The 50,248-nt window shown below is 70.9% G+C and carries 50 protein-coding genes and 1 pseudogene; 29 read left to right on the forward strand and 22 right to left on the reverse strand.

Annotation, left to right across the window (positions count from 1 at the left end; all coding sequences use genetic code 11):
- Window positions 1-119: 119 nt before the first annotated feature.
- The gene (locus PUT80_RS39400; RefSeq protein WP_275295210.1) at window positions 120-254 is read left to right on the forward strand and encodes an ATP-binding protein; all 135 of its coding nucleotides are present in this window, start codon (window positions 120-122) and stop codon (window positions 252-254) included.
- Entirely contained in the window at window positions 244-621 is a 378-nt protein-coding gene (locus PUT80_RS39405) for a hypothetical protein (protein ID WP_020661063.1), read from the forward strand. Before PUT80_RS39400 ends, PUT80_RS39405 begins: the two co-directional genes overlap by 11 nt.
- Before the next feature lie 1,143 nt (window positions 622-1,764).
- Here the strand turns inward: PUT80_RS39405 and PUT80_RS39410 are convergent.
- Window positions 1,765-2,919: a hypothetical protein gene (locus tag PUT80_RS39410; RefSeq protein ID WP_275295163.1), complete on the reverse strand. Its 1,155-nt coding sequence runs from the start codon at window positions 2,917-2,919 to the stop codon at window positions 1,765-1,767.
- A gap of 156 nt (window positions 2,920-3,075) precedes the next feature.
- On the opposite strand from PUT80_RS39410, the gene PUT80_RS39415 reads away from it, so the two are divergent.
- Both PUT80_RS39415 and PUT80_RS39420 read left to right on the forward strand, forming a co-directional pair.
- The gene (locus tag PUT80_RS39415) at window positions 3,076-3,762 is read left to right on the forward strand and encodes a response regulator transcription factor (RefSeq protein WP_275295164.1); all 687 of its coding nucleotides are present in this window, start codon (window positions 3,076-3,078) and stop codon (window positions 3,760-3,762) included.
- Window positions 3,763-3,766: 4 nt separating this feature from the next.
- Entirely contained in the window at window positions 3,767-5,047 is a 1,281-nt protein-coding gene (locus PUT80_RS39420) for a HAMP domain-containing sensor histidine kinase (RefSeq protein WP_275295165.1), read from the forward strand.
- A 13-nt stretch (window positions 5,048-5,060) separates the two neighbouring features.
- Here PUT80_RS39420 and PUT80_RS39425 read toward each other — a convergent pair whose 3' ends face one another.
- From PUT80_RS39425 to PUT80_RS39435, 3 genes are all read right to left on the reverse strand, one after another.
- The gene (locus PUT80_RS39425) at window positions 5,061-6,281 is read right to left on the reverse strand and encodes a hypothetical protein (RefSeq protein ID WP_275295166.1); all 1,221 of its coding nucleotides are present in this window, start codon (window positions 6,279-6,281) and stop codon (window positions 5,061-5,063) included.
- A gap of 419 nt (window positions 6,282-6,700) precedes the next feature.
- On the reverse strand, window positions 6,701-6,994 hold the full coding sequence (locus tag PUT80_RS39430) for a hypothetical protein (RefSeq protein ID WP_275295167.1): 294 nt from the start codon (window positions 6,992-6,994) through the stop codon (window positions 6,701-6,703).
- Window positions 6,966-7,130 (reverse strand): hypothetical protein, encoded by a 165-nt coding sequence (locus PUT80_RS39435; protein ID WP_275295168.1) that lies wholly within the window; start codon window positions 7,128-7,130, stop codon window positions 6,966-6,968. Before PUT80_RS39435 ends, PUT80_RS39430 begins: the two co-directional genes overlap by 29 nt.
- A 321-nt stretch (window positions 7,131-7,451) precedes the next feature.
- Between PUT80_RS39435 and PUT80_RS39440 the strand changes: the two genes are divergently transcribed.
- From PUT80_RS39440 to PUT80_RS39455, 4 genes are all read left to right on the forward strand, one after another.
- A complete protein-coding gene (locus PUT80_RS39440; protein ID WP_275295169.1) occupies window positions 7,452-7,862 on the forward strand; it encodes a DUF1707 domain-containing protein in 411 nt (136 codons plus the stop codon).
- A 189-nt stretch (window positions 7,863-8,051) separates the two neighbouring features.
- On the forward strand, window positions 8,052-8,747 hold the full coding sequence (locus PUT80_RS39445) for a response regulator transcription factor (RefSeq protein WP_275295170.1): 696 nt from the start codon (window positions 8,052-8,054) through the stop codon (window positions 8,745-8,747).
- 4 nt (window positions 8,748-8,751) lie between these two features.
- Window positions 8,752-10,161, forward strand: a complete 1,410-nt coding sequence (locus tag PUT80_RS39450; protein WP_275295171.1) for a HAMP domain-containing sensor histidine kinase — start codon at window positions 8,752-8,754, stop codon at window positions 10,159-10,161.
- Between the two features lie 89 nt (window positions 10,162-10,250).
- Window positions 10,251-10,607: a hypothetical protein gene (locus tag PUT80_RS39455; RefSeq protein WP_275295172.1), complete on the forward strand. Its 357-nt coding sequence runs from the start codon at window positions 10,251-10,253 to the stop codon at window positions 10,605-10,607.
- 15 nt (window positions 10,608-10,622) lie between these two features.
- Here the strand turns inward: PUT80_RS39455 and PUT80_RS39460 are convergent, their stop codons facing one another.
- A complete protein-coding gene (locus PUT80_RS39460) occupies window positions 10,623-11,918 on the reverse strand; it encodes a HAMP domain-containing sensor histidine kinase (RefSeq protein ID WP_275295173.1) in 1,296 nt (431 codons plus the stop codon).
- 165 nt (window positions 11,919-12,083) lie between these two features.
- On the opposite strand from PUT80_RS39460, the gene PUT80_RS39465 reads away from it, so the two are divergent.
- Genes PUT80_RS39465 through PUT80_RS39485 form a run of 5 tightly spaced genes read left to right on the forward strand, consistent with a single transcriptional unit; the run spans window position 12,084 to window position 17,473 of the window.
- Window positions 12,084-12,695 carry a hypothetical protein gene (locus PUT80_RS39465; protein ID WP_275295174.1) on the forward strand — a complete coding sequence of 204 codons (612 nt, stop codon included), beginning with the start codon at window positions 12,084-12,086 and terminating at the stop codon, window positions 12,693-12,695.
- Window positions 12,695-13,390, forward strand: coding sequence for an ATP-binding cassette domain-containing protein (locus PUT80_RS39470; protein WP_275295175.1), 696 nt, complete (start codon window positions 12,695-12,697; stop codon window positions 13,388-13,390). The genes PUT80_RS39465 and PUT80_RS39470 overlap by 1 nt, the downstream gene beginning before the upstream one ends.
- A complete protein-coding gene (locus PUT80_RS39475; protein ID WP_275295176.1) occupies window positions 13,387-14,067 on the forward strand; it encodes an ATP-binding cassette domain-containing protein in 681 nt (226 codons plus the stop codon). The genes PUT80_RS39470 and PUT80_RS39475 overlap by 4 nt, the downstream gene beginning before the upstream one ends.
- On the forward strand, window positions 14,064-16,700 hold the full coding sequence (locus PUT80_RS39480) for an FtsX-like permease family protein (protein WP_275295177.1): 2,637 nt from the start codon (window positions 14,064-14,066) through the stop codon (window positions 16,698-16,700). Before PUT80_RS39475 ends, PUT80_RS39480 begins: the two co-directional genes overlap by 4 nt.
- 44 nt (window positions 16,701-16,744) lie before the next feature.
- Window positions 16,745-17,473 carry a response regulator transcription factor gene (locus PUT80_RS39485; RefSeq protein ID WP_275295178.1) on the forward strand — a complete coding sequence of 243 codons (729 nt, stop codon included), beginning with the start codon at window positions 16,745-16,747 and terminating at the stop codon, window positions 17,471-17,473.
- 528 nt (window positions 17,474-18,001) lie between these two features.
- Here PUT80_RS39485 and PUT80_RS39490 read toward each other — a convergent pair.
- Complete coding sequence (locus PUT80_RS39490; RefSeq protein ID WP_275295179.1) at window positions 18,002-18,517, reverse strand: AI-2E family transporter; 516 nt, start codon at window positions 18,515-18,517, stop codon at window positions 18,002-18,004.
- Between the two features lie 29 nt (window positions 18,518-18,546).
- A complete protein-coding gene (locus PUT80_RS39495; RefSeq protein ID WP_275295180.1) occupies window positions 18,547-19,071 on the reverse strand; it encodes an AI-2E family transporter in 525 nt (174 codons plus the stop codon).
- Window positions 19,072-19,103: 32 nt separating this feature from the next.
- On the opposite strand from PUT80_RS39495, the gene PUT80_RS39500 reads away from it, so the two are divergent.
- Complete coding sequence (locus PUT80_RS39500) at window positions 19,104-19,430, forward strand: hypothetical protein (protein ID WP_275295181.1); 327 nt, start codon at window positions 19,104-19,106, stop codon at window positions 19,428-19,430.
- 614 nt (window positions 19,431-20,044) lie between these two features.
- Here PUT80_RS39500 and PUT80_RS39505 read toward each other — a convergent pair.
- Both PUT80_RS39505 and PUT80_RS39510 read right to left on the reverse strand, forming a co-directional pair.
- The gene (locus tag PUT80_RS39505; RefSeq protein ID WP_275295182.1) at window positions 20,045-21,961 is read right to left on the reverse strand and encodes a tetratricopeptide repeat protein; all 1,917 of its coding nucleotides are present in this window, start codon (window positions 21,959-21,961) and stop codon (window positions 20,045-20,047) included.
- Between the two features lie 30 nt (window positions 21,962-21,991).
- On the reverse strand, window positions 21,992-23,077 hold the full coding sequence (locus tag PUT80_RS39510; RefSeq protein WP_275295183.1) for a hypothetical protein: 1,086 nt from the start codon (window positions 23,075-23,077) through the stop codon (window positions 21,992-21,994).
- Between the two features lie 17 nt (window positions 23,078-23,094).
- Here PUT80_RS39510 and PUT80_RS39515 point away from each other — a divergent pair, with 17 nt between their 5' ends.
- From PUT80_RS39515 to PUT80_RS39525, 3 genes and pseudogenes are all read left to right on the forward strand, one after another.
- Window positions 23,095-23,583, forward strand: a complete 489-nt coding sequence (locus PUT80_RS39515; RefSeq protein ID WP_275295184.1) for a hypothetical protein — start codon at window positions 23,095-23,097, stop codon at window positions 23,581-23,583.
- Window positions 23,584-24,338: 755 nt separating this feature from the next.
- A complete protein-coding gene (locus tag PUT80_RS39520) occupies window positions 24,339-25,385 on the forward strand; it encodes a hypothetical protein (protein ID WP_275295185.1) in 1,047 nt (348 codons plus the stop codon).
- 132 nt (window positions 25,386-25,517) lie between these two features.
- A pseudogene (locus tag PUT80_RS39525) lies at window positions 25,518-26,399 on the forward strand (IS5 family transposase).
- A gap of 135 nt (window positions 26,400-26,534) precedes the next feature.
- Here PUT80_RS39525 and PUT80_RS39530 read toward each other — a convergent pair.
- Together PUT80_RS39530 and PUT80_RS39535 are read right to left on the reverse strand one after the other, a co-directional pair.
- Window positions 26,535-27,641, reverse strand: a complete 1,107-nt coding sequence (locus PUT80_RS39530) for a tyrosine-type recombinase/integrase (protein ID WP_275295186.1) — start codon at window positions 27,639-27,641, stop codon at window positions 26,535-26,537.
- 183 nt (window positions 27,642-27,824) lie between these two features.
- Window positions 27,825-28,004 carry an excisionase family DNA-binding protein gene (locus PUT80_RS39535; protein WP_275295187.1) on the reverse strand — a complete coding sequence of 60 codons (180 nt, stop codon included), beginning with the start codon at window positions 28,002-28,004 and terminating at the stop codon, window positions 27,825-27,827.
- A 398-nt stretch (window positions 28,005-28,402) separates the two neighbouring features.
- Here PUT80_RS39535 and PUT80_RS39540 point away from each other — a divergent pair, with 398 nt between their 5' ends.
- Window positions 28,403-29,260 (forward strand): hypothetical protein, encoded by an 858-nt coding sequence (locus PUT80_RS39540; protein WP_275295188.1) that lies wholly within the window; start codon window positions 28,403-28,405, stop codon window positions 29,258-29,260.
- Between the two features lie 45 nt (window positions 29,261-29,305).
- Here PUT80_RS39540 and PUT80_RS39545 read toward each other — a convergent pair whose 3' ends face one another.
- Entirely contained in the window at window positions 29,306-29,524 is a 219-nt protein-coding gene (locus PUT80_RS39545; protein ID WP_275295189.1) for a DUF397 domain-containing protein, read from the reverse strand.
- Between the two features lie 6 nt (window positions 29,525-29,530).
- Window positions 29,531-30,394, reverse strand: a complete 864-nt coding sequence (locus PUT80_RS39550) for a helix-turn-helix transcriptional regulator (RefSeq protein ID WP_275295190.1) — start codon at window positions 30,392-30,394, stop codon at window positions 29,531-29,533.
- Between the two features lie 301 nt (window positions 30,395-30,695).
- Here PUT80_RS39550 and PUT80_RS39555 point away from each other — a divergent pair, with 301 nt between their 5' ends.
- The 6 genes from PUT80_RS39555 (at window position 30,696) to PUT80_RS39580 (ending at window position 34,866) form a co-directional block, all read left to right on the forward strand.
- Complete coding sequence (locus tag PUT80_RS39555) at window positions 30,696-31,097, forward strand: hypothetical protein (RefSeq protein ID WP_275295191.1); 402 nt, start codon at window positions 30,696-30,698, stop codon at window positions 31,095-31,097.
- Window positions 31,090-31,416 (forward strand): hypothetical protein, encoded by a 327-nt coding sequence (locus tag PUT80_RS39560; RefSeq protein ID WP_275295192.1) that lies wholly within the window; start codon window positions 31,090-31,092, stop codon window positions 31,414-31,416. Before PUT80_RS39555 ends, PUT80_RS39560 begins: the two co-directional genes overlap by 8 nt.
- Window positions 31,417-31,477: 61 nt before the next feature.
- The gene (locus tag PUT80_RS39565; RefSeq protein WP_275295193.1) at window positions 31,478-31,630 is read left to right on the forward strand and encodes an albusnodin family lasso peptide; all 153 of its coding nucleotides are present in this window, start codon (window positions 31,478-31,480) and stop codon (window positions 31,628-31,630) included.
- Window positions 31,631-31,707: 77 nt separating this feature from the next.
- Window positions 31,708-33,528 carry an albusnodin/ikarugamycin family macrolactam cyclase gene (locus PUT80_RS39570; RefSeq protein ID WP_275295194.1) on the forward strand — a complete coding sequence of 607 codons (1,821 nt, stop codon included), beginning with the start codon at window positions 31,708-31,710 and terminating at the stop codon, window positions 33,526-33,528.
- Window positions 33,525-34,280, forward strand: a complete 756-nt coding sequence (locus tag PUT80_RS39575; protein WP_275295195.1) for a lasso peptide biosynthesis B2 protein — start codon at window positions 33,525-33,527, stop codon at window positions 34,278-34,280. Before PUT80_RS39570 ends, PUT80_RS39575 begins: the two co-directional genes overlap by 4 nt.
- The gene (locus tag PUT80_RS39580) at window positions 34,261-34,866 is read left to right on the forward strand and encodes a GNAT family protein (protein WP_275295211.1); all 606 of its coding nucleotides are present in this window, start codon (window positions 34,261-34,263) and stop codon (window positions 34,864-34,866) included. The genes PUT80_RS39575 and PUT80_RS39580 overlap by 20 nt, the downstream gene beginning before the upstream one ends.
- Before the next feature lie 71 nt (window positions 34,867-34,937).
- On the opposite strand, the gene PUT80_RS39585 is transcribed toward PUT80_RS39580, so the two are convergent.
- From PUT80_RS39585 to PUT80_RS39625, 9 genes are all read right to left on the reverse strand, one after another.
- Window positions 34,938-35,714, reverse strand: a complete 777-nt coding sequence (locus PUT80_RS39585; RefSeq protein WP_275295196.1) for a sigma-70 family RNA polymerase sigma factor — start codon at window positions 35,712-35,714, stop codon at window positions 34,938-34,940.
- Between the two features lie 541 nt (window positions 35,715-36,255).
- On the reverse strand, window positions 36,256-37,080 hold the full coding sequence (locus tag PUT80_RS39590) for a hypothetical protein (protein ID WP_275295197.1): 825 nt from the start codon (window positions 37,078-37,080) through the stop codon (window positions 36,256-36,258).
- Window positions 37,081-37,430: 350 nt separating this feature from the next.
- Window positions 37,431-37,910 carry a hypothetical protein gene (locus PUT80_RS39595; protein ID WP_275295198.1) on the reverse strand — a complete coding sequence of 160 codons (480 nt, stop codon included), beginning with the start codon at window positions 37,908-37,910 and terminating at the stop codon, window positions 37,431-37,433.
- Between the two features lie 233 nt (window positions 37,911-38,143).
- Entirely contained in the window at window positions 38,144-38,536 is a 393-nt protein-coding gene (locus PUT80_RS39600) for a hypothetical protein (protein WP_275295199.1), read from the reverse strand.
- Entirely contained in the window at window positions 38,514-39,092 is a 579-nt protein-coding gene (locus tag PUT80_RS39605) for a DNA cytosine methyltransferase (protein ID WP_275295200.1), read from the reverse strand. The genes PUT80_RS39600 and PUT80_RS39605 overlap by 23 nt, the downstream gene beginning before the upstream one ends.
- The gene (locus tag PUT80_RS39610; protein WP_275295201.1) at window positions 39,089-39,964 is read right to left on the reverse strand and encodes a hypothetical protein; all 876 of its coding nucleotides are present in this window, start codon (window positions 39,962-39,964) and stop codon (window positions 39,089-39,091) included. Before PUT80_RS39610 ends, PUT80_RS39605 begins: the two co-directional genes overlap by 4 nt.
- Window positions 39,961-40,515 carry a VUT family protein gene (locus PUT80_RS39615; RefSeq protein WP_275295202.1) on the reverse strand — a complete coding sequence of 185 codons (555 nt, stop codon included), beginning with the start codon at window positions 40,513-40,515 and terminating at the stop codon, window positions 39,961-39,963. Before PUT80_RS39615 ends, PUT80_RS39610 begins: the two co-directional genes overlap by 4 nt.
- 148 nt (window positions 40,516-40,663) lie before the next feature.
- Window positions 40,664-41,728: a DNA methyltransferase gene (locus PUT80_RS39620; protein WP_275295203.1), complete on the reverse strand. Its 1,065-nt coding sequence runs from the start codon at window positions 41,726-41,728 to the stop codon at window positions 40,664-40,666.
- Between the two features lie 56 nt (window positions 41,729-41,784).
- Window positions 41,785-42,552, reverse strand: a complete 768-nt coding sequence (locus PUT80_RS39625) for a hypothetical protein (protein WP_275295204.1) — start codon at window positions 42,550-42,552, stop codon at window positions 41,785-41,787.
- Between the two features lie 712 nt (window positions 42,553-43,264).
- On the opposite strand from PUT80_RS39625, the gene PUT80_RS39630 reads away from it, so the two are divergent.
- The 5 genes from PUT80_RS39630 (at window position 43,265) to PUT80_RS39650 (ending at window position 50,199) form a co-directional block, all read left to right on the forward strand.
- The gene (locus PUT80_RS39630) at window positions 43,265-44,320 is read left to right on the forward strand and encodes a sigma-70 family RNA polymerase sigma factor (RefSeq protein ID WP_275295205.1); all 1,056 of its coding nucleotides are present in this window, start codon (window positions 43,265-43,267) and stop codon (window positions 44,318-44,320) included.
- Window positions 44,311-44,709 carry a pilin gene (locus tag PUT80_RS39635; protein WP_275295206.1) on the forward strand — a complete coding sequence of 133 codons (399 nt, stop codon included), beginning with the start codon at window positions 44,311-44,313 and terminating at the stop codon, window positions 44,707-44,709. Before PUT80_RS39630 ends, PUT80_RS39635 begins: the two co-directional genes overlap by 10 nt.
- Window positions 44,710-44,901: 192 nt before the next feature.
- Complete coding sequence (locus tag PUT80_RS39640) at window positions 44,902-47,094, forward strand: hypothetical protein (protein WP_275295207.1); 2,193 nt, start codon at window positions 44,902-44,904, stop codon at window positions 47,092-47,094.
- 12 nt (window positions 47,095-47,106) lie between these two features.
- On the forward strand, window positions 47,107-48,324 hold the full coding sequence (locus PUT80_RS39645) for a PrgI family protein (RefSeq protein ID WP_275295208.1): 1,218 nt from the start codon (window positions 47,107-47,109) through the stop codon (window positions 48,322-48,324).
- Window positions 48,325-48,330: 6 nt separating this feature from the next.
- Window positions 48,331-50,199 carry an ATP-binding protein gene (locus PUT80_RS39650; protein ID WP_275295209.1) on the forward strand — a complete coding sequence of 623 codons (1,869 nt, stop codon included), beginning with the start codon at window positions 48,331-48,333 and terminating at the stop codon, window positions 50,197-50,199.
- The last annotated feature ends 49 nt before the right edge of the window (window positions 50,200-50,248 follow it).

Below are 50,248 nucleotides of genomic sequence, written 5' to 3' on the forward strand. Positions count from 1 at the left end.
GCTGCACCCTCAACGCTGATCCCGTCATAGACGGAGCAAGGTAATCCGTCCACAACGGACGCAAGGGAGGCACGCCAACCCAATCGTGTACATCGTGGACACTCAACCCGAGCAGTCAGATAACCGCAGCGATGCTGGACCGGCTGCTGCACCGCGCGACCGTCGTCGGTATCGACGGCCCCTCCTATCGACTCCGCTCACATCAGTCCACATCGGACAAGCTGCGCAAGGCGGTGAACGCACATGTCTCCTGACCCACACGACCCGAACTACAACGCGACCCGCAAGACCTGCCCGATCTGCTGGGAAGCGTTCGTCGCCACCGGCCGGCAAGCCAAGACCCGGCTCTACTGCTCGCGCCAGTGCAAACGCACCGCAGCCGCCCGACGGGAGGTCGAACGCACCACACCCGTCTCAGTCACCGCCAGGTCCTTCGGGACACCGCCTCCGGCGGCGCCCCCGCTGGCGCCTGCAGTGCCCCTGCCGCACATCGCGGCCCAGCGGGACTGCCCGCACTGCGGCGGCCCGGTCACCATCGTCGCGCTGCTCACCACACCCGAAGCCGCACGCCCGCAGATGCCCGTCGCGGCACCCGACGGAGTGATCCCGCTCCGCCGCTGACACCGGCTACGCTGCACTCCTCAGCTGGCCCATTTCGGAGAGCAGGACTGGCCCATCTCGGCGAGCGCCATCACGGCCGGTGGACCGGCAACGGCAGGTGATCCACCAGGAGAACGTGCCCCAGATTCACCGTGCGGACCGATCATCGCGACGGCAACCGAACGTCCGAGCCGGGACCCAGTTGCTGATCGAGGTTCTGCTACTGCACCTGCGGGGAGGTATGCGCACGTGATCGCCGGGATTCGCTCCACGTTCGAGGGCAGGTCCGCCCCGCCCGGACAAGGCGGCAATTGAGGCGCAAAGAAAGCACGCCGCAGCCAGCGACACCGCGACAGTCGAGCCGCCGCGACCGCAGCTGAGGTTGTCGTCATCCCGACCGATCTCAACCAACCGGTCGTCACCCTGCACGGCATCTGGGCAACTAACATGGCCCGGTTCCTCACCGCCACGGCAAACAATCCGGTGTAACCCTGGCTGAGCTGTTGTGGCTCATCGGTGGACCCGGCGGCACAGACGCCTCGCTCGCGCTCATGCACTCGCTCGGACTCGAAAAACCACGCGAGCGCTACCGGCAATCGGCGCTGCCGCGTATTCCCGCATTTACCGGCGCGGAAATACGCGGCGAACCCCTCGCGCCAGGAACCGGCTCGGCGGGCCAGACCGGCACCGGTCGGGGTGGCTGGTGCCGAGTGCAGGAGCGCTGGCGCACTCGGCCTGTGGACCGGCAGTCAGGTGGGACAGGGGCGAGCTGCATGTGAGCGTCCTTCAACGCGGTGCTGTCCGATCCGGTTGCGGCGAGGCAACTCCGGCCGCTGGTGCGGCGTGGTTCTCCTGCAGCGAAAGCGACTCCGCGAAACGTACCTTCGCCGAGCGGGCCCCGGGTCTCACCGTCGCCCGCGCGCCGGAGCCCGCTGCTGCGCGGGATGCCCGCGAAGATCGCGCCGGCGCTCGGCGGGAGGCCCGGCCGCCAGCTGGTTCGGCAGCTCGCGGCCGAAGCGTCCAGGTTGACATTGCCGTGACTGTTAATGGCGCGCCCGGTGCCGAAGCGGGCAGCCCGTCCGTCATCGGCGGGGACGACTTCGCAGAGACAATTACGGTGCCTGTTCGGAGCTCCGTCGTTCCAGGCTGGATGCGCTGTCGGAGTCATGAAGCGCGGGGACCGTGCGTCGCGTTCGCCGGTCCGGTTCCGCGCATCGTGACGGCGAAGAAGTCGCGCTGGTCGGGCTGGAGGTATCGGTCGGCGGCTCCGGGTACTCCAGGCAGCAGTTTGGTTGCGCGGCTGCCGGGCAGGTCGGGGCGGTAGCTGTTGAAGGTGACCATCGGCGAGTGGATGTCGAGTTCCATGCCTTGCTGGATGCCGGCTTCGGTCATGGCCGCGGCGAGGGTGTCCAGGGTGAGGCCGCCGCCGGCGACGTAGGTCAGGTTGCCGGCGCGGTCGGTGCCGAGGCCGGAGCGCCAGGTGTACTGGAACTGGTTCTTGGCGCTGCCCCAGGCACCGGACGGGTTGTCGTGGAGGCCGGGGACCGGGCGGCCGTGGTCGATGACGAGGTCAAGGTTCTGCCGCACGGCGACGATGTGCGGGTTCATGGCTGCGTCGCGTCCCCAGTCCGCGATCGACACCCGGCCGGTGTCGTCGATGACAACGGATGCTCTGCCGTTGCGCAGCGGAGCGACCGTGGTGCGGTCGAGGTAGACGCCGCCGCGGGAATCGTTCACTTTGAATCCGGAGTTGAAGACGGCGACCAGGGAACTGCGCAGCGATGCGGGGACGGAGGTCGGGCCCGGGCCTTTCGGGTCCTTTGTCCCGGTGAGCAGCTGGGTGCGGACGAGATCCTGGTTGAGCCAGGCGACTCCGGCGACGACGCCCGCGTGCTGCGGGTCGGGCTGCACGAAGGTGGTGTATTCGGCGACGTGCCTGCCGTTGCGCGCGCCCGCAGTCCAGACGCCTTCCCCGGCCGGGCCGCCGGGGAGGTGCGGGAGCGGCGCGGGGCGAGGTCCGTTCGCCGGGGCGGCGGCACCGGTCCGGGCGGGCAGGTCGGTTGTCGCGGGTGGGGCGGTGGACGGCGGGTGCCGGGTGTACCACCAGTTTTCGAGGGTGTTGACGATCCCGCCGAGTCCGATGTCGCGCAGCCAGTCGACGGTGCGGACCGCGACGCTCGCGTTTCCGGGATAGGTGAGGGCGCGGACGTAGCTGCCGACGGGGTAGGCGAGGAGCGCGAGGACGACCAGCAGGGTGATCCGCAGCTTCCACAGCCGGCGGCGCGGCCGGGCAGGCGCGGCGTTTGCTGATGCGGTCATGAAACCAACGCTAGATTCGCCCGGGTGCGCATACCGGAAGCGCTGAGTTAAACTCCGGGAAAACCCTGCGCCATGCCGCCGGAATTGTCTTCGGTTAACGGCGGGCAAAATGCCGGCGCGGGAATCGCCGTGATCCTCCGCGATAGAATGTTTTCCATGACCGGGGTCCTGCTGGTGGAAGACGACGAGACAATCGGGGAAATGCTGCGCACCAGCCTGGTGCAGCACGGGCACGATGTCGTCTGGGTCACCGGTGGGCGGGCTGCGCTGCGGGCGGAGGACGGCTGGGATCTCGCGCTGCTGGACCTCGGTCTGCCGGATCTGGACGGCACCGAGGTGTGTCGGGAGCTGCGCGCTCGGCGTCCGGGTTCGGTGATTGTCGTGCTGACCGCGCGCGGCCAGGAAATGGACGTGATCGTCGGGCTGGAAGCGGGTGCGGACGACTATCTCGTCAAACCGGTTCCGCTCGGCGAGCTGCATGCGCGGCTGCGGGCGCATCTGCGCCGCGGCGGCGCGGGCCGGGAGTCCCCCGCGGTCGCGCTCGGCCGGCTGCGCATCGACACGGCGGCACGCCGGGCGACCGTGGACGGCGACGAAATCGCGTTGCGGGCCAAGGAATTCGATTTGCTCGCCCGGTTGACCGCGGCGGCCGGGCAGGCGATCAGCCGCGAGGACTTGATGGCGGACGTGTGGGACGCGCACTGGTTCGGGTCGACCAAGACGCTCGACGTGCACATCGCGGCGTTGCGGCGCAAGCTCGACGACGCGGGAGGGCGCAGCGGGATGCCGCGGATCGTGACGCTGAGGCGGCACGGTTACCGTCTCGAAGCGCCGGCGGACTGAGCCGGTGCGGCGCCGGATCGCGGTCGGCACCGTCCTCGCCGCGCTGGTGGCGATCTGCCTGTTCGGCGTGCCGCTCGCGGTGGCGGCGACCCGGTACTTCGCCGCGACCGAGCGGGCCGAGGTGGAGCGCGCGGCCGACGCCTACGCGGTCGACGTGTCGGCGGACGTCCTGCGCCGTCGCACGCCGTCCCCGCCGGCCGACGGCGAGGACCCGACCGAACTGGCGGTGTACCGGACCTCGGGCGAGCTGCTGGCCGGCGCCGGACCGGCGGTGCTGGACGCGAGGGACCGCGCGGTCGCGGCGGACGAGGTACGCGCGGCAGACGATCCCGAGAACCTGGTCGTGATCGTCCCGATCAGCGAAGACGGCGCGGTTGCCGCTCTCGTGCGGGCCGCGACGCCGCGCACCGAGCTGTACCAGCGGACCGCGGCGGTCTGGGCCGGCATGGCCGGGCTCGCTGTCGTGGCGTTGCTGTCGGCGTATCTGGTCGCGCGACGGCAGAGCCGCCGGCTCGCACAGCCGCTGGAGAGCCTGTCGGCGACCGCGGCCCGGCTCGGCGAGGGAGAGCTGACCGCGCGCACCGTGCGGTCCGGGATCAGCGAGATCGACTCGGTGGGCGAGTCGCTGGATTCTACCGCCGGGAGACTGGACGATCTCCTTGCCCGGGAACGGGCTTTCACCGCGGATGCGTCCCATCAGCTGCGCACCCCGCTGGCGGCGATGCGGTTGCAGATGGAGCTGGCTCTCGAAGACCCGCGGAGCGACCTGCGGGCGACGGTCGAAACGAGCCTGGAGTCGCTGAGCCGTCTCGATCGGACAGTGACGGATCTGCTGGCGCTGGCCCGCGACACTCCGCCGGTCCGCGACGCCGCAGTGGCGCGGCTCCAGCTTGCGGAGATCGCGCGGGAGTGGACGCCGGTCCTCGCCCGCCTCGGGCGGGACCTGACGCTGAGCGTCGAACCGGCGATCGCCGAGACCCGACTGTCCGGTTCCGTGCTGCGCCAGGTGCTTTCTGTCCTGCTAGACAACGCGGCCCGGCACGGGAGCGGCACGGTCGCCGTGGTGGCCCGCGACGCCGGCGGCGTGCTCGCCGTCGACGTCGGCGACGAAGGACCCGGTCTGCCGGACGGGGTCGACGTCTTCCGGCGCCGGGCCGCCGGTGCGCGGGGAACCGGGATCGGCCTCGCGCTGGCCCGCCGGCTGGCCGAGGTCGAAGGCGGCCGGCTGCGCGTGAACCGGCCGAGGCCGGCGGTGTTCACGTTGCTGCTTCCCGTCCAGGCGTAACCACCGCGGGGACCTATCCGAGGGCGGCGAGCAGGTCGTTCAGCGCGGTCTTTTCCTCAGCCGCGTCCGGGCTAGTCGCGCGCAGCTGCCGCAGCACGGTGTCGATCTTGCCGTCGACGGCGGTCCAGGCTGCCGGGTCGCGCGGCTTGAGACGGGCTTCGGCGTTGTCCCAGCCGGTTTCGAGGTCGTCGACCCGGCTGGTCGCCCCGGACTGGTCGCCGGAGTCCAGCTTGGTCAGGGTGTCCTGGGTGATGGTCTTGAACTGCGACAGATCGCCCAGCGGCGACTGGCGGACCGGCTGGCTGCCGCCCGTCCCCGCTGGCGCCGGGGCCGCGGAGGCCGGCTCGGCCTGCAGCGCGGAGGTGCGCAGCACGTAGCCGACGACGGAGGCGACGACGACCAGTCCGACCACCGCGATGGTCTGCCGCAGTCCGCCGCGCGCAGAGGCGTCGGTCGCGGTGCGGCGAGGCGTGACGTCCACTTTGGACAGCGAGAGGTAGACGACGACGGCGACGATGGCGACGGTGAAGATCAGGCTGGTCACCGTGGTGCCGAGGCCGAGCCCGCCGTTGCCGGGCGATTGGGACAGGTAGTCGCCGATCGACGCGCCGAGCGGGCGGGTCAGCACGTAGATGAACCAGAACGCGAGCGCCGGGTGCAGCCCGAGCCGCCAGCCGAGCGCGAGCGCGGCGATCAGACCCGCGACGATCAAGCCGGTGGGCAGGTAGCCGAGGCCGAGGACTTCGGCCATCAGGTCGCCGGTCGCGGTGCCGAGCGCGAAGGTGAAGAGGATCGCCAGCCAGTAGAAGGCTTCGCGTCGCCGGGTGACGATGGAGTGGATGGACAGCGTCTTTTCCGTGCGGTACCAGGCGAGGAACGTGGTCGCCAGCAGCACGCCGAAGACGATGGTGCTGGTCTCCAGCGGGACGCCGACCGCGTCGGTGAGGTTGTCGGTGACCAGCGTGCCGAACACGCTGACGAGCGCGACGGTCAGCCAGTAGGCGACCGGGCGGTAGCGGTCGGCCCGGAACTGGAACACCAGCGCGGCAGCCAGCAGGACGCCGGTGAGGACCGACACGCCGGTCAGGCCGAGGTTGAGGTTCACGTTGAGAAAGTCCGCCGCGGACTCCCCGACGGTGGTGCAGAGCACCTTGACGATCCAGAAGTACGCGGTGACTTCGGGAACCTTGTTGAGCAGGGTGCGCGGCCCGGCGACGGTGCTGGATGCGGTCATGGGTGAGCTGGTCCGTTCCGGTCTGGGGCAAGGACAACCCGGCTACTGTCAGTAGCAGTCGGACGCTTGCGACGCTAGGGGAACGGCGGTGAGGAGCTGGCGCGTGCGGGGTAAGAGTTCGGCAAACGATCTCGGCGCGAGCACTGCTCTCGCCCGAAGGAGCGGCGGCCGCGGCGGCCGCGGCGGGTCCGGCGGGGCGCAGGCGCTGGTCGCGCAGCGCGGTGACCTCCGGCAACGGCGGTGCCCAGCGCCCAGCAGCAGGTCGGCCAGAGCGGGATTGCGCGCGAGCACCGGCCCGTGCTGGTAGGTTGCGACGACGTGGCCGGTGACCGCGCCGTCGGTTCCGTCGCCGTTCCCGGCTACGACTTCGCCCAGCGGCCGGCTGCCCGGGCCGGGCCGCGTGATGTTCTCGAAACCGGTCAGCGGCCTGGGTCGCCGCCTGGCCGCACCACGATTTCGCCGACCGACCGGCACCGTCGCGGGCCGGCGGCCAGGTCGAGCAGCCCGATCCTGGGATGCCGAATCCCGGTGCCGGTGGTGAATCCGCGGCCGAGGACCTTGCAGGCCAGCGCAGACGCCGAGCACCGGCGCGCCCTGTGCTCGGCGCGGCAGAGCCTGGGGTCGCGGCGCAGGCGGCTCGCCGCGAGTTCCTGAGCGGCGTCCTCGCCGCCGAGCAGGCAGAGGTCAAAGGCACGACGGAATCGGAGCGTCAAGGCGGATGTCGACAACGACCGCGGAAATGCCCGCCACCGCCGCCGCTGTGCGAGCACGGCGGCGTTGCCGGAATCCCCCGTAGGTGCCCAGCGCCTCGGGCACGACCAGGCCGATGCGCGCCTCCGATTCGCGCATCAGACAGCACCGCGCGGACGGTTCATGAGACCGATCCTGCACCGGGAAGCGACAACGCCGGGCACGCCGCGGGCAAAGCCCCACGCCGTGTCGCCCGAACTTCTACTACAATCATGTAGAATTTCGGTGCTGGCCACGCGACGGGAGGCGGCATGCGCAGCCTGCTGGGTCCGAAGCCGTTGCGCGCCGTGTCCGGCCCGCTCGGCGTCGTCCGCGCGACGTGCGCCCTTCCTGCTTGTGTCCCTGCCTGCCGCTGTTTCCGGTGCGCAGCCTGGTTCCCGCCAGCGCCGGACCCTGTGGCCGCCGCCTGAGGAGCCGCCCATGACCGCAGAAGACCGGGTTCGCTGTTCCGACGCCGAACGGGACGCCGCAGCGCGCACCTTGCAACGGGCCGCGGCGGAGGGACGGCTGCCCCTCGCCGAGACCGAAGAGCGCACCGCGGCCGTCTACGGCGCGCGCTACCGGGACGAAATCCGGGCGGCGTTGTCGGAGCTGCCGGCCGGCGAACCCGCGGGCCCGTCGGCAGCGGCTGCGGGCTGGACGCCGGTGCTGCTGTTGACTGGGAAACAGCTTCTGGCGGAGGTGGCGTTGCTGGCCGGCCACGCGAGCGTCCCGGTCAACCGCCGACGCCGGGTGGTGCTGGCAGCGCTCCTCGCCCTCGGGATCGTGTGCATGACCCTGATGGCGGTGCACGGCATCGTCGGCGATGGGCACGAGTTCGAGCGGCACTGACCGGCTGATCACGTGTGGCCGCGCGTACCGCGGAGGTCGCAACGGCGCAGCGGACCGCGACCAGCAGCCCGGGGTTCCGTCCCGGGATTCCGGGGTGCGGGGATCGCATGCTCTTCCCCGCGCCGGCCCGGCAGGTTTCTCTCCGGACGTCTCATCGAATTCACACAATGGCGTCCTACCGTGACCGGTATGCGGGTGCTTGTCGTGGAGGATGTCCTCCGGACCGCGGGGCTGTTGCGGCGCGGCCTGGAAGAGGAGGGCTACGCGGTCGATGTCGTGGGCACCGGCCCGGACGCGGTGTGGGCGGGCACCGAGCAGTCCTACGACGTGATCGTGCTGGATGTGATGCTGCCCGGCTGTGACGGATTCGAGGTGTGCGCCCGATTGCGCGCCGCCGATCGCTGGGCGCCGGTGCTGATGCTGACGGCGCGGCAGGAGGTGGATGACCGGGTGCGCGGGCTGGACGCCGGCGCGGACGACTATCTGATGAAGCCGTTCAGTTTTGCCGAGCTGGCGGCGCGGTTGCGGGCGCTGGTGCGACGCGGTCCTGGTGCGCGGCCGCCGGCGCTGGCAGTGGGCGACCTGCGTTTGGATCCGGCGACGCGCGAGGCGTGGCGGGGCGAGGTGCCGGTGTCGTTGTCGGGCAAGGAGTTCGCGTTGCTGGAGCTGTTCATGCGGCATCCGGGCCAGGTGCTGTCGCGGACCCGGATTCTGGAGCATGTCTGGGATTTCGCGTTCGACGGGGTGTCGAACGTGGTGGACCAGTACGTCGGCTACCTGCGACGGAAGGTGGACCGGCCGTTCGGGCGGGCGGATCTGGAGACGGTTCGCGGTGCCGGATACCGGTTGCGCGCGCCGGATTCCGGCGAACGGGAACCGGGGTAGCGCGGTGGCGCTGCGCACCCGGCTGGCGTTGTTGTTCGCCGCGGCGATGGCCGCGCTCGCGGCGGCCGGGGGATGGATGCTGGTGCGCGAGCTGGACGCGAGCACGAACGCGGCGCTGGACGTCGCGTTGTCGGTCCGTGCGGACGCCTTGGCCCAGCAAGTCGCCCCGGACGGCAGCGTCCGCGACTTCCAGGACGGTTCCGGCGGGAACGCGGTGCCGCTGCCGGCCAGCCGCGCCGTTGCCCAGGTGATCGGTCCGGGCGGGACGGCGGTGGAGTCGTCGGAGGGAGCGGGCGCGCGATTGCTGTTGTCGCAACAGCAAGTGAGCGCGGCGCGGAAGGGGCCGCTGGCGGTCAGTTCGGCGTTGCCGGACGGCGCGCCGGTGCGGTTGGTCGCGGTACCGGTGGCGGACACCGGCGGTCGGACTGTCGTGGTGGTCGGCGCCAGCCGGGAGGTCGCGGTGGCGGCGACCTCCCGGGTGCTCACCGCCCTGTGGACAGGCGGTCCGGTCCTGGTGGTGCTCGGCGGGTTCGGGGCGTGGCTGGTCGCGGGCGCGGTGCTGCGCCCGGTCGAGCGGATGCGCCGCGAGGCGGACGCGATCTCCGCGGGCGACACCGAGGCGCGGCTCGCGGTGCCGCGCCGGCGCGACGAAATCGCGCGGCTGGGCGCGACGATGAACGCGTTGCTGGACCGGTTGCAGCGGGCGCTGGCGCAGCAGCGGGCTTTCGTGGCCGACGCCGGTCACGAACTGCGCACGCCGTTGACGATGCTGCGCGCGGAGCTGGAACTGGCCGGCCGGCCGCAGCGGGACCGGGCGAGCCTGCAGGCGGCGGTGCGGGCGGCCGCAGGCGACACCGACCGGCTGATCCGCCTGGCCGAGGACCTTTTGACGTTGGCCCGTGCGGAGGGCACTCTGCCGCTGGTCGTGAAGCCGGTGCGGCTGGACGTGCTGGCCGCCGAGGCGGTGCAGGCGGCGCGGCCGGCCGCCGCCGGCGCAAACGTCGTGCTGGAGGCGGCCGCGGACGGCCCGGTGACGGTGCTGGGTGATCGGGACCGGTTGCGGCAGGTGGCGGACAACCTGCTCGACAACGCGGTGCGCTACGCACCGCCCGGGAGCACTGTCCACGCCGTGGTCGGCTGCGCCGAGGGAGCGGGGGTGCTGCGGGTGCTCGACCGCGGGTCGGGGTTCCCCGCCGGGTTCCTGCCGCGAGCCTTCGACCGGTTCTCCCGCGCGGATTCCGGCCGCGCCGACGGCGCGGGAACCGGGCTCGGATTGGCGATCGTGGCAGCCATCGTGCACACGCACGCCGGGACCGTGCGCGCCGCTGACCGCGCCGGCGGTGGTGCGGAAGTGGCGGTGTCGATTCCGGCCTGCCCGCCCGACGAGGCCCGCGTGGCTCCCCACCGGATGTGAGCGTTCACATCGCGGGCACATCGTCCTCTCAAGACCCGGCCTGCAGCCTGGAATGTGCCATATTCGGAAAACAGCAGGAGGGCAGATCAATGCGCAGCAGAACGAAAATCATCGGCGCGGTGACGGCGGGGGTGGCCGCGGCAGCGGCGGTCGCGGTGGCCGCGGTTCCGGCGAGTGCCGCGGCGGCGCCCGCCCCGACGGCAGCTGCCGTCGCACCGGCGGCACCGCAGCAGCAAGCCGACACCGACACGCTCCAGCAGGGCGATCAGAGCGCGCCGGACAACGCGGTGCCCGGGGCGGCAGGCGCCCAGCAGGAGCAAGCCGGCGAGGCGGCCGGGACGGAGACCGGCAACGGCGCCGAGGCCCAACAGCCGGGCGACGGACCGGGCGGCCATCAGGACCCGCCCGGCGACGTGCAACACCAGGGCGGAGCGAACGAGCAGTAGCGCGTTCGCTCCGGTTCACGCTTCGTCTGCCGCGGGCAGGTAGAGGGTGAAGGTCGTGGGCGTGCGGCGGGTGGCGATCAGTCGTCCGCCGCACGCCTCTGACATGGTGCGGGCCAACGCGAGGCCGATCCCGTGGCCGTCGCCTCCGGATGCGCCGCGGGCGAAGACGGCGTCGGCATCCGCGCGCAGCGTGCCTTCGTCGCTGACGTCGACGGCGACGGTGCCTGCGGCGTCGCGTGCCGAGATGGTGACGGTGCCGGCGCCGTGGCGCAGCGCGTTGTCGGTGAGGACGTCGAGGACCTGTGTCACCAGTGCCGCGGGCACCGGGTGCGTCGCGATGTCCGGTCGGGTCTGGGCGATCAGGCGGCGCCCGGCGCGGGCCAGTCGCCCGTGCCATCGGGCGCCGGCCGCGTCGACGACCTGGCCGAGCGGCTGGGTCGGTGCGGTGCCGAGCCAGTGCCGAGGGCGTTTGCGCGCCAGGTCGAGGATGGTGTCGACCGCTTGGGCCAGGCCGCGGATCTGTTCCTCGGTCCTGGCGAGCACCGGCGGGAGCAGTTCCGGAGGCGTGACGCGGGCGGCGTCGAGTTCCAGCAGCAGCGCGCTGAGCGGAGTCCGCAGCTGGTGGGAGGCGTCGGCGCTGAAGTGCGTTTCGCGTTCGAGCAGGTGAGTGAGCCGGTCGACCATCGCGTTGTGGGCGAGGGCGACGTTGTTGATCTCCGGGATGGCGCTCGGTTCGGCGCGCGCGGCGAGGTCGCCATCGGTGATGCGCGCGGAGACGGCGGAAAGCTTGCCCAGCGGCTCGGTCAGGCGGCGGGCGCCGCGGCGGGCGATCAGCACGGACACGGCGAGCGCGCCGGCCGCGAGGGTCGCCAGGATGGACCATCCGAGCAGCGCGCGCTGCCAGACCAGCGACACGGGCGCGGCGGCGCGTACGACGCCGATCACGTGTTCGGCCGAGACGACCGGGACCGCGACCACGAGCTGACCGCCGGCCTGGTCGCTCGCCACGACGCCGGACGCCGCCTGCGCGACCAGCGGACCTCCGGTGTCCGGCCCCGGCCCGCCGGCGCGGCGGCCCCGAGCGTCGTAGACGGTCACGATGGTGTCCGGTTCGGTCGAGGGCAGGTCCAGCGGATCGCCCGCGGTGAACTGAGGGCCGACGTGCACGGCCGCGGCGAGGGCCGCGCGTTCCAGTTCGCCGCGTTCCTCCGAGCGCAGCGACGTCCAGGTCAGGACGGCCAGCGGCGCCGCGAACACGAGAAGGGCCACCGTGACCGCGTGCACGGCCATCCGCACCACCTGATGTCGCATCTGCTCATCATCGTCGCCGAGCCCGGTCGCCGTGCGTTGTCCCCGCGGCGGAAAACCGGATCAGGCTTCGATTTTGCCGTCCGTGAACCTTCGTCGGCGGCTGCCCTGAGCCGGCGGTGCCTAGCGTCGGGTGCCAGGACGACCAGAGAGCCTGGAGGGACAGTCATGGCCGGAAAGCGCGCGGCGCTCGCCGCGGTGCTGATCGTCGCGGGAACCGTGTCGGCGTGCGGCGGGTCTGCGGCCCCGCCGGGTCCTCCGCCGGGCGGCGGGACCGCAGGGCCGGCGGCGGGTGCGCCGGCGACGGAGACGAACCCGCCCGGCGACATTCCCGACAACCAGGCGTACGTCCCGTTCTCCCCGCCGGGCGGCGGGTTCACGGTGAAGATCCCCGAAGGCTGGGCGTCGACCGCCAATGGCACGACGACGACGTTCACCGACAAGCTCAACCAGGTCCAGGTCGCCGTCGCGCCGGTGCCGTCCGCGCCCACCCCCGAATCGGTCCGGGCGAGCGATGTTCCCGTCTGGCAGAAGCAGGTGCCGCGCTTCGCGCTCGGCGCGGTGTCGACGGTGCAGCGTCCCGCCGGCGTCGCGGTGCTGGCCAAGTACCAGGGCGATTCGGCGCCGAACCCGGTCACCGGCAAGGTGGTGCGCGACGCGGTTGAACGCTACGTATTCTTCCACGCCGGCAAACGCGTCGACCTCACGTTGTCCGGACCGGTCAACGCCGACAACGTCGACCCGTGGCGCACCGTCACCGAATCCCTGCGGTGGCAGTGATGACGGAAACGACGGCAACCGGGGACTGGGCGCACCCGGCGGTGGAGGCGACCGACCTGTATCGGTTTTTCCGTACCGGCGACGAGGAGACGCTCGCGCTGCGCGGGGTGTCGCTGACGGTCGCGCGCGGCGAAACGGTCGCGGTGGTCGGGCCCTCGGGCGCGGGCAAGTCGACACTGCTGGCGTGCCTGGCCGGATTGGACGAACCGGCTGGCGGGACGGTCCGCGTCGGCGGGCACCGCCTGAGCCATCGCCCGGAACGCGAGCGGGCCCGCGTTCGCGCCGACCGGATCGGGGTGCTGCTGCAGTCGCGCAATCTCGTGCCCCACCTCGACGTGCGCGGCAACATCCGCCTCGCCCGGCGCGCAGCGCGCCGGTCCCGGTACCGGGCCGGAGCGGACGACCTGATCGTGCAGGTCGGGCTCCGCGGGCGCGCCGGCGCCCTGCCGGCACAGCTGTCCGGCGGAGAACTGGCCCGCGCCGGGCTGGCGGTCGCCCTGGCCAACCACCCGGACGTGCTGCTGGCCGACGAGCCCACCGGCGAACTGGACGGGCAGACCGAACAGCAGGTGCTCGCGCTGCTGCGGGAGCGCGCCGAGCAAGGCGCCGGCGTACTGGTCGTCACCCACAACGACGCCGTGGTCGCGATCGCCGACCGCGTCATCGCGATGCAGGACGGAAAGGTGGTTTCATGAGCGGCACACCGCTGGTCGTTTGCGACGACGCGGCACGCACGTTCGGCTGCGGAGCTTCGGCGGTGGTGGCAGTGCACGGCACCAGCTGCACCGTCGCCCGCGACGACCGGATCGCCATCGCCGGCCCGTCCGGCTCGGGCAAGTCGACTCTGCTGCACCTGCTGGCCGGGCTCGAACAGCCCACCCGCGGGCAGCTGCACTGGCCCGGCCTGGCCGCGACCGCGCAGGAACGCGCCCGCGAGATCGGCGTCGTCTTCCAAGGACCCAGCCTGTTGCCCACGCTGACCGTCGCCGACAACGCCGCGTTGCCGCTGGACATCGCCGGGATCGACAGCGCAACCCGCACCCGGCGCGTCCGGTCGGCCCTGGACCTGCTCGGTGTCGGCGAGCTCGCCGGCAACCTCCCGGAGGAGATCTCCGGAGGCCAGGCCCAGCGCGTCGCCGTCGCGCGCGTCCTCGCGCAGCGCCCGCGGCTGATCCTGGCCGACGAACCCACCGGCCAGCTGGACCGGGCCGCGGGCCAGCGACTGCTCGACGCGCTGCTGGACGCGGCCGACCGGCTCGCCGCCGCCCTCGTCGTCACCACCCACGACCGACGCGTCGCCGCACGAATGCACACCCGCTGGACGATGCACGAGGGCCGCCTCCAGACCAGCACCGCGGCGGTGGCGCCATGACGGTCCTCTGGCTGCGCGGCCTGCTGCGCCGCCACCCCGCCCGGCTGGCCGCGACCGCGGGCGGCATAGCCCTCGCGGTCGCACTCGTCGCCGCTCTGGGCGTGTTCCTCACCGCCTCGCAGTCCACGATGACCCAGCGAGCGCTGCAGTCGGTCGCGGTCGACTGGCAGGTCCAGGTCCAACCCGGCGCCGACCCCGCCGCCGTGCTGCGCCAGGTGCGCGCCACCTCCGGCGTGCAGGCGACCGAAACTGTGCACTCGTTCGCCACCACGGGGCTCAGCGCCACCGCCGCAGGCACCACCCAGACCACCGGCCCCGGAGTCGTGCTCGGCATCTCGCCCGGCTACGCCACCCGCTTTCCCGGGCAGATCCGGCAGCTGAGCGGGGCCCGCACCGGCGTCCTGATCGCCCAGCAGACCGCCGCCAACCTGCATGTCCGCCCTGGCGACCAGCTGCAGATCGGCCGCGCCGGCAGAACGGCGGCCACCGTCACCGTCGCCGGCGTGATCGACCTTCCGCACGCCGACTCCCTGTTCCAGAAGGTCGGCGCGCCGCCCCATTCCCAGCCGGCCGCGCCGCCGGACAACGTCCTGCTCGTTCCCGAACCCGTGTTCGCCGGCCTGACCGCCCCGGTCGCGACGACCACCCAGTTCCACGTCGCCCTCCGTGCCCCGCCTGCCAACGACCCGGCGACCGCATATCAGCAGGCCGTCGAGGCCGCGCACAACTTCGAGGCGCGCGCCGCCGGCAGCGCCCTGGTCGGCGACAACGTCGGCGCCGCGCTGGACGCCGCCCGCGGCGACGCCGCCTACGCGCAGATGCTGTTCCTCTTCCTCGGCCTGCCCGGAGTCGTGCTGGCCGGGCTGCTCACCGCCGCCGTCGTTGCCGCCGGGTCGGACCGGCGACGCTCGGAGCAGGCGCTGCTGCGCCTGCGCGGCCACGCCCCGGCCACCGTCGCCCGTCTCACCGTCGCCGAAGCCGCGCTCGTCGGCGTCGCCGGCGGCGTTGCCGGCCTGCTGCTCGCGACCGCAGCCGGCCGCTGGATCCTCGGCGCCACGCCCTCCGGCACCACCGCCGCGACCCTGGCTTGGTACGCCGTCGCGTTCGGCGCGGGACTCGTGATCACCGGGCTGACCGTCCTCGCCCCGGCGATCGCGGACCTGAAGGGCCGCACGGTCGCCCAGACCCGCCAGCACGTCGGACGGCCCCGCGCGCCGCGGTGGATGCGATTCGGGCTGGACTTCCTCCTCCTCGCCGCGGCGCTGGTGGTGTTCTGGGCCTCAGGCAGCAACAACTACTCGCTGGTCCTTGCTCCCGAAGGCGTCGCCTCGATCTCCGTGTCGTACTGGGCGTTCCTCGGCCCCGCGCTCTTGTGGCTGGGCGCGGCCGGGCTGCTCTGGCGGCTCGCGATCGTTGCCTTCGGGCACGGCCGGCGCCCGCTGCGCCGCCTGCTGCGTCCGCTGTCGGGACCGTTGGCCCGTCCAGGGGCGGCCAGTCTCGCCTGGCAGCGCCGCACCCTCGCACGGGCGATCGTCCTGCTGGCGCTGGCGGTTTCCTTCGCCGCGTCCACCGCGGTGTTCAACAGCACCTACCAGCAACAGGCCGAGGCCGACGCCCAGCTCACCAACGGCGCGGACGTGACGGTGACCGAACCTCCCGGCAGCCACGTCGGCCCGGCCGCCGCGGCCGCGTTGCAGGTCCCCGGCGTCCGCCACGTCGAGCCGATCCAGCACCGCTTCGCCTACATCGGCGCCGACCTGCAAGACCTCTACGGCGTCCGCCCCGCCAGCATCACCTCCGCGACGGCGCTGCAGGACGCCTACTTCCAAGGCGGCTCCGCCGCCGACCTCATGGCCACCCTCGCCCGCCGACCGGACGCGATCCTGGTCAGCGCCGAAACCGTGAAAGACTTCCAGCTCCGTCCCGGCGACCTGGTCAACCTGCGGATCCAGGACGCCGCGACCAAGAACCTGCGCACCGTCGCATTCCACTACGCCGGCATCGTCAAAGAATTCCCCACCGCCCCGAAAGACAGCTTCTTCGTCGCCAACGCCGACTACCTCGCCCGCGTCACCGGCGACGACGCCGTCGGCGCATTCCTCGTCGACACCGGAGGCACCGGACAGGCCAACGTCGCTGCCGCGCTGCGGTCCCGGCTCGGCGACACCGCCGCCGTCACCGACATCACCCAGACCCGCGCCAAGGTCGGGTCCAGCCTCACCTCCGTCAACCTGCACGGGCTGACCCGGCTGGAACTGGCGTTCGCGGTCGTGCTGGCCGCCGCGGCGGGCGGAATCGTGCTCGCGATCGGCCTGGCCGGACGCCGCCGCAGCCTCGCGATCCTCGCCGTCCTCGGCGCCGGCCGGCGCCACCGCCGGGGCCTGGTGGTCAGCGAAGGACTGCTGCTGACGGCCGGCGGCCTGCTCGGCGGGGCCGCAATTTCCTGGGCACTGGCGCACATGCTGGTCACCGTCCTGACCGGCGTGTTCGACCCGCCGCCCTCGGCCATCGCCGTGCCCTGGAGCTATCTCGCCGCCACCGCGGTCGCGGTCACCGCGGCCCTCGTCGCCGCGGCGCTGCTCGCCGCCCGCGCCTCGACCCGGCCGCCGGTCGAAGAGCTGCGTGACCTGTGAACGCGCCCGTTGCCCCTCGACCAGCGGTGGATACCATGACTCCGGTGAACGATCGGCGCAGTCGCGACGTGCTCGTGATCGAGGACGACCCGGCCATCGGCCGCACTCTGCACGCGGGACTGCAAGCGCACGGCTACGACGCACGCTGGTGCCGCACCGGCGGCAGCGGCATCGCCGAAGCCCAGGCCGTCGCGCCCGCCGTCGTCCTGCTCGACCTCGGACTGCCCGACACCGACGGCGTCGAAGTCGCCCGCTGCCTCCGCCAGGACCACCCCGGGCTCCTGCTCATCATCCTGACCGCGCGCGCCGCCGACATCGACGTGGTCGTCGGCCTCGACGCCGGAGCCGACGACTACCTCGTCAAACCCGTCACCCTCACCGTCCTGCTGGCCCGGCTCCGCGCCCACCTGCGCAGCCGCGCCACCCCGGACGCCGATCTCGGCCCCGTCCGCCTCGGCGACCTCACACTGGATCCCGCGGCCCGCCGCTGCACCCTCGCCGGTGCCGAAATAGTCTTGCGCCCCAAAGAATTCGACCTGCTCGCCGCCCTCGCCCAGCGACCGGGAACGGCAGTGCGCCGCGAAGACATCATGGCCGAGGTCTGGGACGAAAACTGGTTCGGCTCCACCAAAACCCTCGACGTCACGATGGCAGCCCTGCGGCATCGCCTCGCCGAGGCGGCCCACCCGTTCCCGCAGACCGTCCTGCCGGAGATCAGCACCCTGCGCGGATACGGCTACCGACTGGACTGGCCCAGCTCCCCGCCCCCCTGATCCCGGCGTGCGACGGCAGGTCACCGTCCGGCGTGGCGACACGCTTCCCGTACCGCGAAGACACCCGAGTTCGCCAAGCAATGTCGCGCTGCAGTCGATCCACGCCCTCCGCCACGGGCTTCCGACCCGGCGCAGTCAGCAACCGCGAATCCTGTCGAGAACCTGATCCAGCGGTTGTGGGCACCGCTGGAGAAGTAGAACGGCAAGCTAGTCTACCGGCAAACACGCGAACATGTCGAGAGACTCCCGATCAGATATCGACAAGCTCCCTCACCTTCCTCAGCGGTCGATGCGGCAGATCGAGCGGTCGCTGTGAGGCGGTGGCGTGCGGACCACGGTTGGTACGACGAGCATCCGTCGGTGAAGGTCGCGGCCTTGTCGCCGCGTGAGGCAGTGAGCCTGCTCGCGGTATTTCGGGTCCCCTTTGACAGCCGTGTTCACCTCGACCACGCCGCGCGCCTCCGAAGGCACCGTGCCGGACCACAGCGCCCACGGCCGCCGCGGTGCCCGCAGGCAGAGCCCAGCACGTTAGGCCGGGCAGGTCGCGGCATCGGCGGACCCGGTCGCCGCGGCGACGATGATCATCCTGGCCCGCGGCGGGGAAGCCGATGACAGTGACCTAGATTGAGCTGGGCGCGCATCTTCGGCTTGACCGACGCGTGCGGCGGTCGCGAGGCGCGCGACCGGCTCCCGCCGCTCGCGCGCGAAGCCACGACGGGATCCGTTGCCGGCGCCCAGGTTCGTGCGACCCGCCGTGCTGCTCAGGTCGGGTCGACGACGGCGTCGGCCGGTGGTGGTGGCGGCGAGGCTGCGCAGGGCCGAGGTGAGGACCGCGAGCAGGGGCACGGCGAGCAGGGCTCCGACGATGCCCCCGGCGACGAGTCCGGTGGCCAGGGCGAGGACGACGGCCAGCGGGTGCAGCCGGATGGCTCGGCCGAGCAGGAACGGTTGCAGGACATGGCTTTCCAGCTGCATCACGCCGACGACGACGGCAAGCACGACGATCGCCGGGACGATGCCGCCGGCCACCAGCGCGACGAGCACCGCGACCGCGCCGGCGACGACCGAGCCGATCAGGGGACGAACGCGCCGAGGAATACCAGGGTGGCCAGCGGGGCGGCCAGCGGCACCCCGACGATGGCCAGACCTGCTCCGATGGCCACGGCGTCGATGACCGCCACCGCGGCGGTGCCGCGGATGTAGCGGGCCAGCGTGGTGAACCCAGCCCGCCCCGAGAGGTCCGCCCGGTGCCGGAACCGGGCCGGGACGGCGCGCAGCAGGAACGTCCAGATCCCGCTGCCCTGGGCGAGGAAGAAGATCAGGCTGAATACCATCAGCAGGAACTCTGTGAACACCTCGCCGACGGTGACCGCGGTCGAGAGCGCGCCGGAGGCGAGGGCGCCCCGGTTCCGGCCCAGGCTGCCGGACAGCTGGTCGAGCTGGCCTTGGCTCAGGTGCTGCGGACCGGTCCGCAGCCACGTGCGCAGATCGTCCACGCTGCGCAGGATCTGCTCGATCAGGGCGGGCATTCCGGCGGAGACGGTGAGCACCACGAAGGTGACCACCCCGCCGACCGCGGCAAACCCCCCGACGAGCACGACCGCAGTGGCCAGCCCGCGGCGAACCCTTCTTGCCCGCCAGCCACGACACCGACGGCGCCAGCAGCCCGGCCAGCAGCAGTGCCACCGCCACCGGGACCAGCACGGTCGCCAGCCGGACCGCGACGAACCCGATCCGCGCGAGTCCCCCGGTGACGACCAGCAGCCGCAAGAAGATCGCCGTCCCCACCCGCAGACCGAAGGGCACCGCCGCGAGCACGTCCTCCCCGGTCCGGCCCTGCCGCACAGACGGCGTCTCGCTGTCCATCAGTTCCCGTCTTCCCTTGCCCGGAGCCCGGGATGCCCCGGCGCTCCGCCGCCCAGTCCTCGACCCCACCGTCGCCGAAGAAAATCTGTGATCGCTGGGGTAGACATTCGGTGACGGATGTGTGCAGTCTTTCTTCCTGCACAAAGAAAGATAAGATCCGGGAAGCGCGGAAGAGAATGTAACTGTCCGCGGAGTGCGACGTGGTGGCCAAGCGGTCCGGAGCCATGCAGGCACGAGGTTCCGGTGGCCGCCAGGAAGACCCGGAGCCGGGCACGTGACGGTTCCGGCGCGGTGATGCAGGACGCGGGCGGGGACAGTGCGCCCGCGAAGCAAGTCAAACGAGCAGTTCGCAGTATCCGAAGCAGGACGGTCGGGTGGCCGGAGCCGGGCATCGCAAGGGGACCTCCCACCAGTCCTGCTGCCCGATGCCCCGGCGTTTCGACCGGCCCGGCTTTCCGCGGCCGCGCGGGCGGTGCCGGTCTGGCGTTTCGCACGACGTCAATTCTCGCCCCGTTCCCAGCAATCGAAGGTGAGCTGACTGGCCGAGTCCTGGGGTCCCGCTCAGACAATTCGAAGGCGCCGAGGATCTCTCGATTGCTCCTGCTGCCGGCCATCTGCACGCGGTCGCGGTGATGACGCCCGACCTCGGTAGGCAGTTCAAGGGTTTCTTGACCGGGCCGCTGTCAGGATCGCGGACAGGAACGGTCAGTTCGGGCGTGGTCGCTGAAGCCGCGTCGCGAGGGCACGGGCTTGCTGGCGGTATCGTTCCGCGTCGTCTTCTCGTCCGGCTGACACGGCGACGTTCGCCAGCCACTGGCAAGTCTCCTGTGCCTGCGCGATCATTCCGAGTTCGAGAAACCCGGACAGCGCGTTGGAGAGCAGGACGCTGGCCTCGTCCGGGTTCGCGGTGACCGTGCCGAGCCAGGCACCGGCACGTGCCTGGTTGGCGCTCTCGCTGACCCGGCCGACGAAGTATCCGTGCGCTTTGCGCAGCAACGGTTCCGCGTCGCCCGACCGGTGCTGTTTGGCCAGCACACGGCCTTTGTGCATGTCCAGCAGTGCCGACGCCCGTACCTGCTGCGTCGGATCGTCCATGTCCCCGATCGCGGCACGGGACCGTTCGAACTGCAGCAGAGCACCGTCGTAGTCGCCGCGGGCCTCCAGTGCGTTGCCGTACCAGTCGTAGAGGCTTTGCATGCCGGGCCGGTAGTTCAGCGCTGCCGCCTCGCCGATGCATTCGTCGACCAGTGCGTCCTGGCGCAGGCCGACGCAGCTCGCCGCCTTGTCCCGCAGCAGCTGCCACCGCAGCAACGGGTCCTCGGCCACGGCCAGCACGGCGTCGTAAGCGTCGATGATCTCCTCGTGCCGCGCGGTCTGGAACGCGAAGAACCAGAGCCCGAGCGGAAACAGGCAGGCGATCTCGTTGCGAGGAAGCTTCCGTGCTTCGTCGGCGGTGGCGAGCAGGTTCCGCCATTCCCGATCGAGCTCGCCAAAGACGTCGCGCACTGCGTCCGGGCCGGTGAACGCTCGGTCGATACTGGAGTACCAGGCACCCGCGGGGACGGGCGCCGGCCGACCGGAGATCGACCGGTCCAGCGCGACCAGTTGCCGCCACCGGTGCTCGACGACCCGGCGGATGACCGCTTCGCGCTCGTCGCCGGTGAGCAGCGCCAGCGCCCGGTCAGTGGCGAATCGGCGGATCATGTCGTGGAAACCGAACCGGCCGTCGTCGGGAGGCAGCAGCAAATTGGCATCGCGCAGGGTGCGCAGCACTGCGCGCGCAGCGGCCTGGTCCACGCCGAGCGCCGCGGCCGCGGTCGCCGGGTCGAAGTGGGTCCCGGGGATCAGCGCCAGCGTCGCGCAGTCGCGGGCAGTCTCGAGGTCGAGAGTCTCGAACATGCTCCCCACCGCGTCCGCTCCCGCCCTGTCCTTTTCCGGCGGATCGACGAACAGCAGTTCCAGGTCGGCCGGGGTGACGTCCGGATGGCGCAGCCGCCCCGCGGCCAAGGACAACGCCAGCGGCAGCCCGCCGGACCAGCGATGCAGTTTGCGCACCAGGTCGTCGTCCACCGCCGGCCGGTCGCGGATGATGTCGCGCAGCAGCAATCCGGCGCTGTGCTCGTCGAACATGTCCAGCTCAAGGGTTTCGAACCGGGAGGAGTCCAGGGAAGGCATCCGGTTCCGGCTGGTCAGAATGACCGTGTCGGCGGGCACGTGCTCCAGCAGCGGGCCGATTTGCGGCGCGTCCCGGACGTCGTCCAGCACGAGCAGCACGCGCCGGCCGTCGAGCAGCTCCCCCAGCACCAGGAACCGTTCCATGTCGTCAGCCGGGACTTCCGGCGCGGGCAGCCCGAGCCTGCGCAGGAAGAACTCCGCCATGCGTCCGGCGGTGACGGAGCGCCCCGGCTTCGAGGCGTCCACCGCGTAGTACAGGCAGACGTCGTAGTGCTGCTTGACGCGGTGGGCAAGCTCAGCACCCAAGGTCGTCTTGCCGACGCCCTGCGGTCCGACGACCGCGAGCAGCAATCCCTCTTCGCTGCGCGCCTGCCGTTCCAGGCGCCCAAGCGTCGTGGTCCGGTTCACGCACGTCAGCCGTTTCGGCAGAATGCGAGTGCTGGTCACCGTCAGTACCCCCTGGACCGCTTACCGTCGTCAGTCTGACCATATCGGGTCGCGGTCGCGCGACGTGACGGATTCGACATCTCCGCCCGCGGCGATTCCGCCCAGCACGTCCGCCGCGAGCGCCGCGCCTGGTGCGGCGAGGAGGCGTTCGCGCATCGCCAGGCGCGCGGCGCGCATCCGCTCGTCCGCCGCGACCCGCTCGGCACGCCGCAGGAGGTCCGTCCCGGCTCGGGCAGCCAAGCCGAGCCGGACGAGCCTGCGGGCGGTGCGGGCCTGCTCCCTGCTGCGCGGCGCCACGATCATCGGCACCGCGGCAAGCAGCGCCTCCTGCACCGAATTCATCCCGCCGTGCCCGAACAGCACCGTCGTGCGCCGAAGCAGCCTGCGCTGCGGCAGCCAGCTTCGTGCCAGGAAATTCGGGGGCAACGGTCCCAGCGAGTGCACCGGCGTCTGCCCGGTGGCCATCAGCACCGACCAGCCGGTATCGGCGAACTCCTCGATCACGCGCCGGAAGAACGCCTCGCTGCGGGCGAACACGGTGCCCGGCGCGACCAGCAGCGTCGGGCGGGCTTCTTCCGGCCACCGCAACAGTTCGAGTTCAGCCTCCGGCTCGGCCGGTCGCACGAGCGGCGCGACGAAAACCGCCGTGCGCGACCGGGCCAGAGGCGGCTGCAACTCGCGAGGCGCGTTCACCAGCATCGGACCGCGCCGTCTCACCGCCGCGGCATGCGTGGTGCACAACGAAACCAGCGGCACGCCGGCTCGGCGCACGAGCGGCCCGGCCCAGGGCATCTGGACGTCAGCCAGCACCACGTCCGGTCGGCGCGCGGCCAGGTGCCTGCGCACCACTTGAGCCGCCGCCGTCCAGCCACGCCACCTAGCCGCCATGAGACCGGCCCGCTCCGCCCATTCCGCCGCTCCCCGGCCTGCGGGCACCCGCACGTCGTGTCCGGGCACCGGCACCACCCGCGCGCCCGCCGCGGCGACCTGTCCGGCGAATGCGTCGCTGACAGCGAAACCGACCTCTTCGCCCCGGCGCACGAGCTCGGCCGCCACCGACAGCATCGGGTTGACGTGTCCGTGTGCCAGGTACGGCAGGAACAGATAATCGGCCACACTATCTTCTACAGGACATGACCACTTCCAATCCCTGGTGGGGCTCCGGCCTGTTCACCGTCGCCGGCGTGCTCATCACCACCCTCGGCGCGTCCGTGCTCGCGATCCTCAACCGCCGCACCGAACGCCGCCGCCTCTCCCGGGAGCAGAAGGTCGAAACCTATCCCGAACTGCTGTACGCCGCCCATCGCCTGGCCCGGACACCGGTATGGCCGGCCGACGCAGGCGATCCGGAGGAACTGCGCGACGAAATCGACAAGGCAGCCCAGCGGGTCCGCCTGTTCGCCCCCGCATCGGTCGGCGATGCGGTCGCCGGGCTGCTCACAGCCGCGGATTCCTTCGCCCAGACCGTGCGCACGATCCGCACGGAGAGCAAGCCCGCGCACGCGGACCTGCTCGACCAGCGCGACGCCGCCAAGCATCGCGAGACCGTCGAGGGGCTGCGGACCGCGACCGAAGCCTTCCTCGCGGCAACCCGGGTCGACCTCGAAGTCGACCGGGCCTGAACGGGCATCGGTTACGGTCTCCCCGGCAACGATCGATCAAGCACGGACGGCAGCGATGAACGACAAACCCGCGGAGGCGCCCGTTGGGCTGCGCGCCGGCCAGTGGAACACCGTCGTCCCCCAGCGACGGATACTCCTCATCGCGCACAACGTCACCACCGTCACCCGCTTGCTCGACGTCCTGCCTGCCTTCGACAGCGACCTCCGCGTACAACTCGTCGCCTCGTGGAGCGGCACCGACCCCTTCCAGCACGGACTGGCCGAACTCCTCGCCGACCAGGGCATCATCGCCATCGGCTGGAACCAGGCCCGCCACACCCCGTTCGACCTCGCCGTCTCCGCCAGCCACCACGGCGGAATAACCGACATCACGGCGCCATTGGTAGTCCTTTCCCACGGAATAGGCTACACTAAATACTCTCCCGGAAACCGGAAACCGGAAACCGGAAACCGGAAACCGGAAACCGGAAACCGGAAACCGGAAACCGGAAACCGGAAACCGGAAACCGGAAACCGGAAACCGGGATACTTTCGGTCTTTCGCCGCAATGGGTCCTCTACGACGGCAGGCCGATCGCGGCCGCGCTGGCATTTTCCCACGACGAGCAGGTGGCAAGGCTCCGCGCCGCCGCCCCGGCAGCCGAATCGGTCGCCGAGGTCGTCGGAGACCCGTGCTACGACAGGATTCTGGCCAGCCTGGACGACCGTCCGCGTTACCGGGACGCTCTCCGGACGGGAAACAGAACGCTCGTCTACGTGTCCAGCACATGGTTCCGCAACGCATTGCTGGGATCCTGGCCGGATCTGCTCCGCCGCCTGATGGCCGAATTGCCGGTCGACAGTTACCAGGTGACGCTCGCGTTGCACCCGAACATCTGGCACGGGCACGGTCCGTGGCAGGTGCGAAGCTGGCTGGCCGACTGCGTGCGGGCCGGCATGATCCTCCTTCCCGAGATCGACGGCTGGCGGACCGGGCTCATCGCCGCCGACATCGTGATCGGCGACCACGGCTCGGTCACCGGATACGGAGCCGCGCTCGGACGCCCCACCCTGCTCGCCACCTTCGCCGACGAGGACATCGACCCTCGATCGCCGCTCGCCGACCTCGCCGCGTCCGCCACCCGCCTGGACCGCGCGCGACGTCTCCGCCCGCAGATCGAGGCCGCGCTGCGCGAGCACGACCCCCGACGGCTCGAACGTTTCCAGGCCTCGATCACCTCGGTTCCGGGACAGGCGCTGGACCGGCTCCGCACCCTGTTCTACCGCCTTCTCGACCTGGACCAGCCGCCCGGCGAGCCGCCGTTGACCGTGTTGCCGGCGTGGACCCCCGCCGAACCTGCTCCCCTGGCGCTGCAGGTCTCCACCGTCCTGGACCGGCGGACCCGCCGCATCCGGCTCACCCGGCGTCCCGCGATCGCCTTGGGCGACCCGGAGCCGGGCGACGAAGCCGCCCCTCATCTGCTCTGCCCCGTTGACCATCCGCAAAGGACATTGCGAGCCGAGGCCGCGATCATCACCGCCGAGTCCCGTGACGACCGAGCCGGCGACTGGGCACGCGCCACGCTCCGCCGGCATCCGGGTGCCGTCATCGCCGCGATCCTGAGCCCGCACGCAGCGATCGCCGAATTCCGCGACGGAAGCGTCTGGCACCTGTCCGCACCGGACGTCCCGGCCGACGCCCTGCCGTCCGCGCTCTGCGCCTGGCACCTCGCCGGCCTGCCATTGGCAGAACTCGGAAACGCCTGCGCTTTGCAGCTGGGCGACACGACTTATGACGTCGCGATCCGACGCAGCACACCATGATCGCCGAACCGCGCGCAACGGGCGGCATGCGCGCCCCGGCTTGGGCGAAACCCTCAGAGGGTGTTGTGAAACCTGGTTTTGGTGCGGTGTGTCGGTGGTGGTAGCGGCTGGGTGTGGTGATCATCGGGCCGGGTGTGCGTGTGTGCCTGTAAGCCGGTGTATGACTCGTCGTTGACGGATGCGCAGTGGGCGGTGGTCGAGCCGCTGCTGCCGAGAACCCATCGGAGTCTGGGCGGGCGGCCGCGGGTGCATTCGCGTCGGCTGGTGATCGACACGATCAGTTATGTGCTGGTCAGCGGGTGTGCGTGGCGGTTGGCGCCGCGTGATCTCGCGCCGTGGAGCACGGCGTATCGGGTGTTCGCGGCCTGGACCGCCGACGGCGCCTGGCAACGGATCCACGACGTGCTGCGCGAGCGGGTCCGCGAACGCGACGGGCGGGATCCACGGCCCTCGGCGGCGGTGCTGGACTCGCAGTCGGTGAAAACCGTCGAAGGCGGCGAGCAGGTCGGTTACGACGCGGGGAAGCGGGTGCGGGGCCGCAAACGGCATGTCCTGGTCGACACGCTCGGGCTGCTGCTGGGCGTGGCCGTGACCTCGGCGTCGGTGCAGGACCGTCCCGGAGCCCGGCGGCTGCTGGCCGGGATCCGGGCACGGTTCCCGCTGCTCGGGCTGGTGTGGGTGGACGGGGGCTACGTCAACTCGAAAGACGCCACGCTCGTGGACTAGGCCCGCCGACAAGAGAACGTGGAGGTCGTTGCGGTGCCGCGCAACGCGGATGTGACAGGGTTCCAGGTGCTGCCCCGACGGTGGGTGGTGGAACGAACCTTCGGCTGGCTCACGAGGTGCAGGCGCTTGACCCGCGACTACGAACGAAAAACCGCCCACGCGGAAGCGATGATCCAGTTCGCGATGATCCGGCTGATGGCCGCTCGCCTCGCCGACGAACACATCGAACCCCAAGGCCCCGTCGAAACCGAAGCAGCACGCCGCCTAGCAGAAGACACCAACAACTAACCACCCAGGTTCCACAACACCCTCTCAGCAAGCTCTCTCCCAGGCCGGAGGGAACACCGCCTGCACAACCTGCCCGATGCACTCCAGCTGCGGCAAAGGGCTGCCCGCCCGCCCGCGGTCGCGGCAGGCGGGTGCCTACACAGTCGCCGGGAGCATGTTTTCGAGCGCAGCGACGTTCTGTGGGTTCGCTTTTCTGCGCTTCCGGTAGTGGCGCTCCGCCACCTCACGACTGTTGCCCAACTGATCGGCGATCGCGGTGGTGGGCAAGCCTGCCTCGTCGAGCACCGTGCCGACCGTCTTGCGGAACACGTGGCTGGTGACCCACCCGTAGCCCACCGCGTTCATTGCTTCCTCGATCCGGTGGATGACGTTCGAGGGGTCGAGGTATCCGCCCTTGAACGAGGCGAAAATGGGACCTTTGCCAGCGGCCGCGCTGCGGCGGGTCAGCACCGGCAGGGACCATCCGGGGACGCCGAGCAGGAGTTCGTCCTCGTTTCCCTTGCGCAGCGGTCGCCGCACCAGTCCGTCCCCGGCGACGCGGATGATGTGATGGGTCGCGGAGACGGTCTGTTCGGCGGTGTCGATGTCGGTACCGAGGAGTGCGAGGGCTTCTCCGATCCGGAGGCCCGTGGCAAGCATGACCTCCATCAGATCGGGCAGGTCGAACCAGAGTTGACCGCGCGGCCCGAGAGAGCGGCCTTGCGCGTCTGTCTGGCGAGTCAGGGCATACGCGCGCAGCTTGGCGAGGAGGTCGACCCGCTGTTCCGCGTCGAGTGCCACCACTTTTTTCTTTTCGCCGTTGCGCGACAGCCGTCCGATGTCGCGGATGGGGTTCTTGCTCATTGCCCCGTGCCGGACCGCATAGTCGCAGGCACCGGACAGCGCAGCCTTCAATGTCTTTGCCGTGTCGTAGCTCTTCTTTTTCCGCGCGCTTCTGACCACTTTGCTGCAGCGGGTGACGATCACCTCTCGGCAGTGCAGTTTTCCCAAATCGGGGATTGCCCAGTTCTTGAGCACGCTGCGGTACAGGCGGACCGTCTCCGGGGCGAGATGCCCGAGACTCGCTTCTTCTTCCACCTCGTCCAGGTACAGGTCGACGACCTCGGCAAACCGTGTCGACGGGTCGATCTCGCCGTCGGTGGCCTCAGCCGCCGCCTCAACGAGGGCTTCCTTGAGACGGTTGACCGCTTCGTCCTTGCCAGGAGCCTGGCGGCGCACGCGCCGCAGCGACCCGTCGGACATCTTGAGGTGGGTGCTCGCACGGTAGCACGCGCCTCGCCTTTTCGTTTTGGCGAGTCGCTCGGTCTTGATGACACCGTACGTTCCTATCGGTGTCGACAACCTGCCCACAGAAGGATTCCCTCGAAAAACAACGCAGCCAAGGAATTCGACCGCCGAATTATCGATCCGGCATTGACGGTAGCATCACTGGCACGAGTGCAGGTAGCGATCTAATTCGAAGTCTGGGATCAGATAATATCGGCCTGCTTTAAGAGCGTTGAGTTTGCCGAGATGAATCAGGTCGAGAACGGTTTCGTACGGGATTCCGAGCTGAGTCGCCACTTCTCGGGGCGTCCAGGCACGACGAGAGAGAGCTTCGTTCATGATGCGGCTCCCTGGATTTCCACAGGGGACAGTCGGCGGCGGCATTGCCGGACGGTCGATCGACGACGCTGGCACGACCGCTGCGTCGCCGTCTCCGCACCAGGCAAGCTTCTCCGACCGCCGGGATCACCGCCCGGGGACTGCGCGCGTCGAATCATAAGAAGCCCTCCTCCGTCAGAGCTGTTGATGACCGGCTGCGGACCCGGTCACCGGCTAACTCCGGAAAAAGGGCCGTTTGGAGACACTCGCTCCCGGGAAACTGCGCAACCTCGCGAGTATCAGGACGCCGAGCCCCGGTTCCAGCGGCCGGCGGTGGCGAAGGATCTCAACTGCTGCCGATCTGCGGACAAGTGCAGTGGCGCCTCGGCGACCAGCATCCGAGAACCGCTAATCCCGACTTGCCGGTGGAGGTGTTGCGGAATGGCCGCGACGAACGACGTCTGAGCGTGAACCAGAAACGTCCAGATGAAGACGCGGCGTTCGCGATCGTCGGCAAAGTCCTCGGCGTCGAGGTCGATCCCTACGACTGCGACGGCCGCCAGAATGCGGTGGACGCGCTACTTCGTTACCCCGACGGCCATGAAGCTGCGTTGGAGGTTTCGTCCCTCGGACCCGAAGCGGAAGCCGCGATCACGAGCATTCTGCGCAAGCTGAGGCACCTGCGCACCGTCGAAGGGCTCCGGCGAACGTGGGTGGTCACGATCCCGCGCGACTTCCCACCGACCGACCTCGGCAAGCTGGACGGCACGCTCCTCCTCTGCGAGGAACGCGAGGCGACTTCCCTGGACTTGCTCTACGCCGGCGACGGAGCCGAGCCCGGCATACGCGAGGCGCGAAAGTGGGTCGATGCGGGGCTTCGCGCGGACGTCGTTACCGTGTCCGTAGATCAGCCGCCGAGAGTCTGGCTGACGCTCGACGGCATCGCCGGAATCGTCGATGGCGCGGAGCACTTGCTGGCCGGAGAACTGACGGTCGCGTTGTCCAGCGAGAAGATGCAGTCGAGAATTCACAAGACCGGCGCTCTCGGACACGAGGAGCGGCACCTGTTCCTCTGGGTCCGGATGAGCGCTTTCTCTCCGGGCGTCACCGACAACATCTACTTCGGAGGCCCGCTCCCGTCGGACGCGCCGCAGCTTCCCGATGGCCTGTCTCAGGTCTGGCTGTGCGGAGGTTCCGTGGGCGGCACCGTGCGCGCGATCTCCGGCGACCGCTGGGTCCGCGAAGCACCCCTGCTGCCTGCAGCCCGAACACCGTGACCCTGCGGGGCCACCGCGGTCAAACCCCGTTCGCCGGGACGACGCCTACAGGTCGAACTCGCCGTCCTTGACACCGCGCAAGAACGCGTCCCATTCGGCGGGGCCGAAGACCAGGACCGGGCTTGCGGCACCGAGCTTGGTGTCGCGGACTCCGATCAAGCCGGAGACCGATCCGACCTCTACGCAGGCGTTTTCCTTGCTGTAGGAAGCTTTGTGCCAGTTGGTCGCGCGCGAGAGGGCGGCGACGGCGTCCTCGTGTGTCATGGTGGGTCACAGATCCTTTGCTAGCTGACGGAACAGCGTCGAAGTCTTCTCCGGCTTGCTGGCCTTGACCCGGAGTTCGCTCAAGGCGTTGCGGTACTTCCTGATCTGCTCCACCTCCTCGTAGTAGTAGGGCTTGACCAGCGTCTCCGCGTACACGCAGCCGGGATAGTCCTCCAGTTCCGGCGGCGCGGACAGGATGGTGAAGGTTCCTTCCGCACCAGTGTGCGCGCCGACAGTGGTGGGCAGCACCTGGATTTTGATGCCGGGCCGGTCGGCGAGGTCGGCCAGGTACAGCAGTTGTTCGCGCAAGACGTCCTTGCCGCCGACCTCCCATTCCAGCGCGGTGGCCGCCATGACCCGCCAGACCAGCGGAGGCTCGCCCTCTTGGAAAATCATGCGCTGGCGAGCCATCCGCAGGTCGACGCGTTTGATCACCTCGTCGTCGTTCAGCTCCGGTTGGGCTCCGCGGATGGTGGCCTCGGCGTAGCGGCGGGTTTGGAATGCTCCGGCGACGACGTTGGCATCCCAGCCTTCCAGCTGGCTGGCCGAGGACTCCATGCCCAGGAACAGGCCGAAGTCTTCGGGGAAGTCGTGCTGCTCGCCGTCGGCGAACCAGTCCTTGCCCTTGCGGGCACGCTCCCGTAAACGCAGGAACGCCTCGATCCGATGGGAGACGCCATACAACGTGAGCAGACGCTCGAGTTCGAGCGGCTTCGGCAACGAGCGGCCGTTCTCGATATGGGCGATCGCCGACACACTCCCCCGGATCGCCTGAGCGGCATCAGACCGCTCAAGGCTGGCGGTCTCGCGCAGGTGCCGCATCGCGACCGCGAACCACCATTTCAGCGCGGTCGGGCTGGTCGTCGCCACGCGTCGCTCCTCTTCTGCCTGGCTAGTGCCGTTCGCGCTCGCCGTAAGCAGGGCGCGCGCAAGCGCACCCGATCGGACGATCCCATTTTGACGATCGTCAGTTGTACCGTCGTCATCATGACCCACGTCACGCGCGTAGCCGACACGGTACCGGGGGGGGCGTGCGCCTTCCCCGCAGTGGTGCTCCGGCAATTCCTCTGCCGTCGGGGACCGCCGCGGGGCTCGTGACGGCAGCGGCTCCGGCACTGACCCCGACCAGTCCGGAGCCGCTGCCCCCTCCGCCGAAAGGAGCACTCGTGCGATGAGCGCACCCTTGCCTGCGCCGAGGCAGTCCCCCGCCGAGCCGATGCACGGAGTCGCCCAGGTTTTCGGCGGCCAGCGCGCCTCTGCGGAGAGGACACGCATCCGGCGGATGGCGAGCCTGATCGTCGCGGCGGACAGCCCCGTCGGACGCGTCAGCGAGGCCCTCAACGACCTGGCCAGGCACCTGCCCGAACCCGGCGCACCGGATGCCTGCCCGACATGCGCGGGCAGGTACTGGCCGTGCTCGTACTTCGACGACGCGGCCTGCCGGGTGCACGCCGCGCGGCTGAGGGTCGGCGACGTCGTCCCGCTGGAGCTGCACCCCCGCCTGTGGCCGCCAGTCCCCTACGAAACCCGGGAGTGGCCATCCGAACCGCCCGAGGAGAACGATCGTGGATGAGGTCCTGAACTCGACGCTTCTGTCGGCGGTCCGCGACCGTCTCGACTATCTCGACGCCCTCGTGGGCAAGGCCGACGAGACATCGAAATCCGTTCTGGCCGACACCGTGATCACGCAGATGACCGGTGCGTGGCGCGAACTGCTGGCCGCGCACGAACTCGACGACCGCGGCCGCTGTCGCGTCTGCTCTCCTCGGAGGCTGTTCGGCCGCGCGGCATGCACGGTTTGGCGGACCGCCCATCGACGCTTGATCACCGACTCTGCCGAACGACCCGCCGCCGGACGCCATCACTACCGGTGCCGTCCCGGCACGTTCTGACCGCCCGGAAACAAGCGAGCGCGGCACAAGCCGTGCGACACAAGGAAAAGGGAGGGTACGCATGGAGAACACAACGGAGAACGCCACAAATCGGCAGGAGCACGCCCTAACAGCCGAGGGGCCGGTGCTGCTGGTCAGTCTCGGCGAGGCGTCGGAGCTGACCCAAGGCCAGGGCCAGGGCCACTCGGAGGACAAACGGCGGGCCTACAACTAGCTCACGACCCGGTGCCCGGCCCGGGGCAGCCCTGGCCGGGCACCACTCACCACAACGACGGCTGGGAAGGGAGACCCATGCGCTGGTTCGGAGGTTTCGGCGTGCCCGCCGCGCCGCCTCGCAGCCCGGACGGGCACGTGCGGCTGTGGCCGACCGTGCCCGGCTGCTGGACGTCCGGCTCCTGGGCCGGGCACGAAGTGCGCACCTCTTGGCACGGCACGCGGTTCGTCGCCGTCCTCGGCACCTGCGGCATCACCCATGCCGAACTGGCGCGACTCGGCGCGGACGGCGTTCCCGACGACGTGGCCTGGCGCTGGCCCGGCAGCTACACGACCGTCGAGGTCACCCGGGCCGTCACCAGCGTCTGGACCGACCTCAGCAGTGCATGGCCGATCTACACCACGACCGCCGACGGCGGGACGTACTGGGCGTCCAGTTCCCGCGCCCTGGCCGGGCTCACCGGAGCCCGGCCAGATCTGGACCGGCTCGCGACCTGGCTGCTCGCGCCTTCGGTACCTGTACTGCTGGCAGGGCGGTCCGCGTTCGAGGACGTGGCGCTCGTACCGCCAGGCCACCGCCTCACCGCGGACGCCGAAGGCGCACGGATCGACCGCATGTGGCGACCCCGCCCCCGGACAGGCTCCCCCGCCAGACGGCTGCGGACGGAACTGGCCGCGGCAACGGCCGTGCGTCTGCATGGTGCGGCCGCCGTGACCTCCGACCTGTCCGGCGGATTCGACTCGACCGCGCTGGCCCTGTTGGCCGCCGACCAGGCCGCACCTGGACAGCCCATAACCGGGGTGACGGTGCACCCCGCCGGACGCGATTCGGGCGGAGACCTGGATTATGCGCGGCTCGCAGCGCGGCACTCGGGAATCGAGCATCGTCTGCTGCCCCTGACCGGCGAGCATGCTCCCTACAGCCGGCTGGGCGAGGTTCCGGCGACCGACGAGCCCGCGCCCTCGGCCATCGCGTACGCCCGCTTCGCTGGGCAGCTGCGCTGGATCCGCGAAACCGTCGGCACCGACTGCCATCTCACCGGCGACGGCGGCGACAGCCTGCTGTGCACACCGCCGATCATGCTCGCCGACCTCGTCGCCACCGGCCATCATGGCCGGGCGGTGGCCGAGACGATGCGGTGGGCGCGGCTGCGGCGGCTGCCCGCGTGGCCGCTGCTGGCCGCCACGCGCAGAACCGCGCGTACCAGCCGCGCCGACGTGTTGGCGGAGTTGGCGACCAGCCTGCGCACCGGTGAGTCCGTGACGAAGCCGGACGGCCACATTGGCTGGTGCGCCACGGAACCGGTGCCTCCGTGGGCGACGGCCGACGCGCGCGACCGCGCCGCCGCCCTGGCCCACCAGGCCTCCGCGGGGGTCGCCGAGGTCCCGGCCGGCCTGTTCGCCACCACCGCGGCTGCCGAGGGCATGGCGGAGGTCGGCCGGTCCGCCCGCGCCGACATCCAGCTCGCCGAGCACGCCGGCGTGCAGCTGGCGAACCCGTTCACCGACTCCCGCGTCATCGACGCCTATCTTTCAGTTCCCTTGGCCGAGCGGCCGGGCCCGGCCAGCTACAAACCCGCGCTCGCGGCCGCCATGGACGGTTTGTTCCCTGCGAAGCTCGCGGTGCGGACCACGAAAGGCGACTTCAACCCCGACCACTACGGCGGCATGCGCGCCAACCTTCCCGCACTGCACACCCTCTCAGAAGGACGCCTGGCCGCTCTCGGACTTGTCGACCCGGCCGCGTTGCGCCGCACACTGACCATGACCGCGGCCGGGCTGCCGATCCCGTTCTCCACCGTCGAACCCGCCGTCGCCGCCGAAGTGTGGTTGCGCGCCTACGCTGACGCACCCCGCGTGACGTGGACGGCGACCCGCCCCGGAGTGGTGGCCGCATGAACCACCCGTACCTCACCGCGCCAGCGCACGTCCGGGCCGTCGATGTCGGCCCTGCCACCGTGATCGTGACCTACCGCAGCAGCCGAGCGGAAACCCTGGTCGGGCCGGCCGCTCAATGGTGGGCTGCCCTCTCCGCCAGCGGCGACACGACCGTCCCGTCCCCGCTCGACGACGCTTCCGCGCGGACGCTGTGCGGGCAACTGACGGACGCCGGGCTGCTCGTCTCAGCGCCGCAGCCCGAGCCGTGGCCCGCGCCGACCGCCGGACCGTCGTGGGAGCCCAGTTGGGGCACGCACGAACTTGCCGCCGGACGCCTCGAACCAGTGTCCGTCCCGTTCGGCACGACCGTGTTCGCTGGTCTGGCGCTGGCCGTCGTGCTCGTCACGCTCGGAGCCGGCCCCCGGCATGGACGGCTGGGCCGCCTGACCTGGCTGCTGAACAAGGCGGCCTGCCGAGCCCGGCGACCGGCCACCCCCGACCGCGCCCTCTGGGCCGTGCACGCCGTCCGGCGGGCCGGACTGCTCGCGCCGGGCCGGGTGGCATGCCTGGAGGAATCAGCGGCCGTGCTGGTGCTGCTGGCCATATCGCGCCAACGGGTGACGTGGTGCCACGGCGCGGCGGCCGACCCGGTGCGCCTGCACGCCTGGGTGGACACTGACGACCGGGAGCCGGTAGCCGAACCGCCGTCCACGGCGCGGTTCGCGGTGCTGCGCACCATCCCGGCCCGTGGCGATGGAGGCGAGAGCGATTAGCGAGCAGACCGAACCGACCGTGTGGATCCGCGGCGAGAAAGCCGGGCTCGGCCCGTTTTCCGAAGACCTGATCGACCAGTACTGGCGATGGGAACAGGACCCCGCCACGCTCGTCGGCTACGGCCGGCAGACCCCCGACTCGCTCAACAACCGCCGCGAAGGATTTCAGCATCAGGCCCGCGGCACCGACGACCAGCTCCGCTTCACCGTCTACGACATCACCGCAGCCCAGCCGATCCCGGTAGGCACCACCGCGGTGCTGATCGATCACCACGTTCGAACCGGGGAGTTCGTCATCCAGCTCGGCCCGGACTACCGCGGCAAGGGCCTGGGCACCGACGCCACCCGGCTCACCCTGGACTACGCCTTCCACGTCACCGCGCTGCGCTGCGTCTATCTCTCGGTGCTCTCGCCGAACAAGGCTGCCATCGCCGCCTACAAACGCGCCGGGTTCCGGGTCATCGGGGAGAGGCGCAACTCCGGATACTGGCTCGGCCAGCCCGCGAACGAAACGCTGATGGACGCGGTGCCCGAGGACTTCACCGGCCCGTCCGCCGTGCGGCAACTCGTCGGCCCCGGCCAGTAGCTTGCTACAACGCAACTGTTGCCGCCCGCGGTGGAAATTGATCGGCGCCGACGGCCGCGAGATCCGGACGATCATCTTGTCCAACTGCGGCCAGAAGGCCGCGCAGATGCCTTCACGGCGCGGAAAGAACTGTTGATCTCGGCAAGTTCGGCCGACAGCGCCAGGCAGGGCTCGCAGGCCCGGAGGTGTTCCTCGACCGTTCGGGCTTGTCGTTTCGACAGGTCGTTTCGGATCCACGCGCCGAGAACACTGAGCGCAGGCGCGCACCGTTGTGCCGGGGCATCTGGGACGTGGGCTTGCAAATAGCCCTGGCGAAGCCCTTCCCTAGCCCGGTACGCCAGCGCCGACACCCCGTTGGGCGTGAGGCCGAGACACGCTGCGGCCTGTGAAGGTGTCTGCTTGGCGATCGCAGTCAGCCAGAGAATGTCCCGCCATCGAGCCGGCAGTCCGGCGAACGCCTTTGCCGCCAACGATTTGTCGACAGAAGCCGCCGCCGTGTCGTGGAAGGGAACGCTCAACCAAATGGGATCTGCATCGCGGGTGACGTCCTCGGTCGGTGCAACTCGACGTTCGGCCCAACTCCTGTTGTAGGCGACGTTCCTCAGCACGGTGAGCAGATACGCGCGAACGGCCGAGTCCGGGCCGCGACCCGCGCGGAGCTCCTGCAGCACCCGGATGAACGCCTCGGACACGAGATCGTCGGCCTCCGTCTTCGTCCGGGAAAGCTTGCGGGCAAGGGCGCGGGCGGCATCGACGTGCCGGGCGTAGAGATCGCCGTAGGCGGCGACGTCTCCGCGGCGTACGGCATCGACGAGCCGACCGTCGTCACGGCGGTCAGCACTGCGCATCAGCGCGACAGCATCGACGGCCCGATCCGGGCTGGGAGCAGCCGGAACGGACGGTTGCGGTCGGAGGGTCCCGCATGGCGGGATGTCGGACGGGTTTTCTCGTGCACCGCAGGAATTGACGAGGCTGGTGGCCATGGTTCGGCGCGATGTGGTGTCGGGCAAACGCATCCAACGGGATTCGCAACCGGCGTCGCACTGCTCGTCGTGCTGGACGTTCCGGTGAGACGGAACCGTCCGGACGGGACGGGCCGCCCCAGCCAGATGTGACCAGGTGGAGGTTCGCAACTGATCTCTCCTTACCCAATCCGCAGGGTCTGCTGTGGACGTGTGTAAATGAACGCTCCGTTTCGGACAGAGGGGAAGGGGCAGCCACGAGACTCTTCGCGCGGCCCGAGGAGTTTCAGCCGTGACGGTGGTCCGAACGGACAGGGACGTGCGATGTCCGGTCCGAGCGGCATCGTGGTGTGGCTTGTCCGGCGGTCACCGTTTGGCGGGCAAAAAGCTCGTACGGCTGCGGAGACAGGCCGTGGGGCGATGAGTCTTACGGCACTGCGACGGCTGCTTCGGGGCCGCTGCGGCAGGAGAACGGGGAACAGCCGTCTGGGTCGTCTTCTTCGGTGCTGGGCCGTCCGCGGGTGGCGTCGAGGTCGACTTGGTCAAGGGGGCGCAGGGAGCGGTGGATGAAGAACTGGCCGCGCAACGGTTTGCCGCCGGCATTCGCGCGAGGGCTGCCGTGGCGGATCGCCTTGTCGAACTCGATCAGGTCCGCCCATGCCTGCGGGTCGGTGTCGCGGATGAACCGCAGCCGGGAGTTGCCTGAGTACGGGCAGCCGATACACGAGCTTTTCACCACGTCGCCCATGCCTCGCTCACGCAGGTACATCAAACAGTCCGAACGGGACATGCCCAAGTCGAGAAGCGGGAAGATGTTGCGGGCGTAGTTGACGTCCGAGTCCTTGGCGCGGTGGATCTCGTCGGTGGATATGCCGATGGCCTGGTCGACGAACACCCCGCGCGGCACCCGCAGCGGATGCGGGTAGCCGAGGATCTCTCGGACTGCCTTCTTCAGGGGTCGGATCTTATAGTCGCCGGTGCATTGCCTGCGCGCCATACCCCGTGTTCCGTCAGGATTTTTGACGAACAACGGCATGGTCACGAAGCGCGCGTCGGGATTCAGAGTGTCCAGGCGGATATTGCCGCCGGACACGGTCAGGACGGGTATCCCGGCCTGTGCACCGATCCGGCGGGCGGTGTCCAACTGCGCGTAGACCTGTTTGGGTTCCCATTCAGTATCGGCGAACAAGGCAGCATCGAAGCGCGGGATCCGGCCTTCGCATGCGAGCAGAAAGACGGTCAGGCTCTGCACTCCCGCGCCGAGGCTCAGGTATCGGCCTCGCGGTTGGCCCGGATAGCGCTCGCCGCGCGGCGAGCGCGTCCGGACTGCCATGGCCGGCCGTAGGCCTGATGCTGAGCGCGTCGGCGGACGCGTGGCAGTGTTGTGTGCTGTGGAGGGAGGACGCGAAGCCATCACAGCACCTCCTTGTCGGAACGGCAGCTGACGGCTCCGGGGTCACGACCGGGCGGACAGCGGCGGGCATTGCTGGGCGTGAGCATGGCAACGAGTTCCTTTGGAAAGTTCGGGCACGACGGATTGCAGGCTGCGGATGGACTGCGGTGCCCGAGCGGTGGCGTAGAAACCCCGAGCGCGCCACAGGTTCAGCCGTGCGAGCTCGTGCCAGGACGCTGACGTCGCGCTGCGGTCGAAGTCCGGGCAGTGCCGGACGGGCGCGTCGAGCCGCCGCGCACGGGAGACGGTCGGCTTGCGCGGGATTTCGTGATCCGCGTGCTCGCAAAGGATGGCTGGCGTGGCAGGCAGTTCAGATGAGCCAGGTCGGTGAGCAGGAGGCGTAGCGCGTGTGCGGCCTGGGCGGGCACGACTCCGTTGCCCAGCGCACGCAGTTGTGCGGTGCGCGGCAGGTCGAGATCTACGGCGGTGACCCACCCCGCGGGCAGACCCATGAGCCATTCGACGAACGGCGGAGCGAGCACGGGGCGGCCGTGCCGCCCGGGCTGTGTCGGGTAGGGCGCGGGCCGTGCGGTGATGATTTCCCAGCGGTGTACGGCGGCGGCGTATTCGCCCCAGTCCACCTGCCCCGGTTCACCGCGTGCGACGCGGCGTGCGCGAGTGGGTGTCACGGTCACTCACCTTCTTCCGCGTGCGTGGCTTCGGTGCGGGCGTGGTGACGGCGATGACGACCGACGGCAGCATCAGGTCGCCCTTCGAACCTCGTTGTGCGGGGCAGCCTTTGGTTCCGTCGGTCGCCCGCGGGGTCGGCAGAAGTCGTGGTGTGTCCAAGAGACACGGGCCTCCTTGTCGTGCGGCAGCGGAGATTCCGTTGGATGAACCGTCGTGCGGCGGAGGAATTCGGCTAGGAAGCCGCGAACACGCGCATTGCCGCGCAACATGTTCCGGCCGCTGGCGCCGGTCGGGTGTCGAGCGCGCGGGCGCGGTCGGGAAGGGACGGTCCGCCGTCGTGGGTGTCGTGGGTGCAGTTCTTCGCGTCCGAGGCCGTCGGGGTCCGCAGCAGCCGCACCGAGTCGGTCAGGGTCACGCACCCGGTCGGGATCGGACGGCCGGAGTTCAGCACGGTCTGGATCGCCGCCGATCGCGAGTCCGCCGCCGTCGGCGTAGGCAGCAACTGGGCCAGCCGGACAACGGAGTCGACGGCGTCGTTGAGGTTGACCTGGTGCCCGCCCGCACGGCGGCGCGCGGGATCGACCGGGCCGCGCGGCTCTCCGTCACGGGCCTGCGGGGTCGGCATCATCCGCATCCCGTCCCTGCCCGGGGACGGCACACAGGAACAGCCGCTCCCGCCGGTGGGCGACTCCGACGTCGGCGGCGCGTACGCAACGCCAAACCGCGTCATACCCCGCTTCGGCCAGCCCGCCGAGTACGACGTCGAGGCCGCCGTTTTTCCACCGGAGCGCGGCAACGTTTTCCACGATGACGAGGTTCGGTCGTAGTACGCGAATGGCGTCCAGGATGTTCCTCCACAGCCCACTGCGCGTTCCCTTCTCGATGCCCGCGCGCCGACCGGCCGCGGAGATGTCTTGGCACGGGAATCCCGCCGTCAGCACCTCGATCCGTTCCACGGCGGAGAAATCCGTCGTGCGCAGATCGCCGAGGTTCGGCACGCCCGGCAGCCGCGCGGCGAGAATCGCGGCGGCGTGCGGATCGACCTCGCAGTACCAGGCGATCCGGCCGCCGAGCACGGCCGCGACGCCGAGGTCGAGGCCGCCGTACCCGGTGCACAGCGACCCGATCACCGGCCCGTCGGTCGCCACGAACCGCAGGTCGTCGGTCAGAAGCTCGGTCACCGCCGCTCCCCCGGCCGTGTGGAACTGCCTCGGGCGGTGCGCGTCCCGCGCGACGGTGGGCGCGTGCCACCCGTGCGGCCACGGCTGGGCGGGCGCGCGCAGCTCGCAGTGGGCCGTGCGGTGACGCGGAGCTCCGGACGGGCAAGCGTGCTTTGGAGCCGAGCGTGCCAGGACAGTGCGTAGGTCAGGCAGTTGGCTTCGCTCCGGTGGCTGGGGGCGCAGCCCGGCAGGTATCGACCGCTGAAGCTCCACGCGGCTGAATCGCTGGAGCCGACCGCGTCGCCGTAGCGAGCCAAGCCGATCGTCTTGACCCCGAAGCAGTGCAGCCGCAGCCCGCGCGCGTGCAGCGATCGCACTATTTGCTCGACCTGACCGCTGTGCTGGCGACGGCATACGCTGCCGACGCCCACCAGCGGCAAGGCTGTCAGGTCTACGCCGTGGCGTTCGTACGAATCCGCGCAGCGGTGGTAGTCGCGGACGTCATCACCCTGCACAACCGGGATGATCGGCAGCTCCGGTGCCAACTCGCGCAGCTGCAGATAGTTGCGGACGGTGCGCAGAAGATGGGTGCGCAAGCTCAACCCAGTGCGGGCTCGGACATGCGCTTCGGTCATCCAATCCTGCGGTGCCGCCCACGCCATCCCGCCGATCTCGGCGGCGTAGCGGCGCACCGCGGCGACGTATGTTCGGGCATCGCTGCGCCAGCGGCCGTGCAACGACAATTCAGTGAAGCCGCCGGAGTCCAGGGCCCACTCGCCTGTCGCACGCGGCAGAGTGCGGCGCCCGGCCAGCCGCCGGTGCGAGACCAGCAACGGCACCGCGAGATCACGGGAGAGCCACGCCGGCTGGTGCGTGCCCAGATAGAACTTCACGACCGCACCTCCGGCCGGCGCGACCACGCAGCCAGCACCGCCAGCGCCGCGACGGTCGCTAGGGCCTTGCCCGCGAGCTGGCCGGGCAACAGTGCCAGCGACCCGAACGCTCCGGGCACGAACACGACACTGTCCACGACCAGACCGCCCAGGTTCGATCCCGCGACCGCGTTCAGTCGTCCGCGCGGTCGCCATCGGCGGTACAGCCAGCAATCGACGAGTTCGGACACTGCGAACGCCACGGCGCTCGCCGCAGCCATCCGCGGCGACGCCACGATCGCCGAGACCGCCGTCCCGGCGATGACCGCCGCGAGCACCCCGCGCACGCCGAGCGTCTCGTGCACCACGTCGCGGACAGCCAACGCCGCTCCCGCGATAGACGCGCCCGCCGGGACGACTAGAGCGCCCACCGCGAACAGGTGCTGCGCGCTGGCCCAGTTCGCGCCCGCCACCGTCGCCAAATAACAGACGGCCGCGCCCCAGCCCGCCGTTGACACGCCCCGTCCGCGCTCCTCCGGCACAGCGGCCGCCACCGACGAGGCGGCGATCATGTTGCACTGCCCGCGGGTCCGCGCGGCGACGCCTCAGGCGCGGGCTTGCCGGAATCCGGGCAGCGATGCCGGGCGGCGACGCGCCGTGCCACGGCTAGCGACCGGTAGTGGGCGCGCCAGCCGCAGTCCTGGCACCGTGCGCGGGCGCTCACGACTGCCGCCGATGGATGTCCAGCGCGGTCCCGGGACGCGTGAGCGGGCGGCGCAGCACCACCACGTCCTCGTGCGTGATCAGATGCAACGGCAGACCCTGCTCGCGCTGCTTGCGGATGAAGTCGCGCTGGAAGAAGGAGCCGCGCGCGACGAGATCGCTCTCGGCGACACGTGCCAGCAGCGCGACGCACCGCTCGGCCGGCACCAGCCCGGCCGCCTGACCGCAGGCGATGATCTGCGAGGGCAGGTCGATCAGTTCCGCGTGCTCCCGCCACGGCCGCACCGTGATAGCGACGTGCCCACCCGGCCGCAGCACGGCCGCGCACCCGGTGAGGACGCGGGTGAACCCGGCCAGCAGCCGATGGTGGCCGACATTGGCCAGATTGCCTCGGTCCAGCGCCGACCCGTAGCGGTAGTAGTACTTGTGTACCTTCCCGTCTGGCGACTCGCTGCCGGCGACGACCCGTCCGTGCGTGGACGGCCCGTAGGGCGGCGAGGTGACCACCAACGCGACCTGTCCTCGGTACTTCTCCGGCAGCAGGAAGGGCAACTGCCGTGCGTCGCCGCGCACGACCTCCGCGTCGTGGTCGCGGCCGCGCGCCCGGGCCAGCTCGAGGTTCGCGCGCGCGACTGCGACCCACTGCGGTTCGTACTCGACGCCGACCGCGCGGCGTCCGGCGTCGATCGCCTCCACCAGCGTAGTTCCCGACCCCGCCATCGGGTCGAACACGAGCTCCCCGGGACGTGTGTAGGCGCGGACGGCGTGCGCCGCAACGGCCGGGAGCATCTTCGCCGGATGCGCGGTCGACTCGGGCACGTAGCGGCCCTTGCGCTGTGCGGACGGCGAGGTCTGCGCGGTCGCCCACACCGACAGCGGCAGCCCGTCCGGGTCGGCGGTCGCGGTCGCCTGGCCGTTCCCGATCGGCGTGCCCGGGGTGACGCCGGTGTCGAGGGCGTCGATGAGCGCACGCGAGACCGGAACGGTCGGGCTGTCGTCGCTGCTGACAACCGAGCCAGGCGCGCTGGGGTTGGCCGGGGACGAAGGCTGCGGGTGGGGCATGAGTGTGGTGCCTTTCGCGAGAGCTGAGGACACGGTCGGGCGCGGCGAGAGCGGAGTCACGGGATGCCTCCCGCAGGAGTGCCGATTGGCGCGGAGGTCTCCGCCTCGCCGGGGTCGGCGGGCTGGGCGAAGACAAGGACGTCGCCGTGCGCGCGAAGGTGCGGCGCGGGCAGTCCGCGCACTGTCGCGCGGTGGCGGGCGCGGTAGTAGTCGGCGGCCGCTGCCGGGCTCGGCGCGGCGGGCAGGCGTCCTTTCCGGACGGGAGTGTGCAGAGCGACGATGTGCTGCAGGTAGAGCAGATCGGCGTGCTGGGCCGCGGCCACGATCGCGCCGGTCGGGTCGGCCAACCGGCCCTCGGTCCAGTCGCTGTGCGTGTACACGACGAAGGTCCCGCCGTGGCGCAGCCGGTCGGCCGCCAGCAGCGCGAGCGAGTCCAGCGACACCGACTCGGCGGCGCGGGCAGATAAGGACACGAGCACCAGATCCACTCGCGAACCGCTGCCCGGCACCGGTGCGTGGCCACTCTGGAGCGCGGCGGTGCGCGACGGTACCCCGGCGGGAGCTGCGGACGGGTCGCGAGCGTCGGTGACCAGGTCGGCCCAGAACGGCCGAGACGACCCAGTGCCGTCGTCTCGACCGTTAACCGCGAGCGAGTCGGCCGTGCGGCCAAGCGCCCGCACCGCCTCCCGCGCTGCCGTCACCGGCGGCACACTGGTCGTCGCGGCTGCGTCCGCGCCCGGGGTCGTCGCGGTGTCGAGGTCGATCAGCAGGACGTGTGCACCGGGCGCGGTGAACGCCGCCGTGACGGTCTCCACGATGGGCACCGGCCACACCGCGCAGGCGTCGATCGGGTCGGGCCCGCATGTCCACACTGTCGCCGGAGTCGGTGCCGTCGAGGAGGGTGTCCGGCGGCGTGACGCGACCCGTGTCGCTGTGGGATGCGAAGTCGCACGAGTCCGGCCTGCGCTTGCCGCGGCGGCACCTGCACGGGCTCCGGGGTATGGGACGAGGCCACCGCCGCGGCGAGTACGCGGCGGGCGAGTCGAGTCGGTCCGGCGACCGGGACGGCCGTCCGGGGACTGCGCGCGCTGGGTCATGGAAAGCCTCCTGGGCAAGAGCCGCCGACGCGGGTTCCGGCGGTGGATGCGGTCACCGGATAACTCCGGAAAACACGTCCTCCGGAGACACTCGCACCCGAAAAAATTCCCCGGATTCCGCACGGATCAACCAGGGGAACAAATAAAACAGAAATGCACCTTAATACCGGCAGAACGCCGCACTCTCATTACGGGGCCGGCCCGGGGCTCCTCGTCGGCAACGGGCGAAGCCAAGAGTTTCAACCCAGATCAGAGCGGGTTTCTGCGTGCGCCTCACTGGCCACGCACGTGCCCGGCAGGCTTGGGTTCGCCGATGGCAATACGTGCACTTGAGGCGCTCGGTTGAGGCGGTTTCGACACGGCTCGGAGGCGTTTTCGAGGCGCTCCGGCCGGTGTTCTGGAGACCACTGTTATTCCACCTTTGCGAGGAGTGGTAGCCATGGATTTTCCGCCGCTGGACAACAATTCCGAGCTGGGCGTTTTCTCGCTTCGCCGCAGCGACGGACGCGCCCGGGAGGACGGGCTGTTCGACGTCGCCGCCACCACCTTCCAGTGGCTGGTGACCGGACCTCATCCAGTGTGCGTGGACGGCACCGCAATACCCGGACTGCCGTCGCGCCCCGTGCCGCTGAACGAACTCGGGGCGCTGCTGCTGGCACAGGACTGCACCCAGGCCACCCGGGACGCGACGTGGACTTATCTGATCACCCGCTCGCGCACCGAGGGCGGCACCTGGACGATGGCGTGCGTCGGTCTCGCGATGCCGGTGCTGCTGCCGGTCGCCGCCCAGCTGACCAACCGATTCCGCGGCGACAAACACGACATCCACGCCGCCGTCCTGACCGGTTTCCTGCACGGTCTCGGCGAGGCTGATCTGGACCGTCCGGCGATCCTCGTGCGTCTGCGGTGGGCCGCGTACCGCGCCGGCTACGCCGCGCTGCGCGAGGCCCTCGACGCCGCGCCGCCCACCCCAGACACCGCCTTCCGTTCGGCACCGCCGCACCGCCCCGGCGGACATCCCGACCTCGTGCTCGTGACTGCCGTGCGCGCTGGCGTCATCACAGCCAACGAAGCCGCGCTGATCTCAGCCACCCGCTTCGGGGACCTGTCGCTCACCGATGCGGCACACGCTCGCGGCCAGACCTATCGGGCGACGCAGCAGGCCCGTCATCGCGCCGAACAGCGTCTGGCCCGCTACCTCACCGCACCCGACGCCGGCGACGAAGCAATCGCGCCGGAGGCCGACGGCCGCCCACGCCGCGCGGGGTCGCGGCATCCGGAGGTGCGACTGTCGCGCACCCGGCGGGTGCGGCTGCGCAGCGTGACGCGCACAAGCCCGGACCTGGCGCGGAAAGTCGCGCGCCCGGTGTCTCCGACCGGCCCGGAATCCGGAGTTAGCGCACGCGGGACCCGCCTGCCCGCACACCCGCCCCGCCGCTCGTCCGGCCGTGTCCGCCGGGCGGCTTCCGGTCAGGAGGCCCGCTCATGCGACTGACCCTCACCCGCCACTGCCGCCCTCCGGAGCCCGCGCGCCGCACTGCCTCGCGCCGTCGCCGCGCCGTCCTGCTGGCGGGATGGCTGGCTGCCGCCGGAGTGCTGCTGACGTCGTCGACCGCGCGGGCGGAAACCGTGCAGATCGTCGCGCTCGCCCAGACCGTCGACCAGGTTTTCGACAACATCCGCAAGTGGATCATGGGGATCCTCGCCGGAGTCGCGATCATCCTCTTCACCGTCGCGGGCCTGCGCTACCTGCTCGCCTCCGGAGATCCCGGCGAGGTCGAGAAAGCCAAGAGCGCGTTCAAGGCCGGCTGCATCGGCTTCGGGCTCGCCGCGCTCGCCCCGCTCGTGGTCGAGATCCTCAAGGGCATCGTGGGCGGGGTGTGAGCGATGACCGCCCCGCGCCGCACCCGCTCGCACGACCCGAAACGCCGAACGACGGCACCGCCCGAGCACCCCGCCCGAACCACCGACACCGGACCAGTCCGCGACGACGCCAACACTGGACTCGGCGAGCGGCTCCTCTCCCCTCCGTTGTCAGCTCGCGCGCGGCACCGTCGCGGCGGACGGTTGCGTCGAATGCGCGGGTGGGTCCCTGCACTCGCGGTGCTGGTGCCTCTGCTGGCGGTGCTCGCCGGGCTCGCCTCGACCGCACACGGCGCACCGCCACCCCCCGCTGCGGCGGAGCCGGGGCTCGCGCAGCCGCCGGTGCTGCCGCTGCCGCCACAGCCCGGATGCGGTCCCGGTGTGCCGGACCCGGCGTGCACGCTGCCCACCGCCCCGGCCCCGCCGCCCACGGGGCTGCCGTCCTCACCGATCGTGCCGCCTCCCGCGCCGCCAGTGTCGTGTTTCCCGGGTGCGCTGATGCCCGAATGCGGAGCGCTGGGCAGCACGACCCCGCCAACCACACCACCGCCCCCGCCGTGCACGGGACCGAACTGCATCCCGCAGCTGGTCCCGCCCGGCCCCGGTCGCTCAGGCACCGCTCCCGCACCGGGAACGGGCACCGGCGAGCAGGCCGACAAATGCGGCATCACCGACCCGGTCGCCTGCGTCACCGAAGGCATCGAGAGCTTCTTCCGCGGCGTCGTCACCGACGCGCTGAACCCGCTGCTGGACCTGCTCGGCAAAACCCTGCTCACCACACCCGATCCCGGCTCCCTGCCAGGACTGGGAGCGCTGTGGACCGGGTCCTGGCACATCCTGCTTTCGGTCTACGTGATCCTCGTGCTGATCGCCGGGCTGCTTGTCATGGGCTACGGAACATTGCAAACCCGCTATACCGTCAAGGAGATCGCTCCCCGCGTCGCCGCCGGGTTCCTTGCCGGGACGCTGTCGCTGTTCGCCGCTACCAAAGGGATCGAGTTCGCCAACGCTCTCGCGCAGGCAGTGATGGGCGAAGGCGTCAGTCCGCAGGCGGCGGCCAAAACCCTCACCGACATGCTGCTGAAATCCCTCGGCGGCAGCTTCTGGGTCATTCTCATCGGGCTGGCACTCGTGGTGATGGTCGTCATCCTGCTCATCACGTTCGTCGTGCGAGTGCTGGCGACGGTCCTGCTGATCGGCTCAGCGCCGGTCGCGCTCATGTGCCACGCCCTGCCCTTCACCGACGGGATCGCCTGGACGTGGTGGAAAGCGTTCGCCGGGGTGCTGGGCATCCAGGTCGGCCAGTCGATGGTCCTGGTCGGCGCGCTGCGGACCGTGTTCACCCCCGGCGGGCTCGCCAGCGTGTTCGGCCAGGCCGGGACCGGGCTGGTCAACCTGCTGCTGTGCATCGCGCTGATGTGGGTGCTGATCATGATCCCGTTCTGGTGCCTGCGCCCGATGCGCGGCGGCGGCCGCTCGATGCTCGGCTCGCTGGTGCGCGGCGCGATCGCCTACAAGACCATGGGTCTGCTGCGCGGCACTGGCTCCCGCCGCAGCAGCGGCAAGAGCGGTGGCGCGCACCGCCCGCGCAGCGACGGCGGCGGTGCACCGGCGGACCCGCCCTCGACTCGCTCGGGACAGTTCCTGCTGCCGATGCGCGTGCGCCGCACCCGGCCTGCGCCGCGCCGATCACCGCGCCTGGGCGACCTCCCTGGCACCGCGCTCCCGGACCGGCGGCCCGGCCCCGGCCAGATGTCGCTGTTCACCGCTAGCGGTTCCGGCGACGAGCAGACCGTGGCGGCCAACCCGCGCGCACTGCCCCCGGACGACCTGCCCGGCGCGTTGCCGCGCGACCAACTCGGACTGCCGATCACCACGCGGCGCGACCAGGACCGCACCGCACGCCGGACGCTGGCCGACGACCTCGCCGACCGCCCCGCCGGGACGCCGCCGCCCGTGCCGCAGCCCGGTCTGCTCACCACCGACGGGCGGATCAACCGCAACGCCCGCCCGCCCGCGCACCTGCCCCGCGCCCTGGTGGCACCGGGCGCCGGGATGCTGCCGATCCATTTGCGCCCCGCCCCGCCGCGCACGCCCCGCCGGACGCTGGCCGACGACCTCGCTGACCCACCAGCCAGCCCGCCGCAGACCGGGCCTGGGCTGATCACCCCGTCCGGGCGGATCAACCGCGCCGCCCGCGCCCCGCGCCGCCCCGCGCGCGACGCCTACACCGGCAACCGGCCACTCGCCTCGGGCCAGTACCCGCTGCCACTCGGCCTGCACCGCCAGCGCAAGCCGTCGCCACCACCGCCTGCTCCCTCGGCACCGTCGCCGAAACGGCGGGCCGGAACGCAACTGCCGCTGCCGTTGGACCTGCCCGCCCGCCGGGCCCCGAAGAAGAAGTGAGGCCTCGTCGCCATGAACTCTCCCGTGCGCGTGCCCGCCGACGTCGACCGCCCGGACCTGGTGCTCGGGCCCCTGACCGCACGTCAGCTCGCGATCCTCGGCACCGCCGGACTCGGGCTCTGCGGCCTCTACTCCGCGACCCGCGCGTTCCTGCCGCTGCCGGTGTTCCTGCTCATCGCCTTCCCGGTCGGGGCCGCGGCCGCCGTGCTGGCGCTGGGCAAGCGCGACGGGCTCTCCCTGGACCGGCTCGCTGTCGCCGCGATCCGCCAGCACCTGTCCCCTCGCCACCGGGTCGCCGCACCTGAGGGTGTACGCGCGGCCCCGGCCTGGCTGACCGCGCCGCAAGCCGAGACCCGCACGCGAGGCCGCAGGCGCCGCACCGCCGCGAACGAACCAGTGTCCCCGGCTCCGCTGGAACTTCCCGCCAGCGGGGTCGCCGACACCGGCGCGCAGGCCGGGGTCGTCGACCTCGGCACCGACGGGCTGGCTGTCATCGCGGTCTGCTCCACTGTGAACTTTTCCTTGCGCACGCCCGGAGAACAGGAAGCACTCGTCGCTTCGTTCGCCCGCTACCTGCACAGCCTGACCGCGCCGGTGCAAATCCTGGTGCGGGCCGAACGCCTCGACCTCGCCCCACAGATCGCTCAGCTGCGGGCCCGCGCCGGCGGCCTCCCCCATCCAGCCCTGGAGGCCGCCGCCCGCGACCACGCCGACTACCTCGCCGACCTCGCCTCGCACACCGACCTGTTACGCCGGCAGGTGCTGCTCGTGCTGCGCGAACCGCTCCGCACCAGCCCCGCTGCGGCAGGCGTGGTGGCCCGGCGACGACGCCACGAGGACCTGCCGGTCGACGCGGGGGCGCGGCAGGCGGCCGAGCAACGGCTGGTGCGCCGTCTCGGCGAAGCCGTCGACCTGCTCGCCCCCGCCGGCATCACCGTCGCCCCGCTCGACGCCGCCGCCGCGACCGGCGTCCTGGCCGCGGCCTGCAACCCCGACACATTCCTCCCGCCCTCGGCCGAACTGGTCGGAGCCGACGACGTCGTGACCGCCACCGCCACCTTCACCGACCTCTACGGCGACGACGACACCGAACGCTCACGCTCCCCGCAGCGGGTCGCAGCAGCGACCGACTCCCCTCCCTCCCCACACCGGCCTAGGCCCGCAGCCCCTGGCCCATGGCTGTCCGAAGACGAGGACTGGGACTACGACGACGAGACCGAAGGCAGGTAAGACCCCATGGCACGCATCGGAAACCGCACCGCGCCTTCCCGGACCGGGTCGGCGGGGGCATTCACTCCGGACTCGCTGTCGGTGTCCGCCCGCCACCTCGAGGTCGGCAACGAGTTCGTCGCCTCCTTCGGCGTCACCGGCTACCCGCAGGAGGTCTACCCCGGCTGGCTCGCCCCGCTGCTGACCTACCCCGCCCGACTCGACGTCTCGGTGCACGTCCAGCCGGTGGACCCCGCGACCGCCGCCAGCGGGCTGCGCAAACAACGCGCCCGGCTCGAATCCAGCCGGCGTCACAACGCACGGCACGACCGGCTCGACGACCCCGACCTCGACGCCGCCGCCGAGGACGCCGCCGACCTGTCCCGGCGCATCGCCCGCGGCGACGGGAAACTCTTCAAATTCGGGCTCTACCTGACCGTCCACGCCGCAGACGAGGACAGCCTCGCCGACGAGGTCTCGGCGCTGCGGTCGCTGTGTGCGTCACTGCTACTGGACGCCAAACCGGCGACCTACCGGGCACTGCAGGGCTGGGTCACCACTCTGCCACTCGGGCTGGACTCGCTCGGACTGAAACGGACCTTCGACACCGCTGCCGCGTCGGCGGCCTATCCGTTCACCTCACCCGACCTCCCGCCGACCGACCCGGCCTGCCCGGCTCCTGACGGGATCCTCTACGGGTACAACCTCGGCTCCTCCGGACTCGTGCACTGGGACCGGTTCGCCTGCGACAACTACAACTCCGTCGTGCTCGGCAGCTCCGGGGCCGGCAAGTCCTACCTCGTCAAGCTCGAGACGCTGCGCAGCCTCTACCGCCGCCTGCGCGACACCAGCCGCGACGAAGCCAACGGGTGGGCCACCGACGGGGTGCAGGCGTTCGTCGTCGACCCCGAGGACGAATACGCGCGCCTGGCCACCGAGATCGGCGGCACCTACGTGCACCTCGGCGCGGGCGGAGTGCGACTGAACCCGTTCGACCTACCCGTGCACACCGATGCCCGAGGACGACGCACCGCCCCGCACGACGCGCTCAAACGACGCAGCCTGTTCCTGCACACCGTCCTCGCGGTGCTGTTCGGTGCCGCGATCACCGCCTCCGAGCGCACCGTGCTCGACACCGCGATCACCGCCACCTACCAGCATGCGGGCATCACCGGCGACCCCCGTACCTGGACGCGTCCCGCGCCGCTGCTGCGCGACCTGCGCAATGTGCTCGCGGCGTCCGGCGACACCACCGCAGCCGACCTGGCCGCCCGGCTGCACCCGTTCGTCGACGGCTCCTTCGCCGACCTGTTCGACGGTCCCACTACCGCCGCCCCCGATGGGCACCTCGTCGTGTTCTCCTTACGCGACTTGCCGGACGAGATGCGCACCGTTGCCACCCTGCTTGTGCTCGACACCGTCTGGCGGCACGTGACCAACCCCGCCCACCGGCGGCCCCGGCTGGTCGTGGTCGACGAGGTCGGCATCCTCCTGCGCCACCCCGAGGCCGCACTGTTCCTGCTGCGCCTGGCCAAAGTCGCCCGGAAGTATTGGTGCGGGCTCACCACTGCCACCCAGGACGTCGCGGACCTGCTCGACACCGAAGTGGGCGCTGCCATCGTCGGCAACGCCGCCACCCGCGTCCTGCTCCGGCAGCCCCCGCACACTATCGACCGGATCTGCGCCGCCTTCGACCTTTCTGCCGGAGAAAAGCACTACCTGCTCTCCGCCGACCGCGGCCAAGGACTGCTGGCCTCCGGCCCGCATCGGGTCGCTTTCCATGCGCTGGCCTCGCCTGCGGAGAACTTTCTGATCACCACTTCCCCAGAGTTCCTCGCAACTTTACCCGAATCTGAGCGGAACTCTGGGTATTTGGTGCTTGACGATGATAGCTGAATCCCGGAGTTGGGGAACTATGGAATCGTCATTCCTTTGTGGATTGTTC

The organism is Amycolatopsis sp. La24, assembly GCF_029087445.1.
GTDB classification, from domain to species: Bacteria; Actinomycetota; Actinomycetes; order Mycobacteriales; family Pseudonocardiaceae; genus Amycolatopsis; species Amycolatopsis nivea.

What these genes read in the sequence shown, in the direction of transcription:
- PUT80_RS39405 (WP_020661063.1), top strand. Translation starts at nt 244, where the DNA reads ATGTCTCCTGACCCACACGACCCGAACTACAACGCGACCCGCAAGACC.
- PUT80_RS39410 (WP_275295163.1), bottom strand. Translation starts at nt 2,919, where the DNA reads ATGACCGCATCAGCAAACGCCGCGCCTGCCCGGCCGCGCCGCCGGCTG.
- PUT80_RS39415 (WP_275295164.1), top strand. Translation starts at nt 3,076, where the DNA reads ATGACCGGGGTCCTGCTGGTGGAAGACGACGAGACAATCGGGGAAATG.
- PUT80_RS39425 (WP_275295166.1), bottom strand. Translation starts at nt 6,281, where the DNA reads ATGACCGCATCCAGCACCGTCGCCGGGCCGCGCACCCTGCTCAACAAG.
- PUT80_RS39435 (WP_275295168.1), bottom strand. Translation starts at nt 7,130, where the DNA reads ATGCGCGAATCGGAGGCGCGCATCGGCCTGGTCGTGCCCGAGGCGCTG.
- PUT80_RS39440 (WP_275295169.1), top strand. Translation starts at nt 7,452, where the DNA reads ATGACCGCAGAAGACCGGGTTCGCTGTTCCGACGCCGAACGGGACGCC.
- PUT80_RS39445 (WP_275295170.1), top strand. Translation starts at nt 8,052, where the DNA reads ATGCGGGTGCTTGTCGTGGAGGATGTCCTCCGGACCGCGGGGCTGTTG.
- PUT80_RS39455 (WP_275295172.1), top strand. Translation starts at nt 10,251, where the DNA reads ATGCGCAGCAGAACGAAAATCATCGGCGCGGTGACGGCGGGGGTGGCC.
- PUT80_RS39460 (WP_275295173.1), bottom strand. Translation starts at nt 11,918, where the DNA reads ATGCGACATCAGGTGGTGCGGATGGCCGTGCACGCGGTCACGGTGGCC.
- PUT80_RS39465 (WP_275295174.1), top strand. Translation starts at nt 12,084, where the DNA reads ATGGCCGGAAAGCGCGCGGCGCTCGCCGCGGTGCTGATCGTCGCGGGA.
- PUT80_RS39470 (WP_275295175.1), top strand. Translation starts at nt 12,695, where the DNA reads ATGACGGAAACGACGGCAACCGGGGACTGGGCGCACCCGGCGGTGGAG.
- PUT80_RS39475 (WP_275295176.1), top strand. Translation starts at nt 13,387, where the DNA reads ATGAGCGGCACACCGCTGGTCGTTTGCGACGACGCGGCACGCACGTTC.
- PUT80_RS39480 (WP_275295177.1), top strand. Translation starts at nt 14,064, where the DNA reads ATGACGGTCCTCTGGCTGCGCGGCCTGCTGCGCCGCCACCCCGCCCGG.
- PUT80_RS39515 (WP_275295184.1), top strand. Translation starts at nt 23,095, where the DNA reads ATGACCACTTCCAATCCCTGGTGGGGCTCCGGCCTGTTCACCGTCGCC.
- PUT80_RS39530 (WP_275295186.1), bottom strand. Translation starts at nt 27,641, where the DNA reads ATGTCCGACGGGTCGCTGCGGCGCGTGCGCCGCCAGGCTCCTGGCAAG.
- PUT80_RS39535 (WP_275295187.1), bottom strand. Translation starts at nt 28,004, where the DNA reads ATGAACGAAGCTCTCTCTCGTCGTGCCTGGACGCCCCGAGAAGTGGCG.
- PUT80_RS39545 (WP_275295189.1), bottom strand. Translation starts at nt 29,524, where the DNA reads ATGACACACGAGGACGCCGTCGCCGCCCTCTCGCGCGCGACCAACTGG.
- PUT80_RS39555 (WP_275295191.1), top strand. Translation starts at nt 30,696, where the DNA reads ATGAGCGCACCCTTGCCTGCGCCGAGGCAGTCCCCCGCCGAGCCGATG.
- PUT80_RS39565 (WP_275295193.1), top strand. Translation starts at nt 31,478, where the DNA reads ATGGAGAACACAACGGAGAACGCCACAAATCGGCAGGAGCACGCCCTA.
- PUT80_RS39570 (WP_275295194.1), top strand. Translation starts at nt 31,708, where the DNA reads ATGCGCTGGTTCGGAGGTTTCGGCGTGCCCGCCGCGCCGCCTCGCAGC.
- PUT80_RS39575 (WP_275295195.1), top strand. Translation starts at nt 33,525, where the DNA reads ATGAACCACCCGTACCTCACCGCGCCAGCGCACGTCCGGGCCGTCGAT.
- PUT80_RS39580 (WP_275295211.1), top strand. Translation starts at nt 34,261, where the DNA reads ATGGAGGCGAGAGCGATTAGCGAGCAGACCGAACCGACCGTGTGGATC.
- PUT80_RS39585 (WP_275295196.1), bottom strand. Translation starts at nt 35,714, where the DNA reads ATGCGCAGTGCTGACCGCCGTGACGACGGTCGGCTCGTCGATGCCGTA.
- PUT80_RS39600 (WP_275295199.1), bottom strand. Translation starts at nt 38,536, where the DNA reads ATGCCGACCCCGCAGGCCCGTGACGGAGAGCCGCGCGGCCCGGTCGAT.
- PUT80_RS39615 (WP_275295202.1), bottom strand. Translation starts at nt 40,515, where the DNA reads ATGATCGCCGCCTCGTCGGTGGCGGCCGCTGTGCCGGAGGAGCGCGGA.
- PUT80_RS39620 (WP_275295203.1), bottom strand. Translation starts at nt 41,728, where the DNA reads ATGCCCCACCCGCAGCCTTCGTCCCCGGCCAACCCCAGCGCGCCTGGC.
- PUT80_RS39630 (WP_275295205.1), top strand. Translation starts at nt 43,265, where the DNA reads ATGGATTTTCCGCCGCTGGACAACAATTCCGAGCTGGGCGTTTTCTCG.
- PUT80_RS39635 (WP_275295206.1), top strand. Translation starts at nt 44,311, where the DNA reads ATGCGACTGACCCTCACCCGCCACTGCCGCCCTCCGGAGCCCGCGCGC.
- PUT80_RS39640 (WP_275295207.1), top strand. Translation starts at nt 44,902, where the DNA reads ATGCGCGGGTGGGTCCCTGCACTCGCGGTGCTGGTGCCTCTGCTGGCG.
- PUT80_RS39645 (WP_275295208.1), top strand. Translation starts at nt 47,107, where the DNA reads ATGAACTCTCCCGTGCGCGTGCCCGCCGACGTCGACCGCCCGGACCTG.
- PUT80_RS39650 (WP_275295209.1), top strand. Translation starts at nt 48,331, where the DNA reads ATGGCACGCATCGGAAACCGCACCGCGCCTTCCCGGACCGGGTCGGCG.